55 protein-coding genes (2 of these 55 cut by a window edge) are annotated in these 56,814 nt (G+C 53.6%); 27 read left to right on the top strand and 28 right to left on the bottom strand.

Annotated elements, in window-relative coordinates; all coding sequences use genetic code 11:
- From B152_RS0107015 to B152_RS0106995, 5 genes are all read right to left on the bottom strand, one after another.
- On the bottom strand, positions 1–1,214 hold the 5' portion of the coding sequence (locus B152_RS0107015; RefSeq protein ID WP_020591695.1) for a GMC family oxidoreductase. 421 nt of this gene lie to the left of the window's left edge; 1,214 of the gene's 1,635 nt are visible here — the first part of the coding sequence; its start codon is at positions 1,212–1,214; the stop codon falls past the left edge of the window.
- The gene (locus B152_RS0107010; protein WP_020591694.1) at positions 1,214–1,711 is read right to left on the bottom strand and encodes a hypothetical protein; all 498 of its coding nucleotides are present in this window, start codon (positions 1,709–1,711) and stop codon (positions 1,214–1,216) included. Before B152_RS0107010 ends, B152_RS0107015 begins: the two co-directional genes overlap by 1 nt.
- A gap of 115 nt (positions 1,712–1,826) precedes the next feature.
- On the bottom strand, positions 1,827–2,534 hold the full coding sequence (locus tag B152_RS0107005) for a phytochelatin synthase family protein (RefSeq protein WP_020591693.1): 708 nt from the start codon (positions 2,532–2,534) through the stop codon (positions 1,827–1,829).
- A gap of 18 nt (positions 2,535–2,552) precedes the next feature.
- On the bottom strand, positions 2,553–2,882 hold the full coding sequence (locus B152_RS0107000; protein WP_020591692.1) for a c-type cytochrome: 330 nt from the start codon (positions 2,880–2,882) through the stop codon (positions 2,553–2,555).
- A 37-nt stretch (positions 2,883–2,919) separates the two neighbouring features.
- The gene (locus B152_RS0106995) at positions 2,920–4,473 is read right to left on the bottom strand and encodes a multicopper oxidase family protein (protein WP_020591691.1); all 1,554 of its coding nucleotides are present in this window, start codon (positions 4,471–4,473) and stop codon (positions 2,920–2,922) included.
- A gap of 749 nt (positions 4,474–5,222) precedes the next feature.
- On the opposite strand from B152_RS0106995, the gene B152_RS0106980 reads away from it, so the two are divergent.
- From B152_RS0106980 to B152_RS0106965, 4 genes are all read left to right on the top strand, one after another.
- The gene (locus tag B152_RS0106980) at positions 5,223–5,789 is read left to right on the top strand and encodes a 2OG-Fe(II) oxygenase (RefSeq protein ID WP_026261348.1); all 567 of its coding nucleotides are present in this window, start codon (positions 5,223–5,225) and stop codon (positions 5,787–5,789) included.
- A 249-nt stretch (positions 5,790–6,038) separates the two neighbouring features.
- Positions 6,039–7,184, top strand: coding sequence for a TIGR04552 family protein (locus B152_RS0106975; protein ID WP_020591687.1), 1,146 nt, complete (start codon positions 6,039–6,041; stop codon positions 7,182–7,184).
- Between the two features lie 172 nt (positions 7,185–7,356).
- Positions 7,357–8,097, top strand: a complete 741-nt coding sequence (locus B152_RS0106970) for a helix-turn-helix domain-containing protein (RefSeq protein ID WP_020591686.1) — start codon at positions 7,357–7,359, stop codon at positions 8,095–8,097.
- 79 nt (positions 8,098–8,176) lie between these two features.
- Positions 8,177–8,548, top strand: a complete 372-nt coding sequence (locus B152_RS0106965) for a VOC family protein (RefSeq protein ID WP_211212152.1) — start codon at positions 8,177–8,179, stop codon at positions 8,546–8,548.
- Positions 8,549–8,850: 302 nt separating this feature from the next.
- Here B152_RS0106965 and B152_RS0106960 read toward each other — a convergent pair whose 3' ends face one another.
- Positions 8,851–9,333, bottom strand: a complete 483-nt coding sequence (locus tag B152_RS0106960) for a hypothetical protein (RefSeq protein ID WP_020591684.1) — start codon at positions 9,331–9,333, stop codon at positions 8,851–8,853.
- A gap of 696 nt (positions 9,334–10,029) precedes the next feature.
- Positions 10,030–10,452, bottom strand: coding sequence for a GIY-YIG nuclease family protein (locus B152_RS0106950; RefSeq protein ID WP_020591682.1), 423 nt, complete (start codon positions 10,450–10,452; stop codon positions 10,030–10,032).
- Between the two features lie 375 nt (positions 10,453–10,827).
- Here B152_RS0106950 and B152_RS0106945 point away from each other — a divergent pair, with 375 nt between their 5' ends.
- The 3 genes from B152_RS0106945 to B152_RS0106935 all read left to right on the top strand — a co-directional run bounded on the left by B152_RS0106945 (position 10,828) and on the right by B152_RS0106935 (position 13,803).
- Complete coding sequence (locus tag B152_RS0106945) at positions 10,828–12,192, top strand: tryptophanase (RefSeq protein ID WP_020591681.1); 1,365 nt, start codon at positions 10,828–10,830, stop codon at positions 12,190–12,192.
- A gap of 347 nt (positions 12,193–12,539) precedes the next feature.
- Complete coding sequence (gene fosX, locus B152_RS0106940; RefSeq protein ID WP_020591680.1) at positions 12,540–12,944, top strand: FosX/FosE/FosI family fosfomycin resistance hydrolase; 405 nt, start codon at positions 12,540–12,542, stop codon at positions 12,942–12,944.
- Positions 12,945–13,035: 91 nt separating this feature from the next.
- Positions 13,036–13,803, top strand: a complete 768-nt coding sequence (locus B152_RS0106935) for a class I SAM-dependent methyltransferase (protein WP_020591679.1) — start codon at positions 13,036–13,038, stop codon at positions 13,801–13,803.
- Between the two features lie 71 nt (positions 13,804–13,874).
- On the opposite strand, the gene B152_RS0106930 is transcribed toward B152_RS0106935, so the two are convergent.
- From B152_RS0106930 to B152_RS26110, 3 genes are all read right to left on the bottom strand, one after another.
- Positions 13,875–15,278: a hypothetical protein gene (locus B152_RS0106930; RefSeq protein ID WP_020591678.1), complete on the bottom strand. Its 1,404-nt coding sequence runs from the start codon at positions 15,276–15,278 to the stop codon at positions 13,875–13,877.
- A 389-nt stretch (positions 15,279–15,667) separates the two neighbouring features.
- The gene (locus tag B152_RS0106920) at positions 15,668–16,324 is read right to left on the bottom strand and encodes a LysE family translocator (protein ID WP_211212150.1); all 657 of its coding nucleotides are present in this window, start codon (positions 16,322–16,324) and stop codon (positions 15,668–15,670) included.
- A gap of 218 nt (positions 16,325–16,542) precedes the next feature.
- Positions 16,543–16,785, bottom strand: a complete 243-nt coding sequence (locus B152_RS26110) for a hypothetical protein (protein WP_020591674.1) — start codon at positions 16,783–16,785, stop codon at positions 16,543–16,545.
- On the opposite strand from B152_RS26110, the gene B152_RS0106910 reads away from it, so the two are divergent.
- Together B152_RS0106910 and B152_RS0106905 are read left to right on the top strand one after the other, a co-directional pair.
- Positions 16,699–17,589 carry an IclR family transcriptional regulator domain-containing protein gene (locus tag B152_RS0106910; protein WP_281168712.1) on the top strand — a complete coding sequence of 297 codons (891 nt, stop codon included), beginning with the start codon at positions 16,699–16,701 and terminating at the stop codon, positions 17,587–17,589. The genes B152_RS26110 and B152_RS0106910 overlap by 87 nt on opposite strands.
- A gap of 194 nt (positions 17,590–17,783) precedes the next feature.
- A complete protein-coding gene (locus B152_RS0106905; protein WP_020591672.1) occupies positions 17,784–18,602 on the top strand; it encodes a cyclase family protein in 819 nt (272 codons plus the stop codon).
- A 26-nt stretch (positions 18,603–18,628) separates the two neighbouring features.
- Here B152_RS0106905 and B152_RS0106900 read toward each other — a convergent pair whose 3' ends face one another.
- Positions 18,629–19,804, bottom strand: coding sequence for an MFS transporter (locus tag B152_RS0106900; protein WP_020591671.1), 1,176 nt, complete (start codon positions 19,802–19,804; stop codon positions 18,629–18,631).
- 104 nt (positions 19,805–19,908) lie between these two features.
- Here B152_RS0106900 and B152_RS0106895 point away from each other — a divergent pair, with 104 nt between their 5' ends.
- The gene (locus B152_RS0106895) at positions 19,909–20,424 is read left to right on the top strand and encodes an Lrp/AsnC family transcriptional regulator (RefSeq protein ID WP_020591670.1); all 516 of its coding nucleotides are present in this window, start codon (positions 19,909–19,911) and stop codon (positions 20,422–20,424) included.
- Between the two features lies 1 nt (position 20,425).
- On the top strand, positions 20,426–21,085 hold the full coding sequence (locus tag B152_RS22835; RefSeq protein WP_020591669.1) for a dienelactone hydrolase family protein: 660 nt from the start codon (positions 20,426–20,428) through the stop codon (positions 21,083–21,085).
- Here B152_RS22835 and B152_RS0106885 read toward each other — a convergent pair.
- Positions 21,051–21,743, bottom strand: a complete 693-nt coding sequence (locus B152_RS0106885) for an ArsR/SmtB family transcription factor (protein WP_020591668.1) — start codon at positions 21,741–21,743, stop codon at positions 21,051–21,053. The two genes, B152_RS22835 and B152_RS0106885, sit on opposite strands and share 35 nt — an antisense overlap.
- 122 nt (positions 21,744–21,865) lie before the next feature.
- Between B152_RS0106885 and B152_RS0106880 the strand changes: the two genes are divergently transcribed.
- The 6 genes from B152_RS0106880 (at position 21,866) to B152_RS0106855 (ending at position 29,194) form a co-directional block, all read left to right on the top strand.
- On the top strand, positions 21,866–22,792 hold the full coding sequence (locus tag B152_RS0106880; protein ID WP_020591667.1) for a DMT family transporter: 927 nt from the start codon (positions 21,866–21,868) through the stop codon (positions 22,790–22,792).
- A gap of 97 nt (positions 22,793–22,889) precedes the next feature.
- Positions 22,890–24,602: a PAS domain-containing sensor histidine kinase gene (locus B152_RS0106875; protein ID WP_020591666.1), complete on the top strand. Its 1,713-nt coding sequence runs from the start codon at positions 22,890–22,892 to the stop codon at positions 24,600–24,602.
- Positions 24,603–24,729: 127 nt separating this feature from the next.
- On the top strand, positions 24,730–25,875 hold the full coding sequence (locus B152_RS0106870; protein ID WP_020591665.1) for a lipid A deacylase LpxR family protein: 1,146 nt from the start codon (positions 24,730–24,732) through the stop codon (positions 25,873–25,875).
- 85 nt (positions 25,876–25,960) lie between these two features.
- Positions 25,961–26,365, top strand: coding sequence for a carboxymuconolactone decarboxylase family protein (locus B152_RS0106865; RefSeq protein ID WP_020591664.1), 405 nt, complete (start codon positions 25,961–25,963; stop codon positions 26,363–26,365).
- 242 nt (positions 26,366–26,607) lie between these two features.
- Positions 26,608–27,627 carry a quinone oxidoreductase family protein gene (locus B152_RS0106860; RefSeq protein ID WP_020591663.1) on the top strand — a complete coding sequence of 340 codons (1,020 nt, stop codon included), beginning with the start codon at positions 26,608–26,610 and terminating at the stop codon, positions 27,625–27,627.
- Positions 27,628–27,763: 136 nt separating this feature from the next.
- Positions 27,764–29,194 (top strand): aldehyde dehydrogenase family protein, encoded by a 1,431-nt coding sequence (locus B152_RS0106855; RefSeq protein WP_342664232.1) that lies wholly within the window; start codon positions 27,764–27,766, stop codon positions 29,192–29,194.
- A gap of 95 nt (positions 29,195–29,289) precedes the next feature.
- Here the strand turns inward: B152_RS0106855 and B152_RS22830 are convergent, their stop codons facing one another.
- From B152_RS22830 to B152_RS0106835, 4 genes are all read right to left on the bottom strand, one after another.
- Positions 29,290–30,066 (bottom strand): maleate cis-trans isomerase family protein, encoded by a 777-nt coding sequence (locus tag B152_RS22830; protein ID WP_020591661.1) that lies wholly within the window; start codon positions 30,064–30,066, stop codon positions 29,290–29,292.
- 80 nt (positions 30,067–30,146) lie between these two features.
- On the bottom strand, positions 30,147–31,334 hold the full coding sequence (locus B152_RS22825) for a M24 family metallopeptidase (RefSeq protein ID WP_051082958.1): 1,188 nt from the start codon (positions 31,332–31,334) through the stop codon (positions 30,147–30,149).
- A gap of 34 nt (positions 31,335–31,368) precedes the next feature.
- On the bottom strand, positions 31,369–32,589 hold the full coding sequence (locus tag B152_RS0106840; protein WP_020591659.1) for a diaminopropionate ammonia-lyase: 1,221 nt from the start codon (positions 32,587–32,589) through the stop codon (positions 31,369–31,371).
- 71 nt (positions 32,590–32,660) lie between these two features.
- Positions 32,661–33,839 (bottom strand): M20 aminoacylase family protein, encoded by a 1,179-nt coding sequence (locus B152_RS0106835; RefSeq protein WP_020591658.1) that lies wholly within the window; start codon positions 33,837–33,839, stop codon positions 32,661–32,663.
- 128 nt (positions 33,840–33,967) lie between these two features.
- Here B152_RS0106835 and B152_RS0106830 point away from each other — a divergent pair, with 128 nt between their 5' ends.
- From B152_RS0106830 to B152_RS0106805, 5 genes are all read left to right on the top strand, one after another.
- Positions 33,968–34,468, top strand: a complete 501-nt coding sequence (locus B152_RS0106830; protein ID WP_245549953.1) for an Lrp/AsnC family transcriptional regulator — start codon at positions 33,968–33,970, stop codon at positions 34,466–34,468.
- Positions 34,469–34,644: 176 nt separating this feature from the next.
- Positions 34,645–35,823, top strand: a complete 1,179-nt coding sequence (locus tag B152_RS0106820) for an MFS transporter (protein ID WP_020591655.1) — start codon at positions 34,645–34,647, stop codon at positions 35,821–35,823.
- A 202-nt stretch (positions 35,824–36,025) separates the two neighbouring features.
- Positions 36,026–36,883: a branched-chain amino acid aminotransferase gene (locus B152_RS0106815; protein WP_020591654.1), complete on the top strand. Its 858-nt coding sequence runs from the start codon at positions 36,026–36,028 to the stop codon at positions 36,881–36,883.
- Between the two features lie 117 nt (positions 36,884–37,000).
- Positions 37,001–37,894: a DUF2628 domain-containing protein gene (locus tag B152_RS0106810; RefSeq protein WP_020591653.1), complete on the top strand. Its 894-nt coding sequence runs from the start codon at positions 37,001–37,003 to the stop codon at positions 37,892–37,894.
- Positions 37,895–38,050: 156 nt separating this feature from the next.
- Positions 38,051–38,287, top strand: a complete 237-nt coding sequence (locus tag B152_RS0106805) for a DUF3303 domain-containing protein (RefSeq protein WP_020591652.1) — start codon at positions 38,051–38,053, stop codon at positions 38,285–38,287.
- Between the two features lie 234 nt (positions 38,288–38,521).
- Here the strand turns inward: B152_RS0106805 and B152_RS0106800 are convergent, their stop codons facing one another.
- Positions 38,522–38,875, bottom strand: a complete 354-nt coding sequence (locus tag B152_RS0106800) for a VOC family protein (RefSeq protein ID WP_020591651.1) — start codon at positions 38,873–38,875, stop codon at positions 38,522–38,524.
- A gap of 118 nt (positions 38,876–38,993) precedes the next feature.
- Here B152_RS0106800 and B152_RS0106795 point away from each other — a divergent pair, with 118 nt between their 5' ends.
- On the top strand, positions 38,994–39,890 hold the full coding sequence (locus B152_RS0106795) for a LysR family transcriptional regulator (protein WP_026261341.1): 897 nt from the start codon (positions 38,994–38,996) through the stop codon (positions 39,888–39,890).
- A 131-nt stretch (positions 39,891–40,021) separates the two neighbouring features.
- Here the strand turns inward: B152_RS0106795 and B152_RS24750 are convergent, their stop codons facing one another.
- The 4 genes from B152_RS24750 to B152_RS25135 all read right to left on the bottom strand — a co-directional run bounded on the left by B152_RS24750 (position 40,022) and on the right by B152_RS25135 (position 42,665).
- The gene (locus B152_RS24750; RefSeq protein WP_020591650.1) at positions 40,022–40,741 is read right to left on the bottom strand and encodes a class I SAM-dependent methyltransferase; all 720 of its coding nucleotides are present in this window, start codon (positions 40,739–40,741) and stop codon (positions 40,022–40,024) included.
- A 148-nt stretch (positions 40,742–40,889) separates the two neighbouring features.
- Positions 40,890–41,288, bottom strand: a complete 399-nt coding sequence (locus B152_RS0106780) for a hypothetical protein (protein ID WP_020591648.1) — start codon at positions 41,286–41,288, stop codon at positions 40,890–40,892.
- Between the two features lie 49 nt (positions 41,289–41,337).
- Positions 41,338–42,129 (bottom strand): class I SAM-dependent methyltransferase, encoded by a 792-nt coding sequence (locus tag B152_RS25140; protein ID WP_051082957.1) that lies wholly within the window; start codon positions 42,127–42,129, stop codon positions 41,338–41,340.
- Positions 42,130–42,176: 47 nt separating this feature from the next.
- Complete coding sequence (locus B152_RS25135; protein ID WP_020591647.1) at positions 42,177–42,665, bottom strand: MarR family winged helix-turn-helix transcriptional regulator; 489 nt, start codon at positions 42,663–42,665, stop codon at positions 42,177–42,179.
- A 133-nt stretch (positions 42,666–42,798) separates the two neighbouring features.
- Here B152_RS25135 and B152_RS0106765 point away from each other — a divergent pair, with 133 nt between their 5' ends.
- A complete protein-coding gene (locus tag B152_RS0106765; protein ID WP_020591646.1) occupies positions 42,799–42,987 on the top strand; it encodes a hypothetical protein in 189 nt (62 codons plus the stop codon).
- 17 nt (positions 42,988–43,004) lie between these two features.
- Here B152_RS0106765 and B152_RS0106760 read toward each other — a convergent pair whose 3' ends face one another.
- Positions 43,005–43,679, bottom strand: coding sequence for a dihydrofolate reductase family protein (locus B152_RS0106760; protein ID WP_020591645.1), 675 nt, complete (start codon positions 43,677–43,679; stop codon positions 43,005–43,007).
- Between the two features lie 93 nt (positions 43,680–43,772).
- Here B152_RS0106760 and B152_RS0106755 point away from each other — a divergent pair, with 93 nt between their 5' ends.
- Positions 43,773–44,291: a winged helix-turn-helix transcriptional regulator gene (locus tag B152_RS0106755; RefSeq protein WP_020591644.1), complete on the top strand. Its 519-nt coding sequence runs from the start codon at positions 43,773–43,775 to the stop codon at positions 44,289–44,291.
- A 183-nt stretch (positions 44,292–44,474) separates the two neighbouring features.
- On the opposite strand, the gene B152_RS0106745 is transcribed toward B152_RS0106755, so the two are convergent.
- From B152_RS0106745 to B152_RS0106720, 6 genes are all read right to left on the bottom strand, one after another.
- Positions 44,475–44,894, bottom strand: a complete 420-nt coding sequence (locus tag B152_RS0106745; RefSeq protein ID WP_020591642.1) for a hypothetical protein — start codon at positions 44,892–44,894, stop codon at positions 44,475–44,477.
- A gap of 187 nt (positions 44,895–45,081) precedes the next feature.
- Entirely contained in the window at positions 45,082–46,497 is a 1,416-nt protein-coding gene (locus tag B152_RS25130) for a sensor histidine kinase (RefSeq protein WP_020591641.1), read from the bottom strand.
- 225 nt (positions 46,498–46,722) lie between these two features.
- A complete protein-coding gene (locus B152_RS0106735) occupies positions 46,723–47,556 on the bottom strand; it encodes a substrate-binding periplasmic protein (RefSeq protein WP_157230927.1) in 834 nt (277 codons plus the stop codon).
- Between the two features lie 256 nt (positions 47,557–47,812).
- Positions 47,813–50,932, bottom strand: coding sequence for an ATP-binding protein (locus B152_RS25125; RefSeq protein WP_051082954.1), 3,120 nt, complete (start codon positions 50,930–50,932; stop codon positions 47,813–47,815).
- A gap of 94 nt (positions 50,933–51,026) precedes the next feature.
- The gene (locus tag B152_RS25120) at positions 51,027–53,150 is read right to left on the bottom strand and encodes an ATP-binding protein (protein WP_020591638.1); all 2,124 of its coding nucleotides are present in this window, start codon (positions 53,148–53,150) and stop codon (positions 51,027–51,029) included.
- 100 nt (positions 53,151–53,250) lie between these two features.
- Positions 53,251–54,186: an ABC transporter substrate-binding protein gene (locus B152_RS0106720; protein ID WP_211212147.1), complete on the bottom strand. Its 936-nt coding sequence runs from the start codon at positions 54,184–54,186 to the stop codon at positions 53,251–53,253.
- Between the two features lie 433 nt (positions 54,187–54,619).
- Between B152_RS0106720 and B152_RS25115 the strand changes: the two genes are divergently transcribed.
- Together B152_RS25115 and B152_RS0106705 are read left to right on the top strand one after the other, a co-directional pair.
- Positions 54,620–56,284, top strand: coding sequence for a sensor histidine kinase (locus B152_RS25115; RefSeq protein WP_020591635.1), 1,665 nt, complete (start codon positions 54,620–54,622; stop codon positions 56,282–56,284).
- Positions 56,285–56,426: 142 nt separating this feature from the next.
- A protein-coding gene (locus B152_RS0106705) for a PAS domain-containing protein (protein ID WP_020591634.1) crosses the window boundary here: on the top strand, positions 56,427–56,814 show its 5' portion. It continues 95 nt past the right edge of the window; 388 of the gene's 483 nt are visible here — the first part of the coding sequence; the start codon lies at positions 56,427–56,429; its stop codon lies beyond the right edge, outside the window.

Below are 56,814 nucleotides of genomic sequence, written 5' to 3'. Positions count from 1 at the left end.
AGGTGCCGGGAAACGCGGGCATTGATCTGTTGCGAAAGCTCTGGTCCGACCACGCCCTTGGCAATCAGGTCTGTGGCCAGGTTGGTGGCGTCGCTGTTGCCGGACCAGCCGCTGTTCATAAAGGAGGTGCCGATGGCGGCTTCCTTGCTGCGGAAAGCCCCGTCGCGCCGTTCGACAAGACCCGAAGTTTGTTGTGGTCCGCGATAGGGGAAGACCGGATCGGGGGTCAGGCCCTGGGTGTCCTGGTTAGCCTGGGTCAGCAGATAGCGCCCGACTGCATCGGAAGAGTTGGCGATGCCCTTGGGGGCATTTTCCTGTTTCGAGTTGAGCAGCAGGCGCGGATTTTCAATGGCGTGGGCACAAAGCGCAAAGACCTTGCCGCCAACCCAGAAGGTACTGCCGTCTGGTTTTTGAACCTTGACCCGGGTGATCTTGCGGTCCTTGTCGGTCTTGATAAAGGTCACCAGCGCGTTGACCTCGACCCTTGCACCTTCGTCTTCGGCCTTCTGGGCGTCAACCGATGCGTCATATTTGGCCCCGATCGGGCAGATCGGCACACAGGTGTTGTTGCCACAGCAGACCGGGCGGTTGTCATAGATCTGTGAGTTACGGGCGTGAGAGAAGATCCCGGAAGTCAGTTTCATTTTCTCCAGCGCCTTGGTGACCTGTTTGTCCATATAGGTCGCGGGGATCGGGGGCATTTCATAGGGGACGCCGTGGCGCGGGGCGCCCCAGACATCGTTCGGGTCGCCTGCTACACCCCAGCGCTCTTCTGCGGTTTTGTAGTAGGGCAGCAGCAGGTCGTAATCAATCGGCCAGTCTTCGGCCACGCCATAGAGCGTCTTCATGCGGAAGTCTTCCGGGCGCAGACGGTCGGCAAATCCGGTCCAGTGCCAGGTCGTGCCGCCAAAGATGCGCAGGTAAGCCCCGATGAATTTGTTTTCGTTGGCCGTGTCCTTGTCCTGGACATAAAAATCGGCATAGCCGCCGTCGGTCGGATGCGGCGCACTGGGAATGGAGGGGTAGGGTGCCTGGGGGCCTTTGGTCGTGCTTTCATAGAAAATCTTGAGGAAATCACCGCGTGGGCGTCTGTCACCAGCCTCGAGGATCAGCACATCGATGCCTTTTTCCCGCAGAGAACGGGCAAGGTGCGCCCCGGCCATGCCGGCACCAATGATGACGACATCGGCGTTCATTTTGTTGTCTTCAGCCATCAGCTGTTCCCCCGGTTGTTGCGCAGATCAGGGGCATGGGCCCAGTGACCAAAGGCGGGGCCGCCGCAGATGCCGGGAGCCTTGGCAAAAGCCAGGGACGACCAGGCCAGTGACCAGGGGTAGTAGGGGACAGAGGTCACCGCGGTGCCACTGGCATCCTTGCGGGTGACTTCGCCAGTATAGAGCACCGTCGCGATCAGCTTGATCTGGTCCCGGACCGCATCTGTTGTGTTGGCCTGGACCTCGTTGATCGAGCGTCCGTCTACTTCGGAGATAAAGCGGTTCATGGCATTCTGGCCATAGGTGGCGAGAAATTCCCTCTCGACCGAGCGGACCATATGGTCGGCAATATCCACGACCCCGCCAATCTGGCGCACGGCTTCACCAAAGACCCGGCTGCCTGACCCGAGACTGAGGGCCTGGGCAGAGGTGCTCAGACCGCCAGCAAGAGGGATCAGGGCCGCAGAGGTCAGCAGGCTGCGTCTGCTTATGTTCATCGTTTTATCTCTCCTGTTCGGGCCTTTTCTAACCTGCCCCGGACTATTTGGTGAGGCCTTTGGCCGAAACTGCTTTCGGCCAGCCTTCTATCGAGCTTCCAGGTTTTCCCGGTTCTTACTGGCTTACGATTACAGCACCGCGAGACCTGTTCGAGCTGGGGTCCTTGTCCATCATCGCCTTGTGCAGGTCGGCAATGGTCAGCCAGACCGGCGGGTATTTGTAACGGGCGACATCCAGAACCAGCGCGCGGTCGGTTTCCACGTCATAGGCGGCAACCGGGGAAATGTGTCCGCCGCCTTCCTGGCCGATGGGCTGGCGCGAATAGTTGGCAACAAAGCGCCTGTTCGGATCTGCCAGAACATCGGTGATCGTCTGGCGCAGCCATTCTTCGGTAAATTCATCCGCGTGGTGGAATTCGGCCTTTACCCCGAGGTTCTGGAAGAAAGTCGCCAGCTGGGGCAGGACCAGTCCATCATGTTCAACTTGGGGATAGGGTTTTACCGCCTGGTTTGCTGCGGTGAAAATCGAAGTCTGGGTAAAGAGCCTCCAGGGGTAGAGCTGGGGCGGCTGCGGGCGTTCCACATCCATCGTGTTCATCACCCCGGCAATGGTTGCGGGGCCACAGAAGGTCACGATGTGCTCGCTTTCCAGGAAGGAGGCAAGCTTGAGATAGTCCATGGTGATATCGGCATCATGAAACAGCTGTTCACCTTCGGGCGAGGTCAGATAGATTTTCTCGGCCGCCTGAACCGGAGCAAAAGCAAACAGACTTGCTGCCACCAGAGACGTTGCCAAAGCTGTGTTTAACAGAAATTTTCTCATTGAGTGTTCTCCAAAGCCTTATTGTTGTGCGCCAAACCACTGGGCGAGTGCCACGATCTGTTCGTCGCTCAGGTTTTTGACCATTTCCTGCATCACCAGGGCCTGTCCGTTGGTCCGTTCACCGGATTTGTAATGGCGCAGGGCATTGGCAAGGTAGATCGGCTGCTGCCCGGCAATAATCGGCACATCGGCCAGTTCCGGCCTGCCGTCTTCACCGTGACAGGAAAGACATTGTGAGCCAAAAGCCGGGATCGGTGTGTTTTGCGGATCGTCTGCGACAGCAGCAGAAGAGACCAGAACCGCCGCCAGCATGCCTGTGGCAAGAGACAGATTGAATTGTTTCATCATGGAGCATTTTCCCATTTGCGTGTTTGGACCTCGCAGCTTACGGCTCGATATTCACATTGATCATCATGCCGGTATCCTCGTGCGGGAGGATGTGGCAGTGCATGACATAGCGGCCATCAAAGTCGAGGAAACGGGTACGAAACACCACTGTTCCGGCCGCAGGTACCGCGATGGTATCCATCCAGGGTTTGTCCGGGTCGGCAACACCGTTGACCGACATGACCTGAAAGGGGTTCACATGGATGTGGATCGGATGCGGGAAGGGGGTTGTGTTGATCAGGGTCCATTCCTCGACCGAACCGAGTTTGGAGACAACGTCATCGCGCTTTGGATCAAAGGGTTCGTCATTGATGGTAAAGAGCGTGTCGTGGAAATAGCCTTTTACATCCTCGACCCCCAGCACGATTTTGCGCCGGTGGGTGATCTCGGCGTCGGTGATGTCGACCAGGATCGGATTGTCCGGCAGCGGTCCCTTGGGGATTTCCCGGCCAAAGGGGGTTCCGGGAGGAACGCGGGAATCATTGGCCGGGATGACATAGATGTTGGCCAGATGAACCGGGGGAAGAGACTGTTTGCCCTGGTCAAAGAAAGGACGGCGCAGCAGATAGGCGCCGGGGGTTGCCCCCTTGACCAGCACATCAACCCGGTTGCCAGGCGAAAGATGGACTTCCTCGACCAGACGGGCTTCGGGCAGGGGATTGCCGTCCCGACCGATTTCATAGATTTCCAGCCCGTCGATCTTGAAGGGGAAGAACTGGGCATCGCCCGCGTGGAGAATGCGCCAGCGCTGGACCTCGCCCTCGCGGATATAGATCCGCGGTTTGTATTCGCCGTTGACCAGAAAGTCGCGTTCGGCATCCAGTGGCCAGATCGGGTCTTCGGAATCAAGAATACCGTCAACACCGGGGATCGGAGCCTGAATGACCAGCACCCGCTCGACCGCTTCCTTGATCGCGGGCACGTCATCCAGCGCACCTTTGATGATCGCCATACCCGCGGCACCCTGGGCTACCTGGGCCGAAACCGAACCGTGGCGATGCGGGTGATACCAGTAGCTGCCTGCGGGATGGTCTTTGGGGACCTGGACGACATAGTTGAACTTGTCGCCCGGCTCGATGTTGAGATAGACGTTGTCGCTGTTGCCCTTGGGGCTGACGTGAAAGCCGTGATAGTGCAGGTTGGTGGTGTTGAAGTGGTTGGGTATGTTGACTTCGGTTGGCTGGTCGGGTCGATTTTCCGGCAGGCGGTTTTCAAAGGCCAGCTCCAGCGTATCCCCTGCATTGATCCGCAGGGTCGGGCCGGGCAGGCTGTCGTTGAAATTTCGCAAAATGGTCGGGCCGCTGGGCAGGATGACCTTGTTGAAGCCCATCCACATGGTTTTCACCAGACGCCCATCGATCGAGCTGTACTCGGTCGGGTTGAAAAGGTCATCGCTGATGCCAAGCGGCGAGCGGGCGGGCAAGGTGCTACCTGCGGGTCCTGAAGATTGTGCCTGAACAGCTGTGCTGCTGGTAAAATGGTGTAGCAGCGCGCCACTGGCGGAAAGAGCTGCAGCGCCTTTTAGAAAGGTACGTCTTTTTATCTTTGTCATTTATTCCCCCTGACGCGCTTATTTTGGGATGAGAGTCCTAAATTATGGTTAAGAACTGCAGGGTCTTTATTGTTTAATTTTTCTGCAGAAGAGCGGAACTGTCTCAGGAATACTTTTACAGCTCATTCTTGTTTTTTTCCAGTATAAATTATCGATGATTGAATTTCTTATTATATTATCATTATGAATTAAAAGAATATTTATGGTTAACTGTCAGGTGTTTTTTTCTTTTGAACTGTTTTAAAGAAAATCGGGAAGGCCTCTTTGGAAACCTGTGTGGGAAGATTTTTCTGACGGAGTTTCATGGCTGAAAAGCTGGTGAAGCCCACTAGAAAACACACCGGAAAACTGACTGGAAAATTCACTGGGAAATTCATCGGGAAATTCACCCGAAAATCCACCCGAAAATCCACCCGAAAACCCACCGGAAGATCCATCAGGGTATCTAGGTAAAACAGGTGCGAAATTTTCTTGTCTTTTCCGGTGAACTGAGCCTAAAGAAGGGGTGAAAACAATTCGCCCCGTTACAGCCCGGGCTGTTCTGCAGACAGGGTGCTTATCCCTTGCCCCGATCTGCTTGGGGCAGGATGAAAGCGCCGCTGCAAAACGGCAGAACCCCCCGGTGCCGAGGTGTCCTGAACACGGCTCCGGATTGTTTTTCCCACTGAACGTATCTCTATTTTACTTTTGCCTGTTTTTCCTGTCCCTGCGGTGTTTCGCGGACTGTTTAAAGGTTGCCGGTTATGTTGATGACGCGTCCCTGTGTGCAGGAAAGGTTGCTGAGCGCCGCCGAGTGCCAGAGGCTGATTGATCTGTTTGAGGACTCCCCGGATGTGGCGGCGGCCCGTCTGGCGGGGGGGGTCAAAAGCTCGATCCGCAAGTGCCATTACCTCTGGCTGGATGATAGCGACACGACCAGCTGGGTGTTCCTCAAGCTTGCCGGGCTGGTAAGCGAGGTCAACCGCAACTGGTTCCAGTTTGACCTGGAGGATCTGCGCGAAGGTCTGCAGCTGATCCGCTATGATGCGCCGCAGGACGAACAAAGCCCGGCCGGGCGCTATGGCGCGCATATGGACATCGGCGCCACCGGATCAACCACAACGCGCAAGCTGTCGATTTCGGTCCAGCTGTCCGACGGGGCGGCCTATGAGGGCGGGGCGTTGAAGGTGGATGACGAGGGCAAGGGCTGGACCGCCCCGCGGGATCAGGGCACGGCGGTGGTTTTTTCCAGCTTTCTCCAGCATGAGGTCTGCCCGGTCACTTCCGGGACCCGCTATGCGCTGGTGGCCTGGGTGCACGGCCCGGCTTTTCGTTAGGAAAAAGGGACCGCTGCAAAAGTACGCTGTTGCGGTAAGTTCTGTGCTGGCGGGCCAGCTTTCAGGGTCGGTCGTCCGGTTCTGGCGGGTTTGGCCCCCGGTTTGGCCCCCGGTTTGGCACCGGGCTGGCCACCGGGCTGGCCACTGGGTTGGCCATCGGTTTTTGGCGCAATTTAATTAAAAGTTAGATTTTTTCCTCTATTATCATCACTTCGCTTTTGCCTCTGCTTTCCTGGGGATGATGGACTAATGAATGAAGAACTGAGACTCTGGGCCGGCGCGTCGCTTCGGACAGTCCTCAAAGGGCAGTCGATTATTGACTCGCCCCGGCTTCAGGTCGAAACGCTGGAAGAAGCCGAGGCTTTTCTGGAATGTTACGGCTTTGACTATCATCAGGATGAAGACCGTCAGGAGGTCGAGGCCATCCGCCAGGAAGCCATCAGCTTTATCGAAGAGGTGCTGCTGGAGGAGGGGGAGGAGATTTCCCCCGAAGTGCGCAATCAGGAAAACCTGCTGAAACTGCTGCTCTGGGTTTCCTCGACCGAAGCCACGCCGCGCTCGCGCTGGAGCTGTGTGGTGCTGCGGGTGATGCACACCTTTGCCCACTGCGGCTCCTATTTCAACGAACGCTATCACGAACAGGTCAAGGAACAGATCTTTGGCCGCTTTGAACAGCACATCCGCGATACCTCGAACGGGGTCTTCCTCGGCGATATCGAACTGGTGGTCTATGAAAGCCGCTCGTCCAAATCGCGACGCTCTGCCGTGCTGAAGATGCTGCACAAGGCGGAAAATGTTGCGGCGGATATCTTTGACTGGCTCGGCATTCGTATTGTCACCCGCGACCCGCTCGACGCCCTGCGCGTGCTCTGTTACCTGCGTCAGCACAACATCGTCATGTTCGCCAACATCAAGCCCTCGCGCTCGCGCAACAGCCTGATCGATGTGGAGTGGATGGAAGACCGTTGGAAAGACATCGACGACTTTTCCCAGCTCAGCGCCGATCTGGAAAAGATCAAATCACCGGGCGATGCCAAACGCCTGACCGATAATGCCTTTAGCGGCACCAGTTACAAGGCGCTGCAGTTTACCTGTCGCCAGCGCATCAAGCTGACAGAGGCTGACGGCAAGCAGATCCGTTTTTACTTCCCCTTCGAAATCCAGATCCTCGACGAAGCCAGCTACCTGTCCAACCACAGCGGCGCGGCCTCGCACGCCCAGTACAAACAGCGCCAGGTTCAGGCGGTCAGACGCCGGGTGCTCGGGTCCCTCTGCAAAAAACGCGATCCCGAAATCACACCGGGATCAGCGGAACCTGCCGACAAAGACCCCGATGACAAAGACCGGGACGACGAAATCCAGCCTGCCCACCTGCGCATATCCATTCAGGGATGAGGCTTGATCCTGCTCAAGGGGCGCGCTGCTACAGACAGCATAGTTTGTTTTGCCAAAACGGCTCTCGCCAAAACAGTTCTCTGGCCCTTAAGCTATTGCGGTGCGCCATCAAAGAATGGCTGTTACGGGTAACTACGGCAACAGATAACCGCGCAGGAGCAATACAGCAGCTATGTATGACCCGAAAGGAAACGGCAAAGAAAAAGAGGTCCGGTCCGTCCTGTTTGTCGAGGCCGAACCGCCCGGTCATTTGCGCGGCATTGTCCACCGGTTTCTGGAGCTGAAGACAAACGGCAGCTTGCCGGAGGACTATCGATTTCATGCCTTGCCGGACGCCTGCAGCTACATCGTCTTTGACCAGTTGAATCCTCAGATCGCAGGGCTTGCCCAATTGCGTGCCGCCTCCGAGGAATTTAACCTGGGCAGGTCCTTTCACTTTGTCAACATCCGGTTTTTGCCCGGTGTATGGCAAGGGGGCTCCGAGCAGATTTCTTATGGTCTGGTGGAGCGACCTTACGTGGGGGACCTGCCGCTGATCGGGATAAATCAGCAACTTTCCAGCCGCGATTTTGTTGATCAGCAGCCGATTTTATCCGCCTTCGTCGAGGAGCTGATGGACCGCAAGCTGGTTGCCGTGAACCCCGTCACGGAAAAGATATTTCACAAGCTCGACGATATCAGAAGCGTTTCAGACATGGCGGCGGTTTGCGAGCTGTCAGCCCGCCAGCTGCAACGAAGGCTGAAACAAACCACCGGATTAACGCCGCACGACTTTCTCAAGGTGCTGCGCCTGCAACAGACCTTGAACGGCAAGGATATCTGGTCTTACGCCGACCAGTCGCATTTTATCCACGCGTTTCGCAAAGCCACGGGCTACACGCCGGGGAAATATTCCCGGAAATTTGATGTCTGATATCTACAATACAGACCACCTGCGGCCTGTTAGGTAATGGTCATAGCCGACAATAAAGAGGAAGCGGAGGATGACAAAAATGAACGCAGTCGCATGGTTCGACATCTATGTAGACGACCTTGAGCGGGCCGTTGCCTTTTACCAGACGGTTCTGGGGCAAAAGCTTGAGGAAATAATTGACCCCACAGGCCAGTCGCAAATGATGAGCTTCCCCGCCGACATGAATGCCTACGGCGCAGCGGGCGCTTTAACCAAGTCCGAACATGCAGCCCCCGGCAGAGGCGGCACAGTGATATACTTTGCCGCCCAGGACTGCGCCGTGGAAGAAGCCCGCGTTGCCGGGGCGGGCGGGAAAGTGATCCGACCAAAATTTTCAATCGGTGAATTCGGTTGGGTCACTCTGTGCCAGGACAGCGAAGGCAACATCTTCGGTCTTAACTCTATGAAATAGAGTGTTTTGACTTTGGTGATGCGTTGGGGGAGGAATTTGGCGCATATTGTGAGCGCACGGGGCGGCTGTAAAGCTGCCCGTGTTGCGTTTGGAGTTCGTGCAAGATCAATTTAGTCAATTATTTTTATGTCTTTGTTTTGCATATAGCTAATCTATAGCAGCTTTGTGCCAGAAGCGGACACTCTAACCATCAAATCTATACTGCCCCTGATTTGATGATTAACTTAAATTAAGATCGTCTTTTTACAGTTTTGATACCGGGAGAGCGATGTATGAAAAAAAACTTTATCAAAACAAAGCCATTAAAAACAAAGCCCATCATAATAAATAGTACACTTTTCATTATAAATAACACCACCTCCAATCATATCTGAATATGTATTCAGCTTCTTCGGTATCTGTATGGTCGCGATATATTTACATTTATTATTTCCAGTACGGGAAAGTACGTGTGTTTTGCAAAAACCTCTAGCGCATTTAGAGTTAACTCGTAACAAGGAAATTGATTTTAAAATCCGTTTAGTAGGATCATTTGGATCAGGTAAAGACATAATCTCTCCCCCGAAATCAATGCGAGAAGCCACATTTTCAATTTCAGAAATTACAGCAGGCGGCATTCCTTCACATAGATAGTTATTAATTATCTCTTTTTGCCACGATGTATACTCAGATGGTGGATCGTAAAATATTGAATGATCCTTTGCATTTTCAACCTGTGCTTTACTCAATAAAAATATTAAAGTTATTGACGTCAATATGAAAACCATTAGCTTTATTATCTTCATTGCAACTTTCCGTTATCTCAATCGATACTCACAAGAATTATATCCTTAATATGTCCAACAAGAGAATTTTTCTGCTAACAAAAACCTCAATTGGAAAAGAAATTGTTCTTGTATTAATTTCGATATTTGTTAGCAGCATAATTCTTTGGATGTATCTGAAACTCAATCAGGGGAAGAGTGAATTTAATATAAGTTCAATGTTTGATATAAACTTGATGTTTGTATCACTTTTTTTGATTTTTAATTCTTTGCCACCATTTATAATACACCTCATAATTTTGAAGATTTTGAAATACAAAAATATTGAATTTGAAAATTTAAAAATAATTCTGCTATGGAGCTTTATAATATTACCAAATTTTATATTTTATACATATGACTATCAACTCCCTGATAAGCAAGCTCATCATCTATTCATAACGCCCACCCAGATGTCTGCGCAAGTTACCTTATCCTTTAGTGTGTATATTTGTTTAAGGTACCTCTGTTTAAGGCAGAAAGAGGGTAATATCTAATTGTAACAGGTTGCAATTATCGGAGATTCAGGCTGCACTTATCGCTCCGAAACCACCTTTCCGCGAATATAAATCGGGTCATGGTCATAGCTGCATCGTGCCAGAAGCAGACGTTAGCTGAATTTGAAGAGAACGACAACTCCGTGGGACCAAAATCAATCTCAAACTCAACATTGCTAATTTAAGAGCGCTTATTCCAAGGCGGCCTATTTGATACATCCTCCAATAATCGCTTTTCTTGCTCGACATAATCAATACATACCTTCCATTCAAATGACACATTATCCCCTTGACAAATAGCAACATTTATCTTGGCGTTTGTCCTACACTTTTGGATTTGACCTCCGTTGAAAGGATGACGAGGAGACACGTTACCGTACTGTTGAGAAAGGCGATTTTTAAGACATTTTGCCCGACCAACATAAACAATTTGATCATTGATTAAAATTTGGTAAATGCCCGATTTCTTTGGCGCATCAATTTTGAATGAGCAATAGTAGACGTCATTCTCCACAGCTAGCGAATAGCCTTTAGGATTTTTAAATCGATCCTGTGGTCTTAGATTTGTCCTAGCTATGATTTGCTGATGCCCTAGTGTTGTCATTCTTGATAATCTTGTTGTCCTTAAGTCTGTATTAAAGACTCGCTTATTGTAAAATTGTACTTTGTCGATTTGGGTTGAAAGCAGATACCTAGTAGTAGAAAAATTTGCTAACAACGTTAGGTTTAATTTTTTTTTGTAAACAATTATTCTGACCTTCCTGAATGTTCAACTCCCCCTCCACACAATCACCACATCCCCCTTGCCATTATTCCCGCTAGGCGATAAATTTATCGGGTATGAAACGGGCGCTGAGCGCGGCAGGCTGGTGAGCAGCAGGCAACCGCGGCGCTTCTGCCCCGATTGAGTACCTGGCTGTCTCCCTGTTCTTTGCATCAGGGGCGGTCGCTTGAAAGGGGCGTTAGCGGAGACCCCTTTATGAAAACAATAATCGAACCCTTTCGTATCAAATCTGTCGAACCCATTCGTATGACCACGCCGGAAGAACGGCGCGATCTGCTGCGGGCGGCGGATTACAACCTGTTCAAACTTCATTCCGATGATGTGTTGATTGACCTGCTGACCGACAGCGGCACCTCGGCCATGTCGGCGCGGCAGTGGTCGGCGATGCAGTCCGGCGATGAAAGCTACGCGGGCTCGCCCTCGTTCTTTCGTTTCGAGGCGGCGATCCGCGATCTGATGGATTTCAAACACATCATCCCGACCCATCAGGGTCGCGCGGCCGAAGCCATTCTCTTTTCCATTCTTGGCGGCAAGGGCAAATTCATTCCCTCCAACACCCACTTTGACACCACCCGCGGCAACATTGAAAACAGCGGGGCGCGGGCCGATGATCTGGTGATTGCCGAGGGCAAAAGCCCCTCGCTGGTCCATCCCTTCAAGGGCAATATGGACCTGGCGAAGCTGGAAGCCTATCTGGAGCAGCACGGCGATGCCGTGCCGTGCGTGATGCTGACCATCACCAACAATGCCGGGGGCGGGCAACCGGTGTCGCTGGCCAACATCCGGGCCACGGCGGCGCTGGCCCGCAGGTACGGACGACCCTTTATTATCGACGGCTGTCGCTTTGCCGAAAACGCCTGGTTTATTCAGCAGCGCGAAGAGGGCCAGAAGGGGCGGGCGATCAAGGAAATTGTCCGCGACTGTTTTGCCGATGCCGATGGCATGACCATGTCGGCGAAAAAGGATGCCTTTGCCAACATCGGCGGCTGGCTGGCGCTGAATGATGATGATCTGGCGGAGAAAGCCCGCACGCGCCTGATCATGACCGAAGGTTTCCCGACTTACGGTGGGTTGGCCGGACGCGATCTGGATGCCATCGCCCAGGGCCTGAGCGAGATTGTGGATGAAGACTATCTGCGCTATCGCATTCGCACCAATGAATACATCACCGAACGGCTTGATGCCATGGGCGTGCCGGTGGTCAAACCCGCGGGCGGTCATGCGGTCTTTGTCGATGCGCGGGCCTGGTTGCCCCACATCGCGCCGCTGCAATACCCCGGTCAGGCGGTGGCCTGTGCACTCTATGAACTCGGCGGTATCCGCGGCTGCGAAATCGGCACGGTGATGTTTGGCCGTGCGCCCGATGGTACCGAGGCCCCGGCCTCGATGGATCTGGTGCGGCTGGCCATGCCGCGGCGGGTCTATACCCAGTCCCACGCCGATTATATCGTCGAGGTGTTCGAGGAACTGACGGCGATGAAGGACAGCCTGCGCGGCTATCGCATTACCGAAGAACCGCCCGCGCTGCGTCACTTTACAGCGAAGTTTGCGCCCTTATAAATGGGCATCTGTAAATGGATGCCCTGTAAATGGATGCCCTGTAAACTGGCACCTATAAACAGGTACTGGTAAAACAGGATCAGGCAGGCCGATCTGGACCAGAGCTAATAAACAAGAGCGCTGGACAAGCGGCCTGCCTTTTTCTGTGCATGAATTTTTGGGCATGACTTTCTGGACATGACTTTCTGGGCCTGAAAAAATCCCGGTTATTATTAAAATCCCGGGCTGTATAAAAAGTCTGGTTGTATAAAAAACTGGTCATTATCTCGTCAAAATCGGCCCGTAAAAAGACCTTTCGTTACGCGGAACTCTAACCTGAAGGCGGAGAACTGGGAGGGGGGCAGAAGATGATTGAAGGCATCAGTCACATGACCTTTATTGTACAGGATCTGGACAGAATGGAAGCTATCCTCTGCCAGATCCTTGGCGCAGAAAAAGTCTATGACAGTGGTGACACAAGCTTTTCCCTGTCGCGGGAAAGATTTTTTCTTGTCGCCGGGCAGTGGATTGCGATTATGGAGGGCGAACCCTTGCCCGCGCGCAGTTATAACCATATTGCCTTCAAGATCCCGGAGACAGCCTATGATGACTGTCTTCTGCGCATCAGGGATCTGGGGCTGGAACTGCGTGAAGGGCGAAGCCGGGTTGAAGGCGAGGGGCGGTCGATCTATTTTTATGATCATGACAACCATATGTTTGAACTGCATACTGGCACCCTTGATCAACGTCTGAAGCGCTATGCCCAGGGATAAGTCCAAAAACAAACCACAGAACGCTAAACCACAGAACGCTAAACCACCGAACGCTAAGCCACCGAATGTTAAGCCACAGAACGGCGCGACAATGGCCCGCCAGAATGGCCCTGCGCCGGACAGAAACAACAGCGACTTTTCTCCCCGCCTGAAGGCCAGCTGGGATGACAATGCGCAGCTCTGGACCGCGGCGGTCAGAGAGAAAAAAATTGCCAGCCGGGTGAGCTGTACCGATCAGGCAATTGTCGCGGCTGCGTTGACGCTGATAAAGGAGAGGGCGCAACAGTCGACAAGCGTTCTCGACCTTGGCTGCGGCGAAGGCTGGCTGGCGCGGCGGCTGTCGGCAGAGCCGGATTGTGTGGTGACCGGAATTGACGGCAGTGCCGATCTGATTGTCAGCGCCCGTCAGCTGGACCCGGTATCAAGCTATCTGCATCTGGGCTATGACGAGATTATCCGGGCGCCAGCGAGGGCGGGCGGACCCTATGATCTGGTGATCTGTAACTTTGCCCTGCTCGGGGAAGAGATAACGCCGCTGTTGTCCGCGCTGCGCCAGTGTGTGGTTGCGCAGGGCAAGCTGGTTATTCAAACGCTGCATCCCTGGCAGGCCTGCCCGGAAAGCGGCTATGCTGACGACTGGCAGGAAGAAAGCTTCGCTGCCTTCAGTGCCGGAAACCGGGCAGGAAACCAGGCAGGAAACCAGGCGGGAAACTGGACTTCAATGCCCTGGTATTTCCGGACGCTGGCGACCTGGATCAGGGAGATCGGGCAGGCGGGTTTTGCCGTCGCCAGCTGCGCAGAGCCGATCAATCCGCAGAGCGGAAAGCCGGGATCGCTTTTGTTGATCTGTGGCGCGTGATCATCGCGGAGCATTGATTTAGCGCATCGCCCCAGCACATCATCCCAGTACAGTGATCTGTTACGGGCGTGTTAGGTCAGGCCCCATTTTTTCTTGAGCGAGATCTGGACCTGCTGCATGCGCAGGAAAAATGTCCCTTCCTGCGCGCCTTCGCTTTCCAGCCACTTGCCAAGCGGTGTGAGGACCTTCGAGCCATAGAAAATCCCGGAACAGCTTTTCAGCTCGGCCTCGAAACGGGACTTGTTGATGTCCTGGATGTTGTTTCTGAAATGTTCAAACAGGGCATCCAGGGTCTGGATATCGTTCAAGTCGCCGTGTTCCTGCCCGACGATCTCCCTGATTTTTTTGGCCAGATGGATTGGCATCCGCCCCAGTTCGGCGGCGACAAGCGGGCGGGCCTGAAGCATGGCCTCGGTTGTGCGACCGGACCCGATACAGGCATCCTGCAAAGCCTTGGGTGACAGGCAGGCGGTTTTTTCGCCGATCCGGTGGGCCGAGAGGGCGACAAGGTCAAAATCATAATCGTCGAGATTGCTCACAAGCTCGTCAAGTTGCTGAACCACTGTCGTGTGGTTTTCACTGTAGCGGGTGGCGTCGTGAAGCTGTTTGATGGCCTTGGCAATCTCTGGCTTGTTCAGGGTATAGAGCTTTGCAATCAGCCTGAACCCGGCGATGCGGGGCAGGAAATAATCGTGGTTTTCCGAATGCAGCTTGAGCTTGTCGAGCAGTTCCTGGATCAGGTTCTCGTCATGATCAGCGGCATCATCCTGCTCTGCATCGGCGGTTTCTTCTGATGTTTTTCGGGCCTGTTGTCTCAGATTGTCCTCAAGGGTTTCTGCCCAGGCGAAATGCTTGTTGATCTCGTTGCTGATTTCTGCCCGCTGTTCTTCAAAAAACTTGGCCGAGTTGCGGCCTTGTTTGAGGTAACCACGCTGCAGCGGTTCGTAAATGCCGGTTTCGATTTTTTTGGTCCGAAGCCGGGCGATAGCAAGGTTGGTCAGAAGATCGCGCAGGCCGGAAACAAATGCAGGCGCCAGCACACAAATCGGCTGGACAACATCCTGTCGCTTGCCCTTGCGGAAGCCGGGGTGGCCTTCTACTTCACCACGCAACAGGGCGAGGTTATCACCCAGAACCGAGCTGAGGTAATTCACCAGAAGATACTCTGGCTGAAGATACTGGTAGTCATCCACCTCTTTGATCTGTTCCGGCTGGTTCTGATAGAGCAGGGGAATAATCTCTCTCGAGATCGCCTGGGCCAGTTCAGCCCGACCGGGATGAATGGTTGCATTCAGACTGTTGAGAAAACCAAGGAGATCGGCAATGGAGCGCCTGGCCTTGGCGGGCTCGCGGGTTTTCTCAACCGAGCCTCTCAGATCCTTGATCACAGCAGCGACCGCGGCCCGAACCTCTGTCAGTTCAGACTGCCTTGTCAGGGTCGCAAAACGTTGCAGTGATTGCAGGGAAGAAGCCATGCAAAAGATCTACCTTCATCAATAAAGCGCGGCTGGAAGCATTTCTGCGGTCGCTTCGCTCTTGGCTTTTGAATTCGTCCTCTCAATTCGGGATGACAGTAGCATACAAAAGATGAATTATTGTTAACAGGCTGATTTTTTTATCTATTTCACAGAGGCATTTTGTGTTTCCGGCTTTGTTCCCGGTTCTGCAGGGGATAATTTTCCCCAGGATAAAGAGAAAACAATAACTTGCCGAACTGGTAAAACACGTCTGCTAAAAGGTCCATTGCACCAACCGCGCCAGTGCGTATTCCATTCTGGACCGGAACGACGGATTTTTCCAGCTTCTTGCTTTCAGCAACCAGTTTGTTTCAAACCCGGCATGATCGGCTCTGTTGGCAGAAAGGTTATCGCTGTAACGTAGCCAGCTTGATCGCAAGACCAATAAAAACCAGCCCGGCGATCTTGTTGATGATGTTCTGGGCTCTGGTCGAGTTGCGCAGATGTGTGCCGATTGTTCCGGCAAGTAGAGCGAGCCCGCCAAAAATCAACAGGGTCGAGAGAATGAAAAAGCCGCCAAGGATAAAAATCTGCGCGGCGACAGAGCCCCGTGCCGGATCGGCAAACTGGGGCAGGAATGACAGAAAAAAGATCGAGACCTTGGGGTTGGTCACGTTCATGATAATACCGCGCCGATAAAGCCTGAAGTAATCACTTTTCTGCTGGTCCGGTTTGTGAGCGGCGGCGCTGGGGTCTGCAACAGCAATTGGTTCGGGCTGTATGCGCAGAACAGACCAGGCAAGATAGAGCAGGTAACAGGCCCCGAATATTTTCAGGGCATTAAAAGCTAGGCTGGAGGTTTGGACGATGGCCGCAACCCCCAGAGCAACAGCGCTGCTGTGAACCAGAACCCCGGTACAAAGCCCCAGAACCACAAAAATGCCGGCAAGGCGACCGCTGAGGGCCGACTGGGTCAGGACAAAAATATTGTCAGGTCCCGGGGTCAGGGCGAGCAGGATGCAGATGGCAAAAAATCCTGAGAGGAGATCGAGGGGGAGCATCATGAATCCTGTCCGCTTTTCGGGATAAGGGGATCTCTTCGCCAAAACTCTAAGGGTCGTCCGAAGTCCTGATCTGCCAGAAATAGAGGCTTTGACAGAGCCAGTAACTCGACAATCCAGTAATCCAGTAACCCAGTAACAGAGCCAAACATAGAGGCCGCGAGATCATGAAGGCTGTGCCGGGGATGATCCATTCCGAGCCTCTGAACGCAAGGCAGGGTTCAGCGCATCAGGAATGTTTCAGTCGGCGTTCCCGGCACAACCTCCATGGCTTTTCTTTTACGCGGCTTTGCCGCTGCTGCAATCACTTGCTGTAAAATGTTCGCTATGCGAACATGGGCAAAACTCAGGACAATTTCAAACCGGGAAACAGGATAGTGCCGGATAAAAAACGGGCGCAGGAACTCCAGAGAGACCAAAGGCGACAGATAGACGAGAACAGGTCCGGGGATGATCAGATCCATCGCCCGGTCCGGGCTCTGGCGCGGGGGCTATCCCTTTTGCAGTTGATGAACCGTCTCGGTCCGGTTTCGGTGCAGGAGCTTTCCCGGCACAGTGCGTTAAACCGGACCACCGTCTATCGCTTGCTTGAAACGCTGGAGGCAGAGGGCTTTGTCACGCGGGGGGCAATCTCCAGCCCGCTCTGGAGCCTGGCGCTGGCGGTGCGGTCGCTCAGTGAGGGATATGAACAGCGGGACTGGGTGACCCAGCTGGGCGCACCAGTTCTGGGGGAGCTGTTCAAGCAGGTGGTCTGGCCGACGGATATTGCTGTGTTTGACGGGCGGGGCATGGTGATCCGGGAGACGACCCACAAATTCAGTCCCCTGTCGAGGAACCGCAATATGGTCGGGGTCCGCTGGCCGTTGCTGACCTCGTCCCTTGGCCGGGCTTTCTTTTGCTTTTCGACAAGAGAAGTACAGGGCTCGCTTTTGGAAGCCTTGCAGAACTCGCCTTTGCCCGAAGATGCGCGAGGCAGGGATCAGAGCTTTGTTCAGGCCCTGGTCAGGGTGACCCGTGAACGGGGCTATGCACAGTCCGTCGATGAAACCGACAAGGGGATTTCGTCTATTGCCCTGCCGGTCTGTTCTGGCGACCAGGTGGTGGCTTCGATTAACCTTGTGTTCTTTACCTCGGCCATGACCCCTGCGATCGCCGCCGGGAAATACCTTGAACCCTTGCGGTCGGCGGTGCGCAGGCTGGAACTGAGTCTGTCACAGAACAGCTTGTCTTCAGGTTTTTCGGGGCAATGGTTACAACCAGAAACCTAGGGTCCTGCCCGAGTTCTGGGGGGAAGGGGTTTGGGGGTGAAAATATTTGCCCATGAATATTTGGCTGTAAATATTCACAAGCATATATTCATGGTATGGTTGTTGCCTCTTCATCAAGCCGCATCCTCGTTTCCCGGTATGGATCTTCTGGAGGAGGTGGAAAACAAGACCAGTCCAAGAGGGAGAAATACAAGATGTGTGACGCCTGTGTGATTGAATCCGTTAAAAGCAAAATGCTGTCCCGACGCGATCTCTTCAGATCAGCAACTGCAGGGGCTGCTGTCGCGGCACTCTCTGCAACCAGTTTTTCGGCACCGGTACTGGCAGGAGCCCCTGACCGGGTTGAGGACATGACGCACGAACTGCACGAGGACTTCCCGACCTATTTTGGCGAGCAGCAGTTTTTCCGGGATCAGAAGTTCAATTACGAAGAACACAAGTTCAATCTGCTTGAACTGAGGTTGAACGAACATACGGGAACCCATGTTGATGCGCCGCTGCACTTTTCCGAAAACGGACAGTCGGTGGCGGAGATCCCGATCAGCAATCTGGTGGTGCCGCTTTGCGTGATAGATATCCGGGAAAAAGCAGCGGCAGATGCCGATGCCCAGGTTACTCCCGATGACATCAAGGCCTGGATTGCCAAACACGGGGATATCCCCGATAAGGCCTGTGTGGCGATGAACTCCGGCTGGGACAAACATGTAGGCGGGACAATGTTCCGCAATGTCGATGCCGAGGGCAAGATGCATTTCCCCGGCTTCCATGTCGAAGCCGCGCAGATGTTGCTGGAAACCCCGGCCATTGGTATTGCGACAGACAGTCTGTCACTGGATTACGGTCAGTCGCCCGACTTTGCCACCCACTATGCCTGGTTGCCGGAAAACCGCTGGGGTCTGGAATGTATCGCCAATCTCGACAAGGTACCGGCTAGTGGGGCTGTGCTGATTGTCGGTGCACCGAAACATCGCGGTGGTACCGGCGGCCCGGCCCGGGTGATGGCGATGGTCTGAATGGCCCGACAATAAAACAAAGAAGATCAAGCCGGGTTGGCATCAGCCTGCCCGGCTTCCCTGCGTCGTTGCAGGCCGTCGATGATGGCGGGTAGAACACAAAGCGATGCGACCAGCGCACAGACGGAGAGACCAGAGAGTTCATAGAGCGGGCGAAAGCCCACCGCACCGATAAAGACACAGAGATAGGTCACTGTTGAATTAAGTCCCATTATTGCACCGCGCTGACCCGGATCGAGGGCCGTAAGCCTGCCGACGATCAGATTCAGCCCCAGGTGATTGATAAGCCCCCAGAAGAAACTGAAAGCAACCAGCAGATAGAAACTTGCAGTGACCAACGCTATTGAGAGATAGATCAGGCCAGCAGCGATGAACACAAATACTGCAACTTTCTTGGAGCCATGGCGGTCTATGAAAGGCGTGAAAAAAAGCGCACAGCCGAAACCGATGCCATAAAGAAGAGATACAATGCCCGCAATGGCGGGCGAGAGACCAAGTGCTTCTTGTAAATGGGCGCCAAGGTAGCTGTACACGCCGTAAAAAGGTGTCATGAATGCAGCGCTTACCATCAAACCTGACAGTATTCCGGGTACCCGCAGGGCGGTTAAGGGAGAGGTCGCCCGGTTGTAGTTAGCGGCGACACTCCAGGTTTTCTCGCGCGAACTGGCAAACTTCAGGCCAAGCAGGATCAGCACAGCGAGCAGACCCATGGCGGCAAAGGCTCCACGCCAATGGAAGAAATCGGCAATCAATGCCGAAAGACTGACCCCAATGACGAGACTGAGAGTCCAGCCTGTTAATACCAGTCCGAGGGTTTTGCTTTCCTGACCTTTTGGTGCCAACTCTGCTGACAGACCATAGGATGCAGGCAGGGCAATACCCGCAGCGATCCCGGCCAGAACCTGTCCACCGCATAAGAGCCAGAGCGAGGGAGCGGCGGCTGTAAGTAACATAGCAATTGCAAGCAGGATAAGGGCCATCTCCAGAGCCCGTTTCGCACCCATTTTGTCTATGCTCGGGGCGAGAAGCAGGGCGCTGGCGGCTGTGGCAATACCGTAGGCAGCAGAGGCGACCATGACATCAGCAGCCGTAATCCCGGGAAAAGAACGGGCAACAGCTCCCGCGATGGGGCTGAGAGCGAGCGCGTTGGAGCCGACGATGGCAACCGAAGCGGTCAGCAGAAAGATGGGAAAGGTGAACATGATAGTGACCTTGATGAATATACTGTCTTGTACGCTAATTGCCGAATGTAGTATTGTGAAGTGATAAATATGCGGAACAAATAAAACGAGATGTTATTCTGAAGATGCCAGATACTCCCCGTCTACTTGATGCGATTGACCGAAGAATATTAGGTGAGCTTTGCCAGAAAGCTGATCTCAGTTTTGCCGAGCTGGGGGAGCGAGTCGGACTTTCGGCCCCGGCAACCCATGAACGGGTCAAGCGTTTGCGGGCGGATGGGCGGATCAAGGGAACCACAGCCCAGCTTGATGGCCCGGCGATTGGGAAGCCGCTGTTGGCTTTTGTCCATGTGGATACCTCCGGCTGGGGCAAGTCGCCGGAACTCATGAACCTGACAGAACTTCCCGAGCTAGAAGAAATGCATTCCGTCACCGGGGATACCTGCATGCTTCTCAAGGTCCGCTTGCAGAGCAGTCAGGCGCTGGAGGGATTTCTCTCCCGGCTATACAAAGTCACAGGGGTAAGGGCGACACGTAGCTATGTGGCACTGTCGACCTATCTTGAACGAGGGGTGCAGGCGGGAATCAGCGAGGAGCTTCTGGAGACACCCGATCCCTCAATTGGATTTGTGGAACCCTGAGATGCTTGTCCTGGTGATCACGGATATCTGGGGGCGTGGCTCGGCTACAGACAGATGGGTGCTGGATTTGCAAAAGGCGGGGTATGAAGTCTTGCTGCTTGATCCCTATGAGGGCCAAAAAAGATCCTTTGCCAATGAAACCGAAGCCTATACCGCTTTTATAGAATGCTGTGGCCATGAGGGCTATGCGCGAAGGGTTGAAAGCGCGGTCGGGCAGATTGCTGTTCAGAAACCAAACAGTGGCCTTGTTCTGCTGGGATTTAGTGCAGGCGCATCCGCGGCCTGGCGTGTGGTCGGGTCCGGGGAAAAACATGGCATCTCTCATTTGATCGGCTTTTATCCCGGCCAGATCAGAAACAATCTGGGCCTATCTCCCGGCTGCCCTGTCACCTTGATCTTTCCTGCTGCGGAGGATCATTTTTCTGTTGATGATACAATTTCGGCGCTTCGGGAAAAGCAAGAAGTGGTTTGCTTTAAGGCAGAGGGTGCGCACGGGTTCCTGAATCCGCTCTCTCATAATTACTGTGCCAGTGAGGCCCAGAAGTACACAGATGTAATCTGTGCAGAGGAAAAGATTCTGATTGCTTTTGATGTAAGAAATGCCATCGCAGAGTTGGTGGGGAGCATTATGTCTGAAGAGGAAAGAGCTTCTGGAAGCTGAATTCGCCGGGTCTGGAAAACTCGACAATCCGCTGACCTTCGATCCGTTTGGCCCAGCCCTTGTGATAAAAATGCTCCAGCAGGGCGGTGCCGAGAGAGCCCGCGAGATGGCTGCGGCGGGCGCTCCAGTCCAGACAGGATTTGCACAGGGGGCGTCGTGACTGGTTGAGTGGGGAGATATCGACACCGAGATCGGCGATAAAATCGCGCCCCTGATCACTGAGGATCAGCATGTCTTCATCTTCTTGTGCCAGAAGAAAACCGCGGCTTAACAGGCTGTCATACATCTGCACGCCCAGTTCACCCGCCAGATGATTGTAGCAGACGCGGGCCTTGCGCAGGGCCGGGGCCTTGGGACCTGTACGGGTGCGGGTATGGCCTTTTTTTGCCGCCAGTCCCATCATGGTTTCAAGCAAGCTGCCAACATCTTCATCAGCCAGAGTGAAATAGCGGTGCCGTCCCTGTTTGCGCTGACGGATCAGGCCGCCACCTTCAAGCTTGCCCAAATGAGCCGAAGTGGTTTGCAGCGTAATGCCTGCCTCGGCGGCCAGTTCACTGGCTGTCAAAGCCTTGCCGCTCATCAGGGCAGTAAGCATGTTGGCGCGGGCAGGGTCTCCGATAAGGGAGCCCAAAAGGGTAATGTCAGGTCCTTCTTTCATACTTCGATCATAAACGAAGCATTAGGTTGTGGCAATGGTTCATAGTGCATTACATTTTGCCGTCAATCAATGATCCTGCCGCGAGGTCGGGGGCGGTTTTACCATGTGACTGGAGTTATAATATGGAAAGAACGGCCAGAATATCATCGCAGGATCGCTTTGATCCGCTACTCGAGTTTGTGTTGCTGGGTCTGCTCGCCTTGCTTTGGGGAGGCTCCTACCTGCTCATCCAGATCTCGCTTGAGACCATCCCGCCGCTAACTCTGATTGCTCTGCGGGTCAGTATTGCAGCGGTGTTACTTGGGGTGGTGATGAAAGGGCGTGGTGAAGCCCTGCCGAAAGACAAAACGACTTGGGGAATGTTATTTGTTCAGGCCTTGTTCAACAGTATTGGTGCCTGGACGGTTCTGGCGTGGGGGCAGCAATATGTCGAAAGCGGCCTGGCAAGTGTGCTCAATTCAACTTCTCCGGTGTTCGTTTTCTTTTTCATGTTGTTTTTTGTCCGTGGCGAAACACCGCCTTTGTTCAAATTATTAGGGGCCTGTCTGGGGATTATCGGTGTGCTTCTTATTGTTGGTCCAGAAGTACTTCAAGGGCTGGGAAGAGACGCGCTCGCCCAACTGGCTGTGTTGCTCGGGGCTGTGCTTTATGCCGGTGCAGCTGTTTATGGTAAACGGCTTTCGCATCTGTCGCCAACCGTAGCGGCAACAGGAACAATGATCTGGGCAGTATTTTGTCTTGTCCCGGCAAGCTTGCTGTTTGAGAAACCCTGGCAGGTTGAAATGTCAGAACGATCCATTTTGGCGGCACTGGCCCTTGCGATTTTTTCGACTGGTCTAGCTTTGTTGATTTATTTCCGTCTTTTACGGACGCTTGGGTCGCTTGGGGTTGCAAGCCAGAGTTATTTAAGAGCCGGGGTTGGTGTCGCACTGGGAACTTTTGTTCTTGGGGAACAATTTGATCTGTTCGTCGCAACAGGTGTTCTGATTGCGTTATCAGGGGTTGTTCTGATCAATATCAAGAACAAGAAAAAAGTGTTCATAAAATAACAATCTTTAGTGTGGATTATAGACAGGCTATCCAGCGATGATAGTAACCGCCTAGACAGGCACGAAGAATCAAGACGAGGCGATCAGGAGTATAGATTTGGCGGAGTTAACCGCGCAGGACGTGAAAGCTTTTGACATTTCTGATCTTGAAGAGATTCAGGATCTGTTCGGAGCGCTGAACAAACATGCTCTTGTTCTGGTCATGACGGAAGACCAGGTGATCAGCTATGCCAATCAGAAATACCTTGATCTTTGTGGTTTTACTGCTGACGAGTTGATCGGACAGCATGTCCGGGTTTTGCGATCCGGACATCATCCAGATGATTATATCGAGGATATCTGGGGAAAGCTCTATCAGGGCGAAGCCTGGTCTGGTGTCATCTGCGGGTTGAATCGGGAAGGAACCCATTATTGGGAAGATCTGACGATCACCCCTTTTTGTCGCAAGGTCGATGATCGTCGCCATTTTCTGTGCGTCAGTACAGATGTTACAGCTGCTAAAAACCGTGAACAGATTATAGAGGCCTATAACGAAACCCTGACGAATATCGCCAAGGGTTTGCCACTCAAAGATATTTTTGACCAACTTGTCCTGGGAGTGGAGGCAATCTATCCGCATATGAACTGTGCGGTGATGTTGCTTGAAGAAGGGCGTTATCTGCGTGGAACAAGCGGCCCAAGCCTGCCGGATGAGTATGTTAAAGCAATAGATTTTCTTGAAATCGGTGAAACAGTCGGTTCCTGTGGCGCGGCAGCCTGGGGGCAGAGGCTGGTGGTGATTGAGGATATCCTTAGCCATCCGAACTGGCAGCCATATCTTGAACTCATGTCCCACACAGCTTTTCGGGCCTGCTGGTCCCAGCCAATTATCGGCTCGGACCAGAAAACATTGGGCACCTTTGCAATTTACTATAAGACCGTTCGCCCTCCTGATCGGGCTGAGCTGGATCTTATTCTTTCCTGCGCCCAGATCTGCCGCGTGGCGATTGAAAGCTTTCGGGCGCGGCAGGAATTGATTGAACAGAAAAATCACGCGGAAGCAGCCAATTTGGCCAAGGGGGAGTTTCTGGCCAATATGAGCCATGAATTGCGCACCCCCTTGAATGCTATTCTGGGCTTTTCGGGGATCTTGCAAAAGGAGCTGTTTGGCCCGATCAATAACAAACGTTACCAGGGCTATATCGATGATATTGAGGGCTCGGCCAGCTTTCTGCTTAATATGATCAATGATATTCTCGATATCTCTGTGATCGAAACCGGGAAGCTCTTCCCCTTGCCACGGGTACTTTCCGTTATTGAGATACTGAAAAGCTGTGAACGACTGGTACGAAACCGGGCAGAGGAAGCCAGACTGACGCTTGCCATTCAACTGCCGGAAGAAGAATATTACATTCGGGCGGACGATCAGCATGTGAAACAGATCCTGGTCAATCTGCTGGTCAATGCGATCAAGTTTACGCCGGGAAAAGGACGGGTTTCTCTTACAGTCAAGCCGGTTGATCAAACAGAAGAAAGGATGGCGGATGTCGGGGAGCTTTCCTGTGCAGATGGTGCGGCCAAGCCTTTTATTGCTTTTGTGGTCGAGGATACCGGGGTTGGAATTGAGGAGAAGGATCTGACCAGGGTGCTCGAGCCTTTTTACCAGGTTCAGGGCAGCATGACTCGCAACCACAGCGGTGTTGGTCTGGGGTTGGCTCTGGCCCTGAAGCTGGCTCGTGCCCAGGGGGGGAACCTGAGCATCAAAAGTAAAGTGGGAGAGGGGACCCAAGTGATTGTGACCCTGCCCAGAGCAGATTATCCGGCTGCGTAATTTTTTGCTCTCGAAGCTTGGCCCGGGGCTGGCCCTTGAGAAGACACTGGACATATGTCCTTTCCCTGCCCTAAATAGCCGATGTTTCGAATCAGGTAATCAGATATAATCGGGGGTTCCTCTATCCATGCTGTCCACATCATTTATCTGGCTGCCCTGCCGCAGGCTGTTGATGACTTTGGGCGTTGTCGGGACCATTGCTGGGGGTGTGCTGGGGAATTGTTCTGTTGCCCTGTCCCAAACAGCTGCTCCGGAAGCAATTGATCCGCTGCAGGAGCAACCAGCCGTTATCGAGACACCGACGCTGGAGCAGCAGGCGAGGGGGCGGATTTTCGACAAAAAGCGGGACCAGATTATTACTCTGGTGATCGAGAATGATTCCCTGGGGGCTGCCGGAACTGACAAAAATTACACCAGCGGTGTCAGGCTGGGTTATCTGGATCTCAATGCGGATCTGCCGGAAGTGGCCTATGCGCTTGATGAGGTCATCCCCACCTTTGGCATCAACGATACCTCCAGTGTTTTTTATTCCGTAGGGCAGAATCTCTATTCGCCGGAAAATATCCGCCAGCGGGAGCAGGACCCGGATGATCGTCCCTGGGCGGCGCATCTTTACGGCTCCATGGGGCTGGTAACGATTACAGGCAATCACATCGATGAGGTCGAAGCCTCTGTCGGGATCGTCGGACCTGCGGCCCTCGGAGAACAGGCACAAAAATTTGTTCATACCCATGTGACCCCGGACAGTCCAACCCCGCGGGGCTGGTCAAATCAGCTCAATCACGAGCCGACACTTTCGCTTGGCTGGCAGCGTCGCTTTCCCAAGGCGCTCAGCGTCGAGGGGGCAGGTATGTCGCTCGCGGCATCCCCCTATTACGGGGCCATGCTGGGGAATGTGCACACCTTTGCCGATGTCGGGGTGACCTTCCGGCTTGCCCCGGAAAAAGACCAGTGGCAGGACAACCCGGTGCGGGTGCGGCCGGGTCTTCCGGGAACCGGAGCTTTCGAGGTTCCGGATGACGGCTGGAGCTGGTATCTTTTTGCCGGTGCCGAAGGACGGGCGGTTGCCCGGAACATTTTCCTCGACGGCAATACCTTCAGTGATTCTCACAGCGTTGACAAAAAGGTTTTTGTCGCCGACCTCAATGCCGGGCTGGCCATGACCTATGAACAGTACCGTATCAGCTATACCATGATCTACCGGACCAAAGAGTTCGACGGGCAGGATGACCCGGGTGTCTTTGGCGCTGTCAGTTTTGGTTATCAGTTCTAGGTTCTCTCAGCCCAGTAAAGCGGAGAGAACTTTCAGAGGCGATATAGTTGATATACTGTGTCATTGTCTTTGAGGAGAACTATCTATGTCCACTGTTTTGCCGCCGAAAAATCCTGAAAATGATCCCCGCGTCAAGACGGTGTTCGATGACATCCGGATGACACGCAAGACGGATTTTATCAATAATATCTGGCGTTACCTGGCTTTCGATCCTGACCTGCTGGAGCGAACCTGGGCAGAGGTCAAGGCGGTGATGGCGACCCCGTCGGAACTGGACCCCCAGACCAAGGAAATGCTTTATCTTGCCGTGTCGATCATCAACAACTGTGCCTATTGTGTGCACTCCCATACGGCGGGGGCAAAGGCAAAAGGCATGACGCAAGCCCAGCATGCCGAGCTGCTCAAGATCGTGGCGCTGGCTTCGAAAACCAATCAGCTTGCTGTTGCTCTGCAGGTTCCGACTGATCCGGAATTTCTGCTCCAGGAATAATCTGCTTCTTTTTTCGCAATCCAACCCTATATAGCAAAGAGCGTGTCGCGCCGGGGTTTTTCGGCTATACTGAAGATCTGAAATTTACCCCTGTGATAGCAGACAGTTCCTTTTTTGCTCGTCCTGAACTGAATATTTCTACTGCGAAGTTGTTCGTTAGACGAGCCAGTCGTTTTTTTAGAGTGTCACAATCGAAAAACATGTCCTGATAAAGTGCGGGGCTGAAAAACAGGTGAGAAGTCATGGCTTATGTAATCGTTGCCCAGAAAAAGGGTGGTCCCGAGGTGTTGCAACGGGTGGAGCTGGATCTGCCCGAGATGTCGAATCTTGGGCCTGACGAGGTGCTGGTGCGCCACACGGCGGTTGGCGTGAATTTTATCGACTGTTATTTCCGCAGCGGGCTTTATCCCTGGGACAAGGAAAAGGACCTCGTCCTTGGTAGTGAGGCCGCGGGCGAAATTATCGCTGTTGGCCCCTCCAGTGACGGGCAGGGCAGCGGCTTTGCTGTGGGCGATCGCGTGGCCTATACCATTGCCAACGGGGCCTATGCCTCGCACCGGGTGATGACGACAAAACATCTGGTCAAGCTGCCGGATGGTGTTGCCGACGAGGTGGCGGCAGCTTCGATGCTTAAGGGGCTGACTGCCCATTATCTTTTACACAAAAGCTTTGAGGTCAAGCGTGGCCAGACGGTGCTGTTTCATGCTGCGGCCGGGGGTGTCGGTCTGATTGCCGGGCAGTGGCTCAAGCATAAAGGTGTAATTGCCATTGGTACTGCAGGCGGCGCAGAAAAATGTGCGCTGGCGGCAAAGAACGGCTATGACCATGTGATCGATTACACCAGCGAGGATTTTGTCGCACGGGTGAAGGAGATCACGGGCGGAGCCGGAGTTGATGTGGTTTACGACAGTGTGGGCAAGGACACCTATCCGGGATCGCTGCAGTGTCTCAAGACCTTTGGGACGCTGGTCAGTTTTGGCCAGTCATCCGGGCCTGCTCTGGATTTTAAACTTTCGGATATTGCCGCGGGCTCCTATACGGTTACCCGGCCTGTGCTGTTTCATTTTACCAATTCGGAAGGTTATCTGGAGGCTGCAGCTGCCGAACTTTTTGCCATGCTTGAAAGTGGGACGATTAAAGTTGTGATCAACCAGAGCTTCCAGCTGGATCAGGTTGCCGATGCCCATCGTGCCCTTGAGGGGCGCAAAACCACGGGCTCGACCGTTCTGACCTTGAGCCATTCACTCGAGAGCGGGGGGTAGCGGAAAATCTCCTCTGGTTCGCTCTTTACTTCGGGCATTGAACAATGCTTGAATGTGTTCTGAATTTTTTACACGGACTTTGTTGCAGCACTGGTTTTGATCGACCGGTGGCTGGCTGGAGCTTTTAAGGAGAAGTGTGTTGCTGGATAAACGGAATTTTTACATCAATGGCGCCTGGGTAGCCCCGGCAAAACCCCGTGATCTTGAAGTGATCAACCCGGCAACCGAGGAAATCTGTGCCGTGATCTCTCTTGGCGACAAGGCCGATACCGATGCAGCTGTTGCCGCGGCACGGGCCGCCTTTGATCCCTGGTCGATGACCCCGAAAAAAGAGCGTCTGGATATGATCCGGGCGCTGCTGGAAGAATACAAGCGCCGCAACGATGATATGGCCGAAGCCATTTCCATGGAAATGGGCGCGCCGATTGACATGGCGACCAGCGCACAGGCCGGATCGGGCAGTTGGCATATCGAAGGCTTTATTGAAGCGTTTGAAAAGATGACGCTGGAAAGCAGACTGGCCAATGACGAGCTGATCGTGCGGGAGCCGATCGGTGTTTGTGGCCTGATCACACCGTGGAACTGGCCAATGAACCAGGTCACGCTCAAGGCGGTTCCGGCCATGGCTGTGGGCTGTACTGTTGTATTGAAACCTTCCGAGGTTGCGCCGCTGTCGTCCATCGTCTTTACCGAAATGGTGCATGCTGTCGGCTTCCCGGCCGGTGTTTTCAACATGGTCAATGGTGACGGTGTCGGTGTTGGTACCCAGCTTTCCTCGCACCCTGATGTGGACATGCTGTCCTTTACCGGATCGACCCGTGCCGGGGCGCTGATCACCAAGGCGGCGGCAGACACGGTCAAGCGCGTCACGCTGGAACTGGGGGGCAAGGGCGCAAATATTGTCTTTGCTGATGCGGATGACAAGGCGATTGAACGCGGGGTCAAACAGTGTTTTGGCAATACCGGGCAGTCCTGTAACGCGCCGACCCGTATGTTGGTTGAGCGGTCGATCTATGACAAGGCGGTGAAAATCGCTGCCGAGGCTGCTGAAAAAGTACGGGTTGGTGATCCGAAAGAACACGGCAATCATCTTGGCCCGGTGGTCAGTGATGTTCAATTTGGCAAGATTCAGGGGCTGATCCAGGTTGGTATCGACGAAGGCGCGCGCCTGATTGCAGGGGGTACGGGCCGTCCTGAAGGACTGGATCGGGGCTATTTTATCCGCCCGACCATCTTTGCTGACGTCAACAACGACATGCGCATTGCCCGCGAAGAGGTCTTTGGTCCGGTTCTGACCATGATTCCCTTTGATAGCGAGGAAGAAGCAATCCGTGTCGCCAACGACACCGTCTATGGCCTGACCAACTATATCCAGACCCAGGACAAGGAAAAAGCCAAACGTGTCGCCCGGCGCCTGCGCAGCGGCATGGTGCGGATCAACGGTGTTGATTCAGCAGCGGCGGCTCCGTTCGGGGGCTACAAACAGTCCGGTAACGGCCGCGAGGGCGGGATCTGGGGACTGGAAGATTTCCTTGAAATCAAACACGTCACCCAGTGGAAAGACTAAAACCGCTGAGGAAAGACTAAACGTCCTGTCTGGTTTTTTTCAGGCAGGCTAAAAACAAAACACCCCGCTGGAGTACAATCCGCCGGGGTGTTTTTTTAGGGCTTGAGGGTGAAGATCCGGTCCTTGCGTTTTGGCCTTGCCGTTATGTTCATCAGCTGCAGGGCGTGCCAGGCAAGGACCTGATTGCTGGTTAGGACGGGCTTTTTGAGCCGGACTTCCAGCTCTTCGACAACCTCGGCGGCACGCAGGGCGGTGCAGGAGATAAACAGCAGGTCAGCCTGGGGATCACAGCTGATTTCAGCCGCCCGGATCAGCGCCTCTGTCGGGACCATGGCGACGTCGATATCATCATCCATACCAAAGCCGGTGACGTTCAGCACCTCGAACCCCTGTTCGGAAAACCAGTCTGCCAGCGCGTGATTGATTTCATCAGGATAGGGGGTGAGGATCGAGATCCGCTTGCCGCCGAGGGCATCAATGGCGGCTTTGGCGGCGGACAGTGGTGTTGTCACCGGAATGCCGGGCCAGGCCTGCCGGATCAGGGTGGTGATGCGTTCGACCCCGATGGCAACCGAGCCGGAGGTGCAGGCATAGATCATGGCATCAACGCCGCGGCCGGGCATAATGCCTGACGCTGCGCGGGTGACATCTTCGGCCATGGTCCGCAGGTTTTCCAGGGTCAGGGGATTGGCGTTGAGCACCCGGTTGGTAAAGGCGGCCAGTCCCACAGGCAGCAGGTCCGGCAGCTCTTTTTCGAGCGTAAAATCTGTTCCAAGCATCAAAACACCGAGACTGCCCAGGGGCGCCCGGTCCTCGAGTTCAAAATCCCGGGGCAGAATGCTGAAGAGAGGCTGGGGATCTGATGGGCTCATGCTTGTTACCTGATGAAGTGAAGGGGCCTGTTCTTTTCGTCTTGGTTCTTCTGGTCTGGGTTTATAGTAGTCTCAAGGGGTTAAGAAATTATGGGCAGTTCCGCTGCTGCCCGGCGGCTGAGAAGCCGGGCACCTTCTTCTGTAATGACAATGTTTTCTTCGTGAACCATCTGTTTGCCGGGGGCATAGGTCATGCCGGGTTCCAGTGTTAACACGGCCCCGGGGTGTAATAGTGTGTCATCGCGCTCGCTGACCGAAGGGCCTTCGGTCAGCTGCATACCCAGCCCGTGGCCCATGCGTCCGACATCGTTGCTGAGGGCTCCTCCAGCCTCAAGCACCGCCCACATGGCAGCCCAGATATCGCGCAGGACTGCACCGGGGCGAGCAGCCGCAAAACCAGCCTCTGTCGCGCGGTAGACGGTGTCATAGGCCCGGCGGGTGGGATCGGATACCTTGCCAAAGGCAAAGTTGCGGTCAAAGTCACAGAAATAGCCGTCAAAGGTGGTGCCGGTGTCGATAATCAGAACATCACCCTGTTCAATAATACGATCAGAGGGCCCCATGATGATATTGTCATAGCCGTCAGGGCCGGAACCGCTGATCAGATAGGGTGAGTTGTCGGCGCCACGACGCAACAGGTCCATGCGGAAATCCTGACAGATCTCACGTTCGCTCTGTCCGCTGTGCATCCTTTGCGGCAGGTTTTCAAAGGCGGCAGACGCAAGATCGCAGATATGGTGGATCTTGGCGATTTCAGCCGGGGATTTGATAAAGCGCAACTGACGGATTAGGGGAGCACAGTCGATGATCTCTATCGCTGCAAGCCGGGTCGAGAGCTTCTGGAAATCCTGCAGGGGCAGACGCAGGAAAGTCTCATGCCCCATTGGCACCCCAAGCCGCCCGTAGCGGCGGGACAGGGCGGTGATGGTCTCTGCCAGCAAGGAAATGCCATCGTCTTCCGGTCTTGGAGCAGGCCAGGTTCTGATATCATCAAGCCAGGTTGCCATCATACCGCTTCGGCCAATTTCCGGAATGACGGCGACGGGTTTGCCCTTGAGCGGCACAACAAGAAACCACGGGCGGGTTGGGCTTTCCCAGAACTGGCTGTGAAAGCCGGAAAAATAACGGACCTCGGGTTCGGTGGTCAGCAGCAGGGCGTCAAGCTGCTGGGCGTGCATCTGTATCTGGGCGGCCATCAGACGCTGCTCAAATTCCTGTGGTGGAAAACCGCGGGGCGGCGTGAGGGATGGTTTTTGTTGTGGGAGCATTGCAAAGGCCTTTGTTGCAGGACGCTGTCGGGTATTACAGCACGCTGTCGGGGTGCTGCCCGACGAGAGTCTGATAGATTGCCGGGTCGGTGGCTCCTTCGGTTCCGATCACCATGATGCGGGCATTTATATCCAGCCCCAAAGTTTTTCTCAGATCGGTCTGGCGGCAGGCGGCAATGGCCCCGGCCAGCCCGGCCACGGCGGACTCTCCGGCGATGATTTTTGCCCCGGCTGTTCCGCTGGCCAGCAGGCGCATGGTCGGGCCGACAAGACTGTCATCAAGGGTCATGAAATCGTGGTTGCCCTGACGGAGGACTTCCCAGCCGAGCAGGGAGACCTCGCCACAGGAAAGCCCGGCCATGACAGTTTCTTCGGTAATCTCCACTGCGGTGGGGCGTCCCTGTCGCGCACTTTGATAAAGGCAGTCCGCCTGTTCCGGCTCCACCACAATAAAACGCGGGCGCTGTTTGCCCCAGGCCTGCCAGAGATGGGCGCAGACAGCCCCGGCCAGTCCGCCAACTCCGCCCTGCAGAAAGACGTGACTGGGCAGAGGTCCCTTGTCCAACAGCTCGATAATCTCGGAAGTCATGATCGTGTAGCCCGCCATGACGTTGCGCGGCAGATCCATATAACCTTCATAAGAGGTATCGGAGACGACAAACCAGCCGTTTTTGTTCGCATCTTTTGCAGCAGCATGGACCGAGGCGTCATAGTTTCCCTCGATCCAGATCACTTCTGCGCCCAGTTCTTCCACAGCTGCGGCCCGGCCTTTGCTGACCCCGGCGTGCATATAGATCTTGCAGGGGCAACCGAATTGCTTTGCCCCCCAGGCGACAGAGCGGCCATGGTTGCCATCGGTTGCGGTGATCACCGTGATACCTGCCGTCAGCGCACGGCAGCTGCCGCTGGTCAGCTCTGCGTCGGAGACAGACTTTCCAGTTTGTTTTTTGATCTGCTGGCGCAGCAGGCAGAGCACGGCATAGGCACCGCCGAGCGCCTTGAAGCTGCCGAGGCCAAAGCGGGAGGCTTCGTCCTTGTAGAGGACCTGGCCAACATCAAGGGACATGGCGAGATCCGGCAGGGACACCAGCGGAGTGGGGCTGTAGCCCTGCCAGCGGGTGATGGTGTCTCTGGCAGCCGTGCAATCGGCAGCCCCGAGCACAGATTGCAGCGCCAGAGGATAGTCTGCTGGACCAGCAACCGCCGGGTTATGGTGAATTTTAATCGGGGCCTGATCGAAGATCTCAAAGCTCATGGTCGGGTATCCTTATATATTCCGGATGTATTTTGGTCTGGTCTTCAATTGCGGGAGCAGGGAGCTGTGCTTCAGGGGAGCTGGTTTTCGACCAGCCTGCTCCAGAAGGCAGCGCCGACAGGCAGCAGTTCATCATTAAAATCATAGTCAGGGCTGTGCAGGCCAACAGAACCGGGGCCGTCTGCACCATTGCCGAGCAGCAGGTAACAGCCGGGTTTGTGTTGCAGCATGTGGCCAAAATCTTCCGAGGCCATGATCGGCTTGGCATCCTCGATGACCTTGTCTGCACCAGCCAGTTCCTGCGCCACCGCGAGGGCGGCTTCTGTCTCTGCCGGGCTGTTGATGGTGGCGACAAACTCGCGGCTATAGGAAAAGCTGAACTCTGCGCCATGTGCGGCACAGATTCCGGCGGCGATGCGCTGCATGGTCCGCTCGATCAGCTCTTGGATATCAGGGGAAAAACTGCGGGTATCGCCGCGCAGGATGACCTGATCCGGGATGACATTGCGCAGGCCGTTGGTGGCAAAGTCCGTGACCGACAGCACCCCGTTTTCGGTCGGGTTGAAAGTGCGGGAAATCACGCTTTGCAGGGCGGTGACAATTTCGGCCCCGATCAGGATCGGATCTATGCCCAGATGCGGCAGGGCGGCGTGGGTGCCCTTGCCCCTGATGATGATTTCAAAATTGTCCTCGCAGGCCATCACCGACCCGGATTTGATGGCAAAATGGCCCGTGGGCAGGGAGGGCAGGTTGTGCAGGGCATAAACGGCTTCCATGGGGAAGCGGTCAAACAGGCCGTCGTCAATCATGGCCAGGGCACCGCGCCCGTGTTCCTCGGCGGGTTGAAAGATAAAGATCACCGTGCCGTTGAACTGTCCGGTTTCGGCAAGGTTCCGTGCTGCCCCCAGCAGCATGCTGGTGTGGCCGTCATGACCGCAGGCGTGCATCTTGCCCGGATTTTGCGAGCGGTGGGCAAAGCTGTTGCGTTCGGCGATCGCCAGCGCGTCCATATCCGCGCGCAGGCCAATGGCTCTGTTCCCGGTCCCGCGTTTGAGCAGGCCGACAACCCCGGTACCACCGATGCCTTCGTGCACTTCAAGGCCGAAGTCCCGCAGCAGCTGCGCCACCTTTGCCGCGGTGCGGTTTTCCTCGAAACCCAGTTCCGGGTGCTGGTGAAAATCGTGCCGCCAGTCCCGCATGGCCTGTTCCAGACTTGCGTTCTGTGCGGGGGTGTTTGTCTGCTCTGACATGGTGGGCGTGGTCCCTCTGCCGGGTGCTGTATACTTACTGATAAGGGCATCATAGCGGGTTCTCTTTACGAAATTAATCGTAAATACCTTTATTTGGTCTGAAATTCGGATAACATCAGGCTTTTGGCGTGGAAAATCGGAACAAGGGAAAGTGGGATATGGCAAGGCTGGACGAATTTGATGCCCGCTTGCTCAATCTGGTGCAGAAGGACAACCGCCAGACCGCCGAGCAGCTGGGGGAAAAAATAGGACTGTCAGCCGCGGCCTGTCAGAAACGGCTCAAGCGTCTGCGCAGTCAGAAGATCATCGCATCAGATATCTCGGTGCTGTCGCCCGAGGCCGTGGGTCGCCGCCTGACCATGGTGGTCGAGGTGACACTGGAGCGTGAACAGCCCGAGGTGCTGGATGCCTTCAAGCGCAAGATGCAGCAAACGCCAGAGGTGATGCAGTGTTATTATGTGACGGGAAATGCGGACTTTATCATCATCGTCACGGCGCGGGACATGAAGGATTACGAGGATTTCACCCGGCGGTTCTTTTTCCAGAATTCCAACGTGCGCCGCTTTCAGACCAACGTGGTGATGGACAACGTCAAGGTGGGGCTGTCGGTTCCGGTTGAGGCGGAATAGGCTGGTCTCTGAGTTTTCTGTCTTAAGATCAAACTGCGGCTTTATCAGTGCCGCTGGATCTTGGTTCCCTCAGCTGGGAGTTGACTGTTGCAGCAAAACGCCTGATGATCAGGTAGAGATACAAATCAAGTCCTCCTGAATTCTCATAAATCTCCCTGTTGCTGAGAGATTGTCGTATGACCAAAACCGCAACCGGACTGCGCAGGATCCCTTCGGGGGTCTGGGTGCTCGGTTTTGTCAGTATGCTGATGGATATCTCGTCGGAGATGGTCCACAGCCTGTTGCCGCTGTTTATGGTCAGCACGCTTGGGGCAAGTGCGCTTATGGTTGGCCTGATCGAAGGCCTGGCTGAAGCGACGGCCCTTATTGTCAAAGTTTTCTCGGGGGCTCTTAGTGACTATCTGGGAAAGCGTAAGGGACTGGCCGTTTTCGGCTATGCTCTGGGTGCTGTAACNAAGCCACTTTTTGCCCTAGCCCCGACACTCGGTATTGTCTTGACTGCCCGGCTGCTGGATCGGGTTGGCAAAGGGGTTCGCGGGGCACCGCGCGATGCCCTTGTGGCCGATATTGCCCCGCCAGAAATACGGGGCGCCGCGTTTGGTCTGCGTCAGTCACTTGATACTGTCGGGGCATTTCTGGGGCCACTTCTGGCTGTTTGCCTGATGCTGCTCTGGGCCAATGACTTTCGCGCGGTGTTCTGGGTGGCGGTTATACCGGGGTTTCTGGCTGTTGGTTTGCTGATGTTCGGTGTGCGTGAACCTGCCAGACAGGGAAGCGAAAAGCGTCGTAACCCGATCAAAAAAGAAAATCTCCGACGTTTGGGGGCGGCATACTGGTGGGTGGTGGGGATTGGGGCGATCTTTACGCTGGCCCGTTTCAGCGAAGCCTTTCTAGTGCTTAGGGCGCAACAAGGCGGTATTCCATTGGCTTTGGTGCCGTTGGTGATGGTCGCGATGAATTTGGTCTATGCTGCCTCGGCCTATCCCTTTGGCAAGCTGTCAGACAGGATGAGCCACAGGATGCTTCTGTCATTGGGGTTGCTGGTTTTAATCGCTGCTGATCTGGTGCTGGCGAGCAGCAGCGGCTGGATGACTGTTGCCATTGGCGTTGCCTTGTGGGGTATCCATATGGGGATGACGCAAGGATTGCTTGCAACCATGGTGGCTGACACGGCGCCTGTGGACCTGCGCGGTACAGCCTATGGATTTTTCAACCTTGTCAGTGGGGTGAGCATGCTGGTTGCCAGCGTGGTGGCAGGGTTGTTATGGGATCAACTTGGCGCATCTTTCACGTTTTACGCCGGGGCCGGGTTTTCCTTGCTGGCATTTCTTGGCCTGATAATCAAATCGCGGTAAGTGTTTGTGATTGGCCTATTCTCAAGGATATTTGAAGTCTGAATAAAAGCCATCGGTGCTGCCGTTCTAAATTATCACCCGGGCTATTCATATTTCGGGAATGGTCTTTGCAAAAATACGTGCTTGAACTGCCCGGTCAGACTGAATAAACCTGAAGATGTAAATTTTAAGGTAAAACCCAGCAGCAGAGAAAGTTCGGGACATGGCAATCGGTGAAGTAATCTGGACCTATTTTGACGGCGCGTGGCATCAGGGCAATCTGCCAGTGATGGGCGCGGCAGATCATGGCACCTGGCTTGGTTCGCTGGTGTTTGACGGGGCGCGGTCTTTTGAGGGGGTGGTGCCGGATCTGGATCTGCATTCGGCCCGGGTCAATGCCTCGGCCGAGGTGATGGGGCTGAAGCCAACCATGACCACACAGCAACTGGTTGATCTGACGCTGGAAGGCCTGAAGAAATTTGCCCCGGATGCGGCGGTTTATATTCGCCCGATGTACTGGTCAACCGAAGGCGGTACCGGAACCGTGGTGCCGGATGCCAACTCCACCGCGTTCTGTCTTTGCCTGGAACAGTTTCCCATGGCCCCGGCGACCTACAGCCAGACGCTTTGCCGGACCCAGTTTGTCCGCCCGATGGTCAGCATGGCCCCGGTCAATGCCAAGGCTGCCTGTCTTTACCCGAACAATGGCCGCATGATCCGCGAAGCCCAGGCGCGCGGTTATAACAATGCGCTGGTTGCTGATGCCCTGGGCAATGTGGCGGAAACCGCCACCTCGAACATCTTTATGGTCAAGAACGGGGTGATCTATACTCCGGTTCCCAACGGCACCTTCCTCAACGGCATCACCCGTCAGCGCGTGATCGGATTGTTGCGCGAAGCCGGGCGGGATGTGCGCGAGACAACACTGAGCTTTGAAGACTTCCTTGGCGCAGATGAGGTCTTTATGAGCGGCAATATCTCGAAAATTACCCCGGTGGTGAAGTTTGAAGAGCGGGAATACCCCATGGGTCCGGTGGCCAAGCTGGCTCGTGAGCTTTACTGGATCTGGGCCAAGGCCTGATCCGCCTTCTATATTGATAAATAAGGGGGTGTTCTCTATCGGGAACACTCCTTTACAGTTCTCGCGTTAAATTTTCAGGTCGATTTTTTTGGTGAACTCTCTGGGGGGAGAGACGGTATGGGTAAAGAGCCGGATAATAGTTCTGGGCAAAATCAGAACAGTGATGAGCTGGATGCTGCTACTGGATCAGCGGTGGACGCGGAATTTTCCACTGAAGCTACAGCAGGGGATACTGCGACTTCTGACGCCACAGTTGATCAGGTGACAGGGGACAGTAAAGGCAGTGAAGACAGCGACGAAGATCTGCTGCGCCTGTTTGTCGGGCCCAATGCCGAAAAGTTCATCAAGATCTATCAGGCACAGCAGGCAAAAAAGGCCGGGATGACCTTTAACTGGGCCGTGTTGATCGCAGCCTTGCCCTGGCTCTTCTATCGCAAGCTCTACCTTACTGGATTGGCTGTGTTACTGCTGCCGATGCTGTTGCTGTATTTTGTACCCGAGGTTCCCAATAGCGCGATGACAGGCCTTTCTGTGGCCTTGGTTCTGGTGGCAAATTCCTACTATGTCTCCATGGCCCTGCGGCAGATCAAAAAGCTGAAGGCACAGAACCTTTCGAGAGAAGAACTACATGAACGCCTCAAAAAATCCGGGGGCACCTCGACCGCTGGCGCAGTGATTGGTGGTGGGATTGTCGCTGTGCTTCTGGCTTTGACGATCTATAGTATTACAAACGATGAATTGCCGGGCTGTGACGATGCCACGGTACGGGACATTGCCGAGGAACTGGTGATCGATGCCTTTGGCACATCTGACCTGAGGCTCAGATACTTCACCCCCGTTGCTCCTTCCGGTGTCTTGGCTGAACAAGAGGCAACCCGAAATATCTGTAGCTTTACCGTTGAACTCGGCGACGAGCAGCTTGATATTTTCCTTGCTGTTACCTGGCAGGACAAAACCGAAGGCCTGTTCCAGGTCCAGCTGGGTGAAAGTCCGGAAGCGTTGATGCAGTAGGACTTTGCTCAAGACTGGTTACGTGAACATTTTGTTGCTGTGATAACGGCCAAATATCCGACTTCCATGGTCTGATTGAAATAGGCATGATGTTGCAATTCTGCTGAATACAACTTGGAGCAGGCCACTACCTGTACCAACCTAGAGAAGTATCAAATGAAAAAATTTATGGTGATCGAACGTTTTAAGGCAGATTGCTGGGAAGCGGCCTATGCAAGGTTCAATAGCGAGGGTCGAATGCTCCCTTCGGGCCTCAACTATCTTAATTCCTGGCCAAGCCGGGAAAACTCGGTTTGTTATCAACTTATGGAAACAAGCGCCCCAGAGTTGTTCGAATTGTGGTTTGCGAAATGGAATGATCTTGTTGAATTTGAACTGGTTCCAATCGATTAGGTTTCAGTTTGGGACCAAGCCGGTAAGGAATTTTAAGTAGCGGTCAAAACCTTCTACCAGTCAGAACTTTCAGGTGGAATTCAGCTGAGGAGCCTGGCGCAATCGAAGCTGTGGTCGTTGCCGCTAAAATCCTTAAAGGGGATCATGGGGAGGTTGAAGTTTTTTCTCCCCTGTGATCGGGATAGCAGTTTTTCTGGTGTGGCACCGATTTTCGTTTAAACAACTGATCCCAGATCACTTCTCTGACCAGACGGCGAGCTGGTTGCCGTTGGGGTCGGTGAAGTGGAAGCGGCGGCCGCCGGGGAAACTGTAGGCGGGTTTGATGATCTGGCCGCCAGCGGATTTAATGCTGGTTTCGGTTTTATCCAGATCTTCGGCATAAAGCACCACGAGAACACCGGGGGAGTTGACCGGCACCTTGTCTTCCCGGTTAAAGCCACCATCGATCCCGGCACCGTCAAAGCTGAGGTAATCCGGGCCCCAGTCGGTAAAACGCCAGCCAAAAGCCTTGTTGTAAAAGCTTTTGGTTTCACTGTTTTTGGTCATCGGCAGTTCGATGTAATTGATTGTGTTGTTCTGATGGGACATGGCTTGGTTTCCCTGTTTTCTGCTCTGATCATTCAGGTTGTAGCTGTATCATAATATTCTTTCGTTTGTGAAACTATAGGTTATCTTTGGAAAGAACTATTCCATAGATGGAAGAATTATGCGCTATCTTGATCACATGGCGGTCTTCGCACAGGTTGTCCAGTCGGGTAGTTTCTCCGGTGCTGCCCGACAGCTTGCAATGCCCCTGTCCACGGTCAGCCGAAAGGTATCCGATCTGGAAAATCACCTGCAGGTCAAACTGCTGGAACGCTCGACCCGGAGCCTGCGGTTGACTGAAAGTGGCAAGCTCTACTTTGGGCATTGCCTTCGGGGGCTCGAAGCTTTCAAACACGCGGATCTGGCGATTGCAGAACGCCAGAGCGAGGTAGCTGGTCAGCTGCAGATTTCAATACCCCCCTCTTTAGCTGAAACTATTTTTGTGCCGATCACAGGGAAATTCCAGCTGCGCTATCCCAAAGCCCGGGTGAATATCCTGATCAGTGAACGATTGCTGGATTTTATTGGTGATGCGATTGATCTGTCATTTCGTTTTGGCCCGCTGGTGGACAGCAATTTACACAGCCGAAAACTGGCACGTTATCGCCATCGTCTGGTGGCTTCCCCCGGTTATCTGGCTTCGGCGGGCAGCCCGGGCAAGGTCGCTGATCTGTCCGGGCACCGTTTGATTGGTTTCGGTTTTCCAGGCAAACCCCGGCTCAGGTGGTGTCTGGAAAAGGGGAACAGGCAGGAGGAAATCGTTTTTGCCCCGGATCTGGGGATTAACGATTATGCGGCTGTACAACGTGCATTGGTTCTGGGGCAGGGGATTGGGGAGCTGCCCTCCATTCTGTGTCAGGAGGCGCTTAAAAAGCAGAGCCTGATTGAAGTTTTGCCGGATTGGCGTTTTGCCGAAGTTGACCTTTTGGCGGTGCATCGGGGGCGCAAGAACATGCCCCGGCTCGCCAGCCTTTATCTGGATTGTTGCATCGAGCATATCAACAGCTGTATTGGCTGACCCCTTCTGGTGGCTGTCCCGCTTCGGGCGATTGGCCCGGTTTAGATCCCAGGGCAGGATAGCTCTGCGCGCGTGGCAATGACAATCATTTCCCGGCTGGCAGTGGTGAAGGGGCTGCGATCCCAATCCCCTTAGAAGGCTTTGATCCGGAGGTCTGTAACATTCAGCTGTTGCGCTAGTTTCTCGCGGGAGAGAAAGCGGATGGTACTGTGGGTGGTGCCTTGCGGCTTTTCCGGTTGATCGACAAAACGGTAGCAACTGATGAAGCTGACGAGGTCGCCTTTGAACTGGGGGGCATCGTGCCAGAGTTCGATCGTTTCTGGTTTGCCGTCCAGCGAAAGCGTGAAGCGTTCCGTTGTCTGTTCGCGGGTCCATTTTTTCCAGGACTGGACCAGAGGATTGCGGGTTTCAAAAGCCAACTGTCCGTCCGGGGCGAGCTGTTGCCTGATCGCCTGCAGCGTTGCCTGCAAGGCCTTGTCATCCTGAAAAACCTGAAAGGCATGACCGCTCATGATCACCAGGTCAAAGGGCTGGTCGGGACAATGGCGGGGCAGTGCGTCTGCTGTGGTCTCAATCCACTGAACCAGATGCCCGTCCTGGCGCGCGCGGGCGACCTTGAGCATGGGGGCTGCCGGATCAAGCCCGGTTACCTTGTGTCCCTGTTGTGCCAACGCGGTTGTCAGCAAGCCGGTGCCACAGCCGATATCCAGGATGCGCAGAGGGGCAAAGGTTTTTCCCCTGGCAAGATCTGCTGCAAGGGTCATATAGAAATCGCAATCCGGCCCCCAGGGGTTCTGAAGATCATAAAGCCTTGCGAGCAGGGGATCGGCAAAGGGGCTGTTATCAGTCATCTTTGATCGGGGAGTGTTTCTGTTTCCGGTTTTTTGACTGCTGATATGATGTTGGGATGAAACAGGAAGGAAAAGAAAATTCCTCCCTGTTTCATCTGTGCTGTCTTATTTCCCAATCTTTAACTTTCCAGGCTGTATTTCCCAGGCTTTATTTTTCTGTCTTTTCTGCGAGGGATTTCTTGAACTCCTGTCGCATACTGTGGGCCTTCATGGCGGGCAGGCCGATGGCTTCAAGGGAGAGTTTGAAAATCAGGATCAGCGTTGCGGTAGCCAGGGCATCAAAGAACCAGCCGACAAAGGGTGCCGCTGCGCCCCAGAAGCCGGGGAGGTCGGCCAAAGCAGGCAAGGTCCAGAGCCCGGTTGCGCCGTGCAGGGCAAGGGCCATCCAGAAGCCGACACAATAGGGGCAGCGCCACTGGGCATAGAGGCTTTGCAGCGGCTTGGGCAGACGCTGCAAGGTCCAGTTAAACCAGCTGCCCCATTCGGGGAGCTTGTCCCAGATCAGGATATAAAAGGCAAAACCGATAAGCGCGGTGGTGATGTTCATGCTTGTCTCCGGGGTAGGAAAGGGGGGCAGGGTTTATGAGGTTTTGGATTTAAAGAGCGTTGCCGCCGCAAGGCGTGGCAAAGAACACGTTTACTTCGATGTCGACACAGGGACGCCGGGTGAATTCTTTCAAGTTGTAGGCCGAAGCATCGAGCTGTTTGATGATTTCCTCCGCAGACATGCCGCGGTGCTGTTCCTCGAAAATTTCCTCGATCAGGAGCAGACGACCACTATGTTTCAGCACACGGGCAACTTCAGCCAGCCCTTTGCCAGGGTTTGGCCAGTGATGAAAGGAATTCACCGCAATCACCACATCGACGCTGTTGTCAGGCAGCGGAATATGTTCAGCCCCGCCGAGTAAAAATTCGCTTGTTGATGTCGGCGAGGCATCTTGTGATTGCTTTGCTGTTTTCTCTCGGGCAATCCGGATCATGGCGGGGCTGGGGTCTATGCCGATAACCCGGTTTGCGCGGTTTGTACTGACAGCGCTGCGCACAGCAGAGCCACTGCCGCAGCCAAGGTCGAGCAGGGTTTCCGAGCCGTTCAGCCCGGCAAACTCGACCGCAAGCTCAACCGCAAGGGCGTTGATCGGATGTTCGCCGTAGTTGTCGACATACCAGTGGACCAGATCATCGTTCCAGGGCGCGCCGGGGGTGTGACTTTCCGCAATCTGTGTTTCGCAGACTTGTGTCTCTGAAGCCTGTGTCTCTGCACCTAGTATCTCTGTGCTATCTGTTCCCGGATCTTGTGTTCTTGCAGCCTGTTTATTGATCGCAGGATCAGCAAAAGTATCCGGCATCTTCTGATGTTCTTGAGGTGGATGTGAGGAAGAGGAGGTCATGTTTAGTTCCTGTTAGTTAGAAAGACATACTATAAATATCAAAAAAATCAGGCCCGTTCGGCAGCCTTTTCCAGCAGGCTCGTCAGGGTTTTCTCATCCTCTGGCGTCAGTCCGGCAGCCATTCGTTTTGCCGCATCGCGATAAAGAACTTCTTCGCCGCGCAGATGTTCGCGCCCTTGTTCGGTCAGGATAATATGCTGGGCCCTTGCATCGTATTTGCAACCAAAACGCACAAGCAGCCCGCGCTTTTCCAGCTTGGCAATTGCCGCGCTGGCGGATGCCTTCTGCACGCCCAGCAGCTGCACCAGATCCTGAAGGTGATGTCCGGCCTGACAGTCGTTTTCCGCCGGGACAGCAGGCCCTTTTTCGCTTTCTGCTGGGTTTTCCGAAACAGCAATCTGTCCGCCGTCGAGGCGCTCGATCGCCCGCAGATACTGGTACTCGCTGTAACTCAGATCCCCGGGCAGGCGTGCACTGTCGGCCCAGAGCTGGCTCAGGCGGCGGTGCAGATGATCAAGCGACTGTGCCAGTGACATAGTTTTTCCAATTAGTCTGTCTGACGAACTATATGGATCTGTTGGGCAAAAATGTCAAGGGGAGTGACCAGAGAAACCGACCCCACAGAAACCAACCCCACAGAAACCGGCGGGAGAAGCGAGGGGAGACTCTGTGGTTGGTTTCTGTGGGGTTGGTTTCTTTGTGGATGGTTACCAGCTGCATCAGAAGTTCAGTCAAAGCCAGTTGGTGATGATCACAATCGTCCTGAGTGGAGCAGCAGAAAGCCACACTGCTGATTTGAGGGCTGAGAAACGTCATCACAGTCTTTGTGGTGTGGCTACTGCTCCGATTTCAGACTGAGCCGGACGAACGACCTGTTACCCTTCGGGCATTCCCGGTTTGGTCAGCGTGACATGGGTCGCGCTTTCGGTTGTAACATGTTCCGTCACCCGAAAGCCGAGGGCTGGCAGGTCGATCCCGCTGAACATCGCTTCGCCCTGGCCGAGAACAACCGGAGAAATGGTAAGCTGCAGCTCGTCGATCAATCCGGCCTGCAGGTATTGGCGTACGGTGCTGACGCCGCCGCCGATCTTGATATCCAGTTCCCCGGCAGCAGCTCTTGCCTGTTCCAGAGCCTGTTCAATCCCGCCGGTGACAAAATTAAATGTTGTTCCACCTTCCATGACAAGCGGGTCGCGGGGATAGTGGGTGAGGATGAAAACTGGCGTGTGATAGGGCGGATTGTCTCCCCACCAGCCCTTCCAGTCCTGATCTGGCCAGTCCTGATCCGGCCAATCCCCGCGAGGGGGCCCGAACATGTTCCGCCCAAGGATGAATGCGCCGAAACCGGACATTGCCTGCGCTGCAAAGGTCTCGTCCACGCCGTCCGAGCCACCTTCCTTGCCAACCATTTTGCAGAAGGTTCTGGTCCCGAAGAACCATTGATGCAGTTCCTTCCCGCGTTTCCCGAGAGGGTCAGCCAAACTTTGCTCCGGTCCTGCCCCGAACCCGTCCAGTGAAAGTGAAAATCCGGCGACACGTATCTTCGTCATGGTCATCTCTCTATCCGATTGCGTTTTGCAATCAGTTGTCTTGTTGCATAACTGATCCTATATTGCAATCAGTTTTGTTGAAGAGGGTCGAACTTGGATATTGAAAAGCGGTCGGGCTGTCCGATCAACCTTACCATGGAGGTTTTGGGGGATCGCTGGAGCCTCGTTGTGATTCGCGACATGATGTTTGGCAATCGGCGGCATTTTCGCGAACTGCTGAGCAAGTCCGTCGAAGGTATTGCATCGAATATCCTTGCGGCCCGGTTGAAGCGGCTTGTTTCTCTTGGGCTGATCAGCAAATGCGATGATCCGAGCCATAGCCAAAAGACCATCTACAGCCTGACAGAACCGGCGATCCAGCTGGTTCCGGTTCTGGCAATGATTGGCAGCTGGGGCCGACAGCACCTGCCTGTGAGCGAAGCACTAAGCATTCGGGCGCAGCTTCTGGAAGAGGGGGGGCAGCAGATGTGGGACCATTTTATGGATGACCTGCGGCAGATTCACATCGAGGACCCGGTCGGGGGTGCAAGCGGCAGGCGAACATCCCCGGTTCTGGCCCAGCTCACCGAGGCCTTTGAACGTGTTCGTAGAGGCTCTCCGGACAGTCGGTGAAAGACTGCAGAAGTTTTTGTGAATGTGAGGACGTCAGTGCAGCAATGCCGCTTGAGAGCGGAGAAAATCTGCTACAGGCCTGAAAATTCAGTCAAAGCCAGTTGGTGTCGATTACAACTGTCCTGATCGAAGCAGCAGAAAAGCACTTTGCTGATCTGGTCGCTGTTCTGGTCGCTGTTCCGGTCATGGCTGGCGACCTCTAGCAGTGGGGGAATCTGATTCAAGCCTGTGACGAAGCCAGCACAGTCCGTCCTCCTGATCAGGAGAGATATGGTAGGTAATCGGCCAGTTGGGATCGGTTTCTGCAAAACCCTTGTACATTTTCAGCACAAGCTGGTCAATTTCCCGGTGTGAAACCAGAACACTGTACCCGCCAGCACGATAGGAAAGGGAGGCCCGGGTATCCTCCAGGACACGATGAAAATCGTCATAGGAAAAATTGTTCATGCCGCCGCGGCTGATATCCCAGATCAGGTTTTTGGATCGCTTGCCGAGGGCCATCTGGTGGTGGAGATCCAGCATGTCCTGTAAAGTCAGCTCTGCTGTAACCTCATAAATAACGAGATCAAGCTCACTGACAGCACGGGCCTGTATCTTGTCCATCCTTACCTCAAATTTAATATGTATTTGATGGAAACATAAGTGAAAGTTTGGGTCTTGGAAATTGAGGGGTATTACGTAGATAACTTCAGCAAGCTATCGGGCGGCAAACAACCCAGTCCAGGTTGATACAAAAAGAGATCAAATATCAAAGGCAGAACCCGGGAGATCAATGTTGCGAAGAGATCATTTAACGAGGGGGTTTCAGTATTTTTACCGGCGAAAGAACCCGCTTGGCCGGGAAAATCAGACGGACGGTTGTTCCTTCTTTTAACTGGCTGAACAGTTCAACATTACCACCATGCAGTTCCATCATCGACTTGACGATATGCAGGCCGAGGCCGGTGCCTTCATGTTCTCTGGTCAGAATGTTTTTTGCCTGCTTGAATGGCTCGAGCACGCGGGGAAGATCTTCGGGGCTGATGCCAATGCCGTTATCTGTGACCTCGATGACCATCTGATCCCGTGCAGTAAGATACCGCTTTAGGGTTATTTTTCCCTGCCGCGGGGTAAATTTAACAGCATTGCCGAGAAGGTTTATCAAAATCTGTTTAATTCTGATTGGATCGGCATAGAGCAGGGGGAAGCGCGAAGCTTCTTCGTTATCTGATCGGGCAGCGTCTTCCCGGCTTTTGGTGATGTCCGAAATCTCCAGCTGTTTCTCCACGGCACGTGCGGTGACCATTTTCATGCAGGAGGCAGAAAGGGCCTGAATATCGCATTCCGTTTCACGCAGTTCGATTTCGCCGGTTTCGAGTTTGGATACATCCAGCACATCGTTGATAACAGCCAGAAGATGCTGACCTGCAGCCAGGATGTCGGCAGCATAATCCCGGTAACACTCTTTGCCGAGAGGGCCAAAGGCCTCGTTGTGGATCAGTTCTGAAAAGCCGATGATCGAATTCAGGGGGGTCCTGAGTTCATGGCTCATGGTGGCCAGAAAATCAGATTTGGAACGGGAAGCAAAACGTTCCTGTTCCACGGCTTTTTCCAGTTCCTTTTCGATTGCAACCCGAAATTCGAGCTGGCGGTAAAGGTCGTGACTTTCCCGTTCTGCGAGAAGTCGTTCTTCGCCACAAACCCCGGCCGCATTCATTTGTGCAGCAAATTCGGCTGACTGGTGAAGGATTGTTAAATCCTTGTTCAGGCTGTCACAAAAATTCTCGAGCAGCCGTTGCTGGTGTGAACTGAAGGTTCTGGCACGCCTGTCAAATACAGAAAAAGTGCCAAAGGGCTCTCCGTCAGGCCAGTGCAACAGATGGCCGTTATAGGACATGACATCCGGGGCAGAAGGGGGCAGATTTTTGACCCAGAAGCTGTCTTTGCTGCTGTCATCAAGGATGAGTGGCTGGCCGCTGTCGAAGACATGGCTGGAGAATTTATTATAGGCCTGCTGTATTTCCTCCCAAAGTGCGTTTGAGGTCTCAGGTGTATGGTTGCGGATAATACGGGGAGCAGCCGCTTCTCTCACTTCGGAAATCTGGCAGAAGGGAATTTGCAGAACTTCAGCGGTGACATCCACCATCTCTTGCCATTTGTTTTTTATCTCGGCGGGGATGGAAGAGCTTGTTCGGAAGGGGGCACTTTTTATATGAGGATTTTCCATAAACCAGCTGTCTGCTTCCTGAAAGAGGGGTCTGTTCTGTACCGGTCTGATGGCAGTGTAGCGTGATTTTCTTCTTTTTTGAAGGTGAAATAAATAATATGCCCCCAATAGTTGTGTGTTTTGGCGGCAATCGGGCGAATCTTATCTGAAGCTTCGCCTTCCGGCTTCTTGTCTGCCTTACTTGAGGCTTGTTGATTGGGGGCAGGAAAGGCCTGACTGCAGCGGCTATTCAGCTACGCAGGGCCTGTTTTCCCAGGCATTGAGGTGCTGCGCCAGGATTGTGTCATAATAGCCATCCTGTTTAAGCTCGACCATGGCCTGATGGAGTTCTGAGACAAGAACAGGGTCGCTGTCATGGCTCATTGTGGCCCAGAGAACGTCTGTGAAATTTTCAATTTCAAACAGCATTTCCAGCTGATCGCCATCAAAGCCGGCTTTACAGGCTGTGGTGCGCGCCAGAAAGCTGGTCAGGGGAAGTATGTCTATGCGGTCATGGTACAACATTTTGATCCCCTGATCAAAATGGGTGAAGGTGGTGTAATCGTAATCTGCTTTGAATCCGTTCTGTTCGAGCAGGGCCTCGTCGGCACTGCCCCGCTGTACCCCGACAATAAGAGAGCTGTCGCGCAATTCTGACAGGTTTTGCGGGTGAATTGATGCCTTGCCCTTGAGGTTGAAAAAAAATCTCTGATAGGGTGAGACAGTCTCGATCCACTGGTAGCTCTGTTCCCGTTCCTCTGTGCGCAAAACAGAAAAGAACAGGGTATTGGGGGTATCCTTGGCCACAAGTAGCGCCCTTTTCCAGGGAAGGAATTCGACAGGATCAACCTGAAGAGCGTGCTTGCTCCTGATCTTGGATATTGTCGCGTTGACATATTCGATAACATAACCTGCAGGCTTTCCATTTTCGAGATACTGCAAAGGGGCAAAGCTATCGGTGACGATATGTAATGTTGGAGTTTCGGCAGCTTTTGCTGAAGAAGCAAGGGCAACAGTGATTACAGCAATAGAGAAGAAATGCGACAACAGGGATTTAAAAACCGAAAATCTTGATGTCATATTTTTCGCTCCGCCGCCTCTGGTCTTTTGTTTCGGATAGCAGGTTTCCTTGATTTTACAGAGCTTTCCAAAGCCTGGTGGAAAAGCATAACTCTCTGTATCTGCGGTAATTTTCTTTACAGGGCTGCATTGTAATATGATTGCTTTGTTGTTCAACTCTAATTGTGGGTTCGAAAGGAAAGACACCCGGATCAAACTTTGGGATCAAACTTTGGGATCAAACTTTGGGATCAGGCTTCGGGACCAGGCTTTGGGATCAGGCTTTGGTGTTCCACCAGTTGACAGTTTCCTCAATGGTTTCTATCAGCCCGGGCAAGAGTTCCCGAATACCGTCAAAGTCATCGCTGCAGGCTTCCATAAGGGCGGCTTGCCGGGTCAAACGCGGGGCAAGCAAAGAGCCTGCAATTCCCTTGATGCTGTGGGCGGCGAGTTTTATTTCCTTGCTGTCCCCTCTTTCCAGTCCCTTGTTAATCCCCTCGATATGTTTTTTTACGGCATCCGGCGTTTCGTGGATGAGATCGGTGACAACCTTTTGCCCTAACAAACGCGAGAATTCGGCGAACTGTTCCTCATTCCCTATCGGGCAATCCTGAATATGGCTCTGTTCCTTTGTGGGGTGCTTTTCTTCGGCGGGAGGGGCGGGAGGGGAGAGTGGCATCTTCAGAACTTCAGCGGTTTTTATATCCTGCTGCTTATCTCTCTGCTCTTCATCCGTCTTCTGAACCTGCGTCCCGCTGGACTTCTCTTTGTCGGTCTGATCAGGCTGGTGGAAGGATGTCACAGGACGGGGGAGGGAAACCGGTGCATTTTTTGCGATGGTTGCCTTGAGATGTTCTTCTGTGAAGGGTTTGGTCATAATATCATCCATGCCTGCCAGGCGGAACAGGTCGTGTCGGCTGGTAAAGGCTTCTGCTGTGAGGCCAATGATGGGCAGGTGCCTGCCCTGCTTTGACGCTCTGATGGTTTTGGTTGCCTCCAACCCATCCATTTCGGGCATGTGCACATCCATCAGAACCAGATCTATTTCATGACTGGAAACGGCCTCTACAGCTTCACGGCCATTGGCCGCATGAATCACGCTGTGGCCAAATTTCTCCAGAAAAGACCGGGCGATGGTGGCGTTGATTTCATTATCTTCTGCAAGCAGAATGGTCAGGGGAGGAACGGATAGTAAAGAACCGTTCTGGATTTGGGACTGGAACTCTTCAATTTCCCTGGGTGAGGCTTCAATCAGGGGCAGCTCGACCGTAAAACAGCTGCCCTGGTCCGGCTTGCTGCTGGCGGTGATCTGTCCGCCCATCAACCGGACCAGGTTTTTGATGATGGAAAGCCCCAGACCTGTCCCACCAAACTTGCGGGCAATGCTGGTATCTGCCTGGACAAAAGCGTCAAATATCAGCGGCAAACGCTCCGGGGCTATTCCGATACCTGTATCTGTGACCGATAGACTGTAACGTGGAAGGCCCGACCCGGCTTTTCGATGCTCTTTGTGGGACGGTGCAAGTTTTTTAACCGTGAGGGTAATGCTTCCTTCCCGGGTGAATTTGAAGGCGTTGCTCAGCAGGTTGTTGAGGACCTGGACAAGACGGGTGCGATCGCCCCTGAGGTAAGAGATTTCTGTACAGTCATTGACCAGTTCCAAAGATATGTTCTTGCTTGTTGCCAGGGCCTGGAAGGAAACAAGGGTTGAAGCAAGCATTTCCTGGAAATCCAAGCAGTGCTGTTCGATCTCTACGGATCCACTTTCAATTTTACTCATATCCAGCACATCGTTGATGATCGAGAGCAGGCTCTGGCTCGAGGACAGGAGCGTGTTCAGTTTTTCCGTCTGGTCCGGGTCTAGATCTGTGCTGCTCAGCAACTGGGCCATACCGATGACCCCGTTGAGGGGGGTGCGGATTTCATGGCTCATCGTGGCAAGGAAGTCGGTTTTGGCAGAGTTGGCAGCCTCGGCTTCCTCCTTGGCCTTTTGTAATGCGGCGGTTCGCTCGGTAACGGTTTTCTCCAGCCCCTTGTTGATCTGGTCAATCTGAGCCATCGTCTGTTCCAGACGCTGTTCTACCTCTTTCAGTTCGGTGAGATCCTGAATCAAACCGGCAACATAGACCGGAGAACCATCGGCGGTACAGGATAGATCTGCATGGCTGGCAAGGTGCCGGACTGTTCCATCCCTGTGCAAAACCCGATAAGAGCAGGAGAAGGATTTCCCGGCAGAAATTTTGCGGTTCTGGGTTTCGATCACCCGTTGTTTGTCATCAGGATGCAGGCAGCTTATGAAGGCTTCGTAACTTGGTACCGTCTCGGGTGGTAAACCATATATTTCATAGAGCGTATCGGACCATTCCTCGGTGTTCTCCCCGAGGTCAAGGAACCAGTGTCCGACCCGGGCAATCTTTTGGACCCGCAGATGATTTTGATTTTTCTTATCAAGTCGCTGGGCCATCTCCCGGCGGGTTTTGACTTCGTCGTGAAGTTCTTTGAGGGCCTCTTCAATTCTGGATATCATGGCATTGAAAGAGCTGCCGAGAACACCGATTTCATCGGCTGAAGTTACCGGCATGCGTTCCTGCAGGTTGCCTTTTTGTGTCTGATTGCTGATCCGCGACAGCAGAACGATGGGGATAACCAGCTTGCGGTGCAGGTAAAGATAGGAAAGTGCAGAGAAAAGTATTGTGAAGATAATGAGGAAAATTGCTGTGTATTGTAGCCGTTCTCCCTTGCTTCTTGCGGTATCAACCTCGTCCCTGGTTCGCCTGTTCAGTTCTTTGATGAAACTGTTGATTGCCCAGACAATCCGGCTTTTACCGAGATGGTAATGATCATCATGTAGCAAGCTTCGGGCACGCTCCTGGTCGGCGGGGCCTCGCCGCGTAAATTTTCCCGAACCATCTGGAAAGAGACCCTTCATGGCGGCAAAGGCAGTGCGTTCTGTTTCGGCAAGCTGGTCAGAATTGTCTTTGGCCAGCTGCAGATATTGCAGCTCGAGTTCGCTGAGGCTGGTTTCCCTGATCAGATCAAGCAGAGGGACGGCAGTGCCTGTTTCAGGCTGGTTGTCCTCGGAAAGGATGACAAACTCCCAGTAGACATCCTGATAGTTATCCGGCCGAGGGGCTTCACCATTGCGTATCGCAAGGATTTGCTCAAAATACCTTTCATATCTTGTTTCTCCTGTCACGACATAAGATCGGGCCATGCGTGTGAGGTCGTCAGAGCTTTTTCGCAGGTGCTCTGCCAGCAGAATTGCTTCGGTGCGATTTATTTCGAGCTGGCTTTGTTTGCTGCTGTTGTCTTCCAGCAAGAGCATAATAAAGGTTATCGCGCAAAGCAGGGCGAAAAGTGTGGCAAAGATCAGAAGTATACGAGCTTTGATCGACATGGTTTCCACAGGAATGATTCAGGCCAAGTATAAAAGTCTGGCCCTTAAAGGGGCGTTAATGCGAAATTCTTGTTCAAACACCATCCTGAGGTTGCTAATCAGCTGGCGACAGGGTTGGTTTTGCGGGGGGCTGTTCGGGAACTGGTTGGTGGATTTCTGCTGCCATAACCTGATTAATTACTTGTAAAAGCTGCAGATGGTCGATTGGTTTTGCAACAAAGGCATTCATTCCTGCCTCGAGATATTCCACGACATGATCCTCCATGGCATCGGCGGTCAGCGCGACGATGGGAATACGGGATATCTCGTGGTCAAGTGTGCGAATGGCCCGGGTTGCTTCTGGGCCGCTCATACGGGGCATCCGGACGTCCATGAGGATCAGCTCGGGGCAAAGTTCAAATGGTGCTGTTGTTCCAGAGTGCGCTTCTGGTTGTTTTTTTTCTTCCAAGTTCAGACCGGCAAAGCTGCTGATCAGATCGACGGCTTCCTGTCCGTCACTCGCCAGAGTGATACTGTGACCATATTTGTCCATAATGGAAGAAATAATTCTTTGATTCAGGCGGTTGTCATCAACGACCAGAATACGTAAGGGACGGCGTGTTCGATAAGCGGCGGCAGGAGCCGAATGTAGCTTTGCCAGAGGCAATTTTGCCGGGGACAGAGGCAGCTGCAGAGTGAAAGATGAGCCCTCGCCAACAGTGCTTTCTACGCTAATGGAGCCTCCCATATGCTCGGCCAGACGCCGGGAAATCGCCAGGCCGAGACCGGTTCCTTCGTATTGACGGGAGATTGAGGCGTCAGCCTGGGTGAATTCATTAAACAGCTCGGGTAAAACGTGCGCGGGTATGCCTATCCCGCTATCTGTGACCCGAATGACCAGCCAGATCGGATCGGGCTCTCTCTTTTTTTGCCTCTTGTAAGGCTGTTTTCTGGCTTGTCCGAGTGTGATGGCAAGTTCAATGCCGCCCTGACGGGTAAACTTGACGGCATTCCCCAGGAGATTGATCAGAATCTGTCGCAGGCGTGTGGGGTCACCATGCAGACCTGCGGGTATATCTGGCGAGATATCCAGTTCAAGGGAAAGGTTTTTCTCTGCTGCCCGGGCCTCGATAATCTCGAGAGTTCTGTTTATCTCCGGGCGGAGTTCAAAATCGATCTGTTCAAGCTCGAACTTGCCTGCCTCGATTTTGGAAAGATCGAGAATGTCGTTGATAATCACGAGCAGAGACTGTGTTGCTTCTTTAATCTTTTCAACTTTTTCCTGATTTTCCGGTACGAGGTGATTTTCCAGAAGCAGATCAGCCAGCCCCATCACTGCGGTCATGGGGGTGCGGATTTCATGGCTCATTGAGGCAAGGAATTCCTGTTTGGCGCGGTTTGCTGCCTGGGCAGCCTGAAACTGTTCTTCAAGTTCTGCCGTGCGTTCGACAATACGCTCTTCCAAAGTCTCTGCTGATTTCCGCAAGGCATCTTCTGCCCGGTCCCGTTCATTCCTGCGGGTGGCGATACAGTCCAGCAACCGATTGCCTGACTGGGCCAGGACATAGAGTTCATCACCTTTGTTCCGGAGGGGAACCTTGAGGCGTGTTTCTTCCGGTCTGTCCGGGTCAGCTTTCGCAAGGGCAGTGGAGATCCCGAGCAAGGGACGAACCAGCAGGTGATAGTAAACCAGGGAAAGGATGGCCGCGACCAGCAGGCTCTTGATCAGCTGGAAAATCACTTCAGCAAAAGCCCGGTTCAGAAATGTTCCGGCAATTTCGGCGGGGTCAGCTATAACCTGCAGATAGCCGGCCTTTACCTCCTGATCGTCAAGGGTTCGCAGTTCTATTTCAAAATGCTGCAGTCCCCCAAAAATCTTTTGTGTTAGCCAGTTTCTCTTTCCGGGAACTTCTTTGATCCGGCTGGAGAGAACATTGTATCGGTCATCAAGAATAGTGACATCGATAATCGTGTTGTATTCGAGTAATCCCTGAGTGACTTCGCCCGCAAGCTCGGCATTCAGATTGTAGGCAGCACGGGCGGCGGTTTGACCATTTGTCAGGATTACCTGCTGAATCGTCGAGCGGAAGAATTGCTTGCTTGCGCGCAGATCAAGGTAATTTGCCAGCAGGCTCATGGCCAGGCCAACGGCAAGGGAGACGAGTACCACATGAATTGCCAGCCTGTGGGCCAGTTGTTTATCTGTCGCTTGGGGGGAGGGGCTGCGATGAAAAAACATATTTTATTGAGGCTTTCTCTCTTTCGAGTTCTTTCTAACGGGTGGCGAGTAGAAAGAGCAGGAATAGACCCCGGGAACGGACAGGCAGATAACAGTTTGGTTATTCACAGCTGGTTTCCCCCCAGCTTTGCCAGACAGCCCGATTTTCCCCGAGCCACTTTTCTGCCGCTTGTTTATCGGTAAGGCCATCGGCGTCAACCAGGGCTGCCACCTCACTGATCATGGCATTGTTAAAATCCATATCCTGCAAAATCGCATAGGCACAGGGCCAGGTCATTGGCATTTTATGCCAGGCGATTTTTTTCAGCCAGCCGTCTTTCGGATTGCCACAGTCGTAGGGACGTTCGGGGTTGATTCCCCATGATGGATCGGTTTCACATTGCGGGGCATAGTCAGGGAATTCGACAAACTTCCCGGGATAACGGCTCTCGATCCAGTTCGGGCTCCAGTTGAAAAGAACAATGGGCTGTTTTATTTTGCTGGCCCTGGCCAGTTCAACCCAGAGCTCGTCCGCTGTTTTGGCTGGCGTCAGTACAAAATCCATGTTGAGAGCACGGATCCGGGCGTGCTCCGGTTTTTCCCACGGCCCGGCGATGTATCGTCCTTTGGGTTTGGTATCCCGGCTGGCAAAGAGAGAGGCACAGTCGCGCAGTGCCGTCCAGTCCGGGAGGCCGGGGCAAAGTTCTTCGGCATACTCTGGATACCACCATTCCTCTCTGGTTTTGGCAGAATGATCTCCTGCTTCAATCACCTGTCCATGGATTTTGATTTTTTCGAGGTCATGAGCCATGGTTCCTTCCCAGACCTCGACCTGAACGTGTTCAAGCCCCCGGTGAAGCCGGGCCCACTGGTCTTTGGTGGAGACAAGCTTGTATTCCACTTTATACCCGTGAGATTTATAGACCTCGCCGAGTATTCTGGTCATGACCAGTTGGCTGGTCCAGTCATTGAGGATAAGGCGAAGCGGTTCGGGAGATTCCGGTACTGAAGCCTGCACCGGAGGTGCCTGGAGCAGGGGAAACATGAGCAAAGCCAATAGTACAACACCCGGTACAGGACGTAACCTCTTGAACCATGCAAAGGATATGCACAGATACCGCTGGCCGTTGCGGGAAACTGGGTGAGGAGCTTGATAGATTTGCATAACCACCGTTCACTTTGGTTCGTTTGACTTTGCTTTGGAGGCCGCCGGAGAGGGGCTCTGTCTGCTTAAGGCATCCTGTCTTAGCCTGTCTTGCTGGAACAGCTGTCTTGCCGTCCTGCTCGTGATGACCAAGAATAGGGTGAATATATTAAAAAATTGTTGGGTTATTCTGATTGTAAAACAGATAAACTCTTCAAGTGACTTACCCGGACATATCTGTCGCAGGGGAAAATTGAGGAATGGGCGCTTCTGGGGAAGAATCTGTATAAGGGCCCTTTCCATTTGTTTTGAGCAAAGCTATGCTTTTCGCGGATGTGAGGCCTGAATGTCAGTTGAAATAAAGGGTGCTGTGGACAGTCTTGTCCCTGCACCGGAATTTGACGACAAGAACGAGGCGGCAGTGCTGATTTTGAGCAAGGATGCTTTGTCCCTGGTCGAGACCAATGCACGGGCCGTTTCTATGCTTGGCTATAATCCGCAGGAATTACGGGCTCTTTCTCCGACAGAGCTGTTGTTTGAAAAACCGGTGAACAGATCTCCCAAAAGCTGCTTTACCCAGGGCGATGCCCTGATATTGCGGCATGCCAACGGGCAGAAGATTTTTTGTAAATCGACTTTTGGTGAAATTGTTATTGCAGCAAAATCGCGTCTGGTGATCACTCTGTCGCCGGAAACCCCAAAAGAGCGGAATGCCCGGATTGATGCGCTCTTGCGTTTGGCGGTAGGGCAGATGCCGGATGCGATGATTGTCTATGACATGGACGATCGCTTGTTGTATTTCAATCAGGCTTATCGCCAGATTTTTTCCTATATGCCGCCGCTGGAAGAACTCGCCGGGAAGCATTTTTTCGATATTATCCGCATTACCATGAAAGTTCCGGGCGTTGTGATGGACCCGCTGTGCCATTCCGACCCCGAAGCCTATCTGGCCAAACGGCTTGAAAGATTGCACCACCCCACTGCGGGGATGTTTGAGCAACCTTCTGCCGGGGGGTGGCATCTGATCCATGAACAGCGAATTCCCGGGGTCGGTTTTGTAAGTCTGCGGCGGGACATTACCCGGGACAGACAACTGCATGATGAGATGACCGCGGCAAATCGCCGGCTGGAAGAAGCGGCAGGGGCGATGGAAAAGGCCCATGCTGAAGCGGTTTCAGCAAGAATTTCTGCAGAACAGGCCAATCGGGCCAAGAGCGAATTCCTGGCCATGATGAGCCATGAGCTGCGAACGCCGCTTAATGCAATCATCGGATTTTCCTCGGTAATGCAGCAGGAGATTTTTGGCCCGGTGGGCAATGTGCGTTATCAGGAATATCCCGCTATGATCAAGGATAGCGGCAGCCATCTTCTGGCGATCATCAATGATATTCTTGATCTTGCCAAAATCGAGGCAGGCAAGATGGAACTCGATCGACAATGGATGGACGGGAATGCGCTGATTGTAGAATGCGCCCGACTGATGAGTGGTCTTGCCCTGTCCCGTGATGTGGTGATCGAGCTCTACAGTGTCGGCCCGGATGGAACTGTCATGCTTGATATAGACAAGGATATTCCTCTTGCTGAACAAACTGCTTCCGGAGGGAGCGGATCGGGAAAATCGCTGTTTTACGCTGATGCCCGTATGAGCAAGCAGATGGTGGTGAATCTGCTTTCAAACGCCTGTAAATTTACCCCGGCGGGGGGCAGCATTCGCCTTTCCTATGACTGGACGGATGCGGACAGCAGGGAAATCGGGGTCGAGGATACCGGGATCGGGATGTCCCCGGCGGATATCGCCTTGGCTTTACAGCCCTTCCGCCAGGTTGCGGATGTTTCTGTAACGACGGAATCAGGGACCGGCCTGGGACTTCCTCTGGTCAAGAGCTTCGTCGAGATGCACGGGGGGCAGCTGAAAATAGACAGCAGGCCGGGGCAGGGAACAACCGCCCGACTGCGGTTTCCTGTCGGGAGCAAATCAGAAGTTAAACACAATCTTTCCCGGGACAGATAGCAGGGAAACGAAAAGATTTGATTTCCAAGTAACTTTTCGTGTGAGGCGTGATAGTCTATAATCTTCTGTATGCGATCCAGGCAATTGACCTTTTGCCAAGAGGCCATTCCGGGGTGTTAGGAAGCTGGAGAAAGAAACCGTTATGTTTCAAGTGCGCTATCCACGGAACAAGATCTATGACGAGAGTTTCTTAAAGATCTGTGATCCTAAAATTCGGGCGTTCTATGAGTTTTACTGCAGCAAAAAACAGGGTCGCTCCATGCCGGAGCGCAAAGATTTTGACCCGGTTGAGATGAAGCAGTTCCTGCCGGGCATTACACTCGTCGATGTTGATCAGAAAACAGGAGAGTTTACTTACAGACTGGTTGGAACCGGGGAAGTCACCAAACGGGGAAATGATCCAACAGGAAAGCTGGTGCGGGATCACTTTCGTGGAGATCTCTGGGCCGAAACCGAGGAAAATTATCTCTATGTGTGTAAATGCAAGAGCTTCATCTTTGATCAGCTGGATGAAAAATGGGATTCCGGAT

Origin of the sequence: Kiloniella laminariae DSM 19542, from assembly GCF_000374005.1 — a bacterium.
Taxonomy (GTDB): Bacteria; Pseudomonadota; Alphaproteobacteria; order Kiloniellales; family Kiloniellaceae; genus Kiloniella; species Kiloniella laminariae.
This window is presented reverse-complemented; position numbering and strand designations above follow the sequence as displayed.

Bases quoted from the DNA above. Each gene is read 5' to 3' on its own strand.
- B152_RS0107010 (WP_020591694.1), bottom strand. From the start codon at position 1,711: ATGAACATAAGCAGACGCAGCCTGCTGACCTCTGCGGCCCTGATCCCT.
- B152_RS0107005 (WP_020591693.1), bottom strand. From the start codon at position 2,534: ATGAGAAAATTTCTGTTAAACACAGCTTTGGCAACGTCTCTGGTGGCA.
- B152_RS0107000 (WP_020591692.1), bottom strand. From the start codon at position 2,882: ATGATGAAACAATTCAATCTGTCTCTTGCCACAGGCATGCTGGCGGCG.
- B152_RS0106995 (WP_020591691.1), bottom strand. From the start codon at position 4,473: ATGACAAAGATAAAAAGACGTACCTTTCTAAAAGGCGCTGCAGCTCTT.
- B152_RS0106980 (WP_026261348.1), top strand. From the start codon at position 5,223: ATGACGCGTCCCTGTGTGCAGGAAAGGTTGCTGAGCGCCGCCGAGTGC.
- B152_RS0106975 (WP_020591687.1), top strand. From the start codon at position 6,039: ATGAATGAAGAACTGAGACTCTGGGCCGGCGCGTCGCTTCGGACAGTC.
- B152_RS0106970 (WP_020591686.1), top strand. From the start codon at position 7,357: ATGTATGACCCGAAAGGAAACGGCAAAGAAAAAGAGGTCCGGTCCGTC.
- B152_RS0106965 (WP_211212152.1), top strand. From the start codon at position 8,177: ATGAACGCAGTCGCATGGTTCGACATCTATGTAGACGACCTTGAGCGG.
- B152_RS0106960 (WP_020591684.1), bottom strand. From the start codon at position 9,333: ATGAAGATAATAAAGCTAATGGTTTTCATATTGACGTCAATAACTTTA.
- B152_RS0106950 (WP_020591682.1), bottom strand. From the start codon at position 10,452: ATGACAACACTAGGGCATCAGCAAATCATAGCTAGGACAAATCTAAGA.
- B152_RS0106945 (WP_020591681.1), top strand. From the start codon at position 10,828: ATGAAAACAATAATCGAACCCTTTCGTATCAAATCTGTCGAACCCATT.
- fosX (WP_020591680.1), top strand. From the start codon at position 12,540: ATGATTGAAGGCATCAGTCACATGACCTTTATTGTACAGGATCTGGAC.
- B152_RS0106935 (WP_020591679.1), top strand. From the start codon at position 13,036: ATGGCCCGCCAGAATGGCCCTGCGCCGGACAGAAACAACAGCGACTTT.
- B152_RS0106930 (WP_020591678.1), bottom strand. From the start codon at position 15,278: ATGGCTTCTTCCCTGCAATCACTGCAACGTTTTGCGACCCTGACAAGG.
- B152_RS0106920 (WP_211212150.1), bottom strand. From the start codon at position 16,324: ATGATGCTCCCCCTCGATCTCCTCTCAGGATTTTTTGCCATCTGCATC.
- B152_RS26110 (WP_020591674.1), bottom strand. From the start codon at position 16,785: ATGGATCTGATCATCCCCGGACCTGTTCTCGTCTATCTGTCGCCTTTG.
- B152_RS0106905 (WP_020591672.1), top strand. From the start codon at position 17,784: ATGTGTGACGCCTGTGTGATTGAATCCGTTAAAAGCAAAATGCTGTCC.
- B152_RS0106900 (WP_020591671.1), bottom strand. From the start codon at position 19,804: ATGTTCACCTTTCCCATCTTTCTGCTGACCGCTTCGGTTGCCATCGTC.
- B152_RS0106895 (WP_020591670.1), top strand. From the start codon at position 19,909: ATGCCAGATACTCCCCGTCTACTTGATGCGATTGACCGAAGAATATTA.
- B152_RS22835 (WP_020591669.1), top strand. From the start codon at position 20,426: ATGCTTGTCCTGGTGATCACGGATATCTGGGGGCGTGGCTCGGCTACA.
- B152_RS0106885 (WP_020591668.1), bottom strand. From the start codon at position 21,743: ATGAAAGAAGGACCTGACATTACCCTTTTGGGCTCCCTTATCGGAGAC.
- B152_RS0106880 (WP_020591667.1), top strand. From the start codon at position 21,866: ATGGAAAGAACGGCCAGAATATCATCGCAGGATCGCTTTGATCCGCTA.
- B152_RS0106870 (WP_020591665.1), top strand. From the start codon at position 24,730: ATGCTGTCCACATCATTTATCTGGCTGCCCTGCCGCAGGCTGTTGATG.
- B152_RS0106865 (WP_020591664.1), top strand. From the start codon at position 25,961: ATGTCCACTGTTTTGCCGCCGAAAAATCCTGAAAATGATCCCCGCGTC.
- B152_RS0106860 (WP_020591663.1), top strand. From the start codon at position 26,608: ATGGCTTATGTAATCGTTGCCCAGAAAAAGGGTGGTCCCGAGGTGTTG.
- B152_RS22830 (WP_020591661.1), bottom strand. From the start codon at position 30,066: ATGAGCCCATCAGATCCCCAGCCTCTCTTCAGCATTCTGCCCCGGGAT.
- B152_RS22825 (WP_051082958.1), bottom strand. From the start codon at position 31,334: ATGCTCCCACAACAAAAACCATCCCTCACGCCGCCCCGCGGTTTTCCA.
- B152_RS0106840 (WP_020591659.1), bottom strand. From the start codon at position 32,589: ATGAGCTTTGAGATCTTCGATCAGGCCCCGATTAAAATTCACCATAAC.
- B152_RS0106835 (WP_020591658.1), bottom strand. From the start codon at position 33,839: ATGTCAGAGCAGACAAACACCCCCGCACAGAACGCAAGTCTGGAACAG.
- B152_RS0106815 (WP_020591654.1), top strand. From the start codon at position 36,026: ATGGCAATCGGTGAAGTAATCTGGACCTATTTTGACGGCGCGTGGCAT.
- B152_RS0106810 (WP_020591653.1), top strand. From the start codon at position 37,001: ATGGGTAAAGAGCCGGATAATAGTTCTGGGCAAAATCAGAACAGTGAT.
- B152_RS0106805 (WP_020591652.1), top strand. From the start codon at position 38,051: ATGAAAAAATTTATGGTGATCGAACGTTTTAAGGCAGATTGCTGGGAA.
- B152_RS0106800 (WP_020591651.1), bottom strand. From the start codon at position 38,875: ATGTCCCATCAGAACAACACAATCAATTACATCGAACTGCCGATGACC.
- B152_RS0106795 (WP_026261341.1), top strand. From the start codon at position 38,994: ATGCGCTATCTTGATCACATGGCGGTCTTCGCACAGGTTGTCCAGTCG.
- B152_RS24750 (WP_020591650.1), bottom strand. From the start codon at position 40,741: ATGACTGATAACAGCCCCTTTGCCGATCCCCTGCTCGCAAGGCTTTAT.
- B152_RS0106780 (WP_020591648.1), bottom strand. From the start codon at position 41,288: ATGAACATCACCACCGCGCTTATCGGTTTTGCCTTTTATATCCTGATC.
- B152_RS25140 (WP_051082957.1), bottom strand. From the start codon at position 42,129: ATGACCTCCTCTTCCTCACATCCACCTCAAGAACATCAGAAGATGCCG.
- B152_RS25135 (WP_020591647.1), bottom strand. From the start codon at position 42,665: ATGTCACTGGCACAGTCGCTTGATCATCTGCACCGCCGCCTGAGCCAG.
- B152_RS0106760 (WP_020591645.1), bottom strand. From the start codon at position 43,679: ATGACGAAGATACGTGTCGCCGGATTTTCACTTTCACTGGACGGGTTC.
- B152_RS0106745 (WP_020591642.1), bottom strand. From the start codon at position 44,894: ATGGACAAGATACAGGCCCGTGCTGTCAGTGAGCTTGATCTCGTTATT.
- B152_RS25130 (WP_020591641.1), bottom strand. From the start codon at position 46,497: ATGGAAAATCCTCATATAAAAAGTGCCCCCTTCCGAACAAGCTCTTCC.
- B152_RS0106735 (WP_157230927.1), bottom strand. From the start codon at position 47,556: ATGACATCAAGATTTTCGGTTTTTAAATCCCTGTTGTCGCATTTCTTC.
- B152_RS25125 (WP_051082954.1), bottom strand. From the start codon at position 50,932: ATGTCGATCAAAGCTCGTATACTTCTGATCTTTGCCACACTTTTCGCC.
- B152_RS25120 (WP_020591638.1), bottom strand. From the start codon at position 53,150: ATGTTTTTTCATCGCAGCCCCTCCCCCCAAGCGACAGATAAACAACTG.
- B152_RS25115 (WP_020591635.1), top strand. From the start codon at position 54,620: ATGTCAGTTGAAATAAAGGGTGCTGTGGACAGTCTTGTCCCTGCACCG.